44 protein-coding genes are annotated in these 46,548 nt (G+C 68.6%); 33 read left to right on the top strand and 11 right to left on the bottom strand.

Annotated features, from left to right (window positions below):
* Positions 1-303: 303 nt before the first annotated feature.
* From FFS25_RS13450 to FFS25_RS10705, 22 genes are all read left to right on the top strand, one after another.
* On the top strand, positions 304-588 hold the full coding sequence (locus tag FFS25_RS13450) for a helix-turn-helix transcriptional regulator (RefSeq protein WP_171004178.1): 285 nt from the start codon (positions 304-306) through the stop codon (positions 586-588).
* Positions 589-821: 233 nt separating this feature from the next.
* Positions 822-1,919: an ArdC-like ssDNA-binding domain-containing protein gene (locus FFS25_RS10805; RefSeq protein ID WP_137802922.1), complete on the top strand. Its 1,098-nt coding sequence runs from the start codon at positions 822-824 to the stop codon at positions 1,917-1,919.
* The gene (locus tag FFS25_RS10800; RefSeq protein WP_171004177.1) at positions 1,919-2,845 is read left to right on the top strand and encodes a bifunctional DNA primase/polymerase; all 927 of its coding nucleotides are present in this window, start codon (positions 1,919-1,921) and stop codon (positions 2,843-2,845) included. Before FFS25_RS10805 ends, FFS25_RS10800 begins: the two co-directional genes overlap by 1 nt.
* Positions 2,846-2,850: 5 nt before the next feature.
* Positions 2,851-3,672 carry a DUF2637 domain-containing protein gene (locus FFS25_RS10795; protein WP_171004179.1) on the top strand — a complete coding sequence of 274 codons (822 nt, stop codon included), beginning with the start codon at positions 2,851-2,853 and terminating at the stop codon, positions 3,670-3,672.
* A complete protein-coding gene (locus FFS25_RS10790; RefSeq protein WP_137802920.1) occupies positions 3,669-4,088 on the top strand; it encodes a hypothetical protein in 420 nt (139 codons plus the stop codon). The genes FFS25_RS10795 and FFS25_RS10790 overlap by 4 nt, the downstream gene beginning before the upstream one ends.
* A gap of 98 nt (positions 4,089-4,186) precedes the next feature.
* Entirely contained in the window at positions 4,187-5,062 is an 876-nt protein-coding gene (locus FFS25_RS10785) for a hypothetical protein (RefSeq protein WP_137802919.1), read from the top strand.
* A complete protein-coding gene (locus FFS25_RS10780; RefSeq protein WP_137802918.1) occupies positions 5,059-6,066 on the top strand; it encodes a ParB N-terminal domain-containing protein in 1,008 nt (335 codons plus the stop codon). Before FFS25_RS10785 ends, FFS25_RS10780 begins: the two co-directional genes overlap by 4 nt.
* 34 nt (positions 6,067-6,100) lie before the next feature.
* Positions 6,101-6,823 carry a hypothetical protein gene (locus FFS25_RS10775; protein ID WP_137802917.1) on the top strand — a complete coding sequence of 241 codons (723 nt, stop codon included), beginning with the start codon at positions 6,101-6,103 and terminating at the stop codon, positions 6,821-6,823.
* Between the two features lie 6 nt (positions 6,824-6,829).
* On the top strand, positions 6,830-8,482 hold the full coding sequence (locus FFS25_RS10770; protein ID WP_137802916.1) for a M23 family metallopeptidase: 1,653 nt from the start codon (positions 6,830-6,832) through the stop codon (positions 8,480-8,482).
* A gap of 129 nt (positions 8,483-8,611) precedes the next feature.
* Positions 8,612-9,262, top strand: coding sequence for a hypothetical protein (locus FFS25_RS10765; protein ID WP_137802915.1), 651 nt, complete (start codon positions 8,612-8,614; stop codon positions 9,260-9,262).
* A 152-nt stretch (positions 9,263-9,414) separates the two neighbouring features.
* Complete coding sequence (locus tag FFS25_RS10760; protein WP_070574172.1) at positions 9,415-9,681, top strand: DUF6112 family protein; 267 nt, start codon at positions 9,415-9,417, stop codon at positions 9,679-9,681.
* A 480-nt stretch (positions 9,682-10,161) separates the two neighbouring features.
* On the top strand, positions 10,162-10,482 hold the full coding sequence (locus tag FFS25_RS10755) for a DUF6112 family protein (protein ID WP_171004176.1): 321 nt from the start codon (positions 10,162-10,164) through the stop codon (positions 10,480-10,482).
* A 36-nt stretch (positions 10,483-10,518) separates the two neighbouring features.
* The gene (locus FFS25_RS10750) at positions 10,519-11,952 is read left to right on the top strand and encodes a conjugal transfer protein TrbL (protein WP_137802914.1); all 1,434 of its coding nucleotides are present in this window, start codon (positions 10,519-10,521) and stop codon (positions 11,950-11,952) included.
* 6 nt (positions 11,953-11,958) lie between these two features.
* Positions 11,959-13,422 (top strand): SCO6880 family protein, encoded by a 1,464-nt coding sequence (locus tag FFS25_RS10745; RefSeq protein ID WP_137802913.1) that lies wholly within the window; start codon positions 11,959-11,961, stop codon positions 13,420-13,422.
* A gap of 69 nt (positions 13,423-13,491) precedes the next feature.
* The gene (locus FFS25_RS10740; protein ID WP_137802912.1) at positions 13,492-14,334 is read left to right on the top strand and encodes a hypothetical protein; all 843 of its coding nucleotides are present in this window, start codon (positions 13,492-13,494) and stop codon (positions 14,332-14,334) included.
* Between the two features lie 171 nt (positions 14,335-14,505).
* Entirely contained in the window at positions 14,506-15,306 is an 801-nt protein-coding gene (locus FFS25_RS10735; RefSeq protein WP_137802911.1) for a hypothetical protein, read from the top strand.
* Entirely contained in the window at positions 15,303-16,784 is a 1,482-nt protein-coding gene (locus FFS25_RS10730) for a putative type IV secretion/conjugal transfer ATPase (RefSeq protein ID WP_137802910.1), read from the top strand. Before FFS25_RS10735 ends, FFS25_RS10730 begins: the two co-directional genes overlap by 4 nt.
* A gap of 43 nt (positions 16,785-16,827) precedes the next feature.
* On the top strand, positions 16,828-17,295 hold the full coding sequence (locus FFS25_RS10725; protein ID WP_137802909.1) for a hypothetical protein: 468 nt from the start codon (positions 16,828-16,830) through the stop codon (positions 17,293-17,295).
* Positions 17,296-17,313: 18 nt separating this feature from the next.
* The gene (locus tag FFS25_RS10720; protein ID WP_137802908.1) at positions 17,314-18,312 is read left to right on the top strand and encodes a DNA-processing protein DprA; all 999 of its coding nucleotides are present in this window, start codon (positions 17,314-17,316) and stop codon (positions 18,310-18,312) included.
* Positions 18,313-18,406: 94 nt separating this feature from the next.
* Positions 18,407-19,399, top strand: coding sequence for a DNA-processing protein DprA (locus tag FFS25_RS10715; protein ID WP_137802907.1), 993 nt, complete (start codon positions 18,407-18,409; stop codon positions 19,397-19,399).
* A gap of 238 nt (positions 19,400-19,637) precedes the next feature.
* Positions 19,638-20,093 carry a hypothetical protein gene (locus tag FFS25_RS10710; protein WP_137802906.1) on the top strand — a complete coding sequence of 152 codons (456 nt, stop codon included), beginning with the start codon at positions 19,638-19,640 and terminating at the stop codon, positions 20,091-20,093.
* 258 nt (positions 20,094-20,351) lie between these two features.
* Complete coding sequence (locus FFS25_RS10705; RefSeq protein ID WP_137802905.1) at positions 20,352-20,675, top strand: hypothetical protein; 324 nt, start codon at positions 20,352-20,354, stop codon at positions 20,673-20,675.
* A 52-nt stretch (positions 20,676-20,727) separates the two neighbouring features.
* On the opposite strand, the gene FFS25_RS10700 is transcribed toward FFS25_RS10705, so the two are convergent.
* Complete coding sequence (locus tag FFS25_RS10700) at positions 20,728-21,084, bottom strand: DUF6907 domain-containing protein (RefSeq protein ID WP_137802904.1); 357 nt, start codon at positions 21,082-21,084, stop codon at positions 20,728-20,730.
* A gap of 118 nt (positions 21,085-21,202) precedes the next feature.
* On the opposite strand from FFS25_RS10700, the gene FFS25_RS10695 reads away from it, so the two are divergent.
* The 6 genes from FFS25_RS10695 (at position 21,203) to FFS25_RS10670 (ending at position 30,584) form a co-directional block, all read left to right on the top strand.
* Positions 21,203-21,790 (top strand): hypothetical protein, encoded by a 588-nt coding sequence (locus tag FFS25_RS10695; protein ID WP_249933868.1) that lies wholly within the window; start codon positions 21,203-21,205, stop codon positions 21,788-21,790.
* Complete coding sequence (locus FFS25_RS10690) at positions 21,787-23,568, top strand: TraM recognition domain-containing protein (RefSeq protein WP_137802903.1); 1,782 nt, start codon at positions 21,787-21,789, stop codon at positions 23,566-23,568. Before FFS25_RS10695 ends, FFS25_RS10690 begins: the two co-directional genes overlap by 4 nt.
* A gap of 221 nt (positions 23,569-23,789) precedes the next feature.
* On the top strand, positions 23,790-24,347 hold the full coding sequence (locus tag FFS25_RS10685) for a hypothetical protein (protein WP_137802902.1): 558 nt from the start codon (positions 23,790-23,792) through the stop codon (positions 24,345-24,347).
* 56 nt (positions 24,348-24,403) lie between these two features.
* Positions 24,404-29,404 carry a helicase-like domain-containing protein gene (locus FFS25_RS10680; RefSeq protein ID WP_249933867.1) on the top strand — a complete coding sequence of 1,667 codons (5,001 nt, stop codon included), beginning with the start codon at positions 24,404-24,406 and terminating at the stop codon, positions 29,402-29,404.
* 92 nt (positions 29,405-29,496) lie between these two features.
* Complete coding sequence (locus FFS25_RS10675) at positions 29,497-30,000, top strand: single-stranded DNA-binding protein (RefSeq protein ID WP_137802900.1); 504 nt, start codon at positions 29,497-29,499, stop codon at positions 29,998-30,000.
* Between the two features lie 38 nt (positions 30,001-30,038).
* Entirely contained in the window at positions 30,039-30,584 is a 546-nt protein-coding gene (locus FFS25_RS10670; protein ID WP_249933870.1) for a hypothetical protein, read from the top strand.
* Positions 30,585-30,616: 32 nt separating this feature from the next.
* On the opposite strand, the gene FFS25_RS10665 is transcribed toward FFS25_RS10670, so the two are convergent.
* Complete coding sequence (locus tag FFS25_RS10665; RefSeq protein ID WP_137802898.1) at positions 30,617-31,348, bottom strand: DUF6349 family protein; 732 nt, start codon at positions 31,346-31,348, stop codon at positions 30,617-30,619.
* A gap of 219 nt (positions 31,349-31,567) precedes the next feature.
* On the opposite strand from FFS25_RS10665, the gene FFS25_RS10660 reads away from it, so the two are divergent.
* Positions 31,568-31,960: a sulfate permease gene (locus tag FFS25_RS10660; protein ID WP_249933866.1), complete on the top strand. Its 393-nt coding sequence runs from the start codon at positions 31,568-31,570 to the stop codon at positions 31,958-31,960.
* Between the two features lie 141 nt (positions 31,961-32,101).
* Here FFS25_RS10660 and FFS25_RS10655 read toward each other — a convergent pair whose 3' ends face one another.
* Positions 32,102-32,458 (bottom strand): histone-like nucleoid-structuring protein Lsr2, encoded by a 357-nt coding sequence (locus tag FFS25_RS10655; protein WP_137802897.1) that lies wholly within the window; start codon positions 32,456-32,458, stop codon positions 32,102-32,104.
* Positions 32,459-33,214: 756 nt separating this feature from the next.
* Between FFS25_RS10655 and FFS25_RS10650 the strand changes: the two genes are divergently transcribed.
* On the top strand, positions 33,215-33,781 hold the full coding sequence (locus FFS25_RS10650; RefSeq protein ID WP_137802896.1) for a TetR/AcrR family transcriptional regulator: 567 nt from the start codon (positions 33,215-33,217) through the stop codon (positions 33,779-33,781).
* A gap of 85 nt (positions 33,782-33,866) precedes the next feature.
* On the opposite strand, the gene FFS25_RS10645 is transcribed toward FFS25_RS10650, so the two are convergent.
* The 5 genes from FFS25_RS10645 to FFS25_RS10620 form a co-directional block, all read right to left on the bottom strand.
* On the bottom strand, positions 33,867-36,158 hold the full coding sequence (locus tag FFS25_RS10645; RefSeq protein WP_137802895.1) for an ABC transporter permease: 2,292 nt from the start codon (positions 36,156-36,158) through the stop codon (positions 33,867-33,869).
* Positions 36,155-36,856, bottom strand: coding sequence for an ABC transporter ATP-binding protein (locus FFS25_RS10640; protein ID WP_137802894.1), 702 nt, complete (start codon positions 36,854-36,856; stop codon positions 36,155-36,157). The genes FFS25_RS10645 and FFS25_RS10640 overlap by 4 nt, the downstream gene beginning before the upstream one ends.
* Before the next feature lie 24 nt (positions 36,857-36,880).
* Positions 36,881-37,657 carry an AAA family ATPase gene (locus tag FFS25_RS10635; protein WP_137802893.1) on the bottom strand — a complete coding sequence of 259 codons (777 nt, stop codon included), beginning with the start codon at positions 37,655-37,657 and terminating at the stop codon, positions 36,881-36,883.
* Positions 37,654-38,583, bottom strand: coding sequence for an AvrD family protein (locus FFS25_RS10630; protein ID WP_137802892.1), 930 nt, complete (start codon positions 38,581-38,583; stop codon positions 37,654-37,656). Before FFS25_RS10630 ends, FFS25_RS10635 begins: the two co-directional genes overlap by 4 nt.
* 393 nt (positions 38,584-38,976) lie before the next feature.
* Entirely contained in the window at positions 38,977-40,530 is a 1,554-nt protein-coding gene (locus FFS25_RS10620) for a recombinase family protein (RefSeq protein WP_137802890.1), read from the bottom strand.
* 32 nt (positions 40,531-40,562) lie between these two features.
* Here FFS25_RS10620 and FFS25_RS10615 point away from each other — a divergent pair, with 32 nt between their 5' ends.
* From FFS25_RS10615 to FFS25_RS10605, 3 genes are all read left to right on the top strand, one after another.
* Positions 40,563-41,903, top strand: coding sequence for an ABC transporter permease (locus FFS25_RS10615; RefSeq protein ID WP_137802889.1), 1,341 nt, complete (start codon positions 40,563-40,565; stop codon positions 41,901-41,903).
* 262 nt (positions 41,904-42,165) lie between these two features.
* Positions 42,166-43,002, top strand: a complete 837-nt coding sequence (locus tag FFS25_RS10610; protein WP_137802888.1) for a purine-nucleoside phosphorylase — start codon at positions 42,166-42,168, stop codon at positions 43,000-43,002.
* The gene (locus tag FFS25_RS10605) at positions 42,999-44,867 is read left to right on the top strand and encodes a phospho-sugar mutase (protein ID WP_137802887.1); all 1,869 of its coding nucleotides are present in this window, start codon (positions 42,999-43,001) and stop codon (positions 44,865-44,867) included. Before FFS25_RS10610 ends, FFS25_RS10605 begins: the two co-directional genes overlap by 4 nt.
* A gap of 146 nt (positions 44,868-45,013) precedes the next feature.
* On the opposite strand, the gene FFS25_RS10600 is transcribed toward FFS25_RS10605, so the two are convergent.
* The 3 genes from FFS25_RS10600 to FFS25_RS10590 form a co-directional block, all read right to left on the bottom strand.
* Positions 45,014-45,562, bottom strand: coding sequence for a hypothetical protein (locus FFS25_RS10600; protein ID WP_235586790.1), 549 nt, complete (start codon positions 45,560-45,562; stop codon positions 45,014-45,016).
* Positions 45,563-45,569: 7 nt separating this feature from the next.
* Positions 45,570-46,016: an anthrone oxygenase family protein gene (locus tag FFS25_RS10595; RefSeq protein ID WP_137802886.1), complete on the bottom strand. Its 447-nt coding sequence runs from the start codon at positions 46,014-46,016 to the stop codon at positions 45,570-45,572.
* On the bottom strand, positions 46,013-46,548 hold a 536-nt coding region (locus FFS25_RS10590), incomplete at its 5' end, for an ester cyclase (RefSeq protein ID WP_137802885.1). The genes FFS25_RS10595 and FFS25_RS10590, both read right to left, overlap by 4 nt.

The raw sequence follows: 46,548 nt of genomic DNA, 5'->3' as shown, positions 1-46,548 counted from the left end.
GCGTCGCCCGCGGCTTCCGTAACTTCGACAACTACCGGTTACGGGCCCTGCTCGCCGCAGGCGGTCATCGCCCCTGGCGGAAGACCGCTACCCACACTCAGCTGTGAAGGCCCCGTAAAGGGTTTCTTTCGAATGCAGGCGTACCTCGCGTCGATATTTGATGTCCTAACACCATTCTTCGCTCTGGACCTGGCGGATCTTGAAGGGACCAGGCTCCAAGCCGCGCCGGCACCAATGTTTCGGCGACGGTTCCGACCCACGCGGACGGAGGCACAGCACATCCGCGAGGTGCTTGAGACGGAGATGTTCGAACATTGGACCGTCGCTGAACTCGCCGCCAAAGTGCACTTGTCCCCGGCACAAGCACACAGAGTGTTCCTCGACGCATACGGCATGACGCCTTTGGCGTTTCAATCCCGCCAACGGATTAAAGAGATGGCCAGGCTCCTGCGCACGACGGATCTACCGATCGGCGATATCGCTTATCGAGTGGGATGGCGTGACCGCGGGCATGCCGCGTTGATGTTCCGTCGAGCAACCGGGCTAGCGCCACGCGACTATCGCCGTCAAGTCGACACGGCGGCGTGATGACGGCATTCCTCTCATGATTGCGGGCGATCTACTCACATAGACGAAGGGTATCTCCCTGACGGCCTCGAAGGGTTGCTATAACAAAACGTCCACGCCGGGAGTACCACCGGTTTCAGAGATCCTGAACCGCAGATCGGCTGAACAGTTCGGCCACCACAGGTAGTCCTGGCGCACCTCGCTATCGCATGGCTGTCCCAGACCGGGACGGCTTCCGGCGGAGGGAGGCCCCGATGGCGACGAGAGAGGACACCCGGGCTGCACGGGAGGAGAAGCTCGAGGCACTGCACGAGCGTCTGACCGGCGCCGTCGAGCAGTTGGTGACCGGCGAGGACTGGGCGCGAGCACTGCGGTTCGCTGCACGGTTCCGGTCGCGGTCCTTCAACAACACGCTCCTGATCTTCGCCCAACACCTGGAAGCGTTCGAACAGGGCAGGGTTCCCGAACCGCTGCCTTCCTATGTAGCCGGGTATCGGCAGTGGGAGCAGCTGGGACGCCATGTCCAGCGTGGGCAGGCTGGCTATCAGATCTACGCACCTGTCAAGGCCCGGTTCGCCTCCTCGACTCCATCGGACCCGGAGTCCTGGCGGCGATTGGAGCGCGGCGAGAAGCCGCGTCCGGGTGAAGTGGTCCGGTCGAAGATGGTCAGCGTGCGCCCGGCCTACGTCTGGGATGTCTCCCAGACCGAGGGCACACCGATCCCCGAACCTCCTTCGCCGACATTGCTCGAAGGGGAGGCACCGGCCGGCCTGTGGGAGGGCCTGGCTGCCCAGGTGCGCGAAGAGGGATTCGAGCTCGTCCGAGCCCCAGACGCGACATCGCTTCGCGGGGCGAACGGGGTCACGAACTTCACCGAGCACACGGTCTCGGTCCGGGAGGACATGGACCCGGCCGCGCAGGTCAAGACCTTGGCCCACGAGCTCGGGCACGCTCTGATGCACGGCCCCGAGAACGAGGATGCCATCGCCCACCGAGGTATCGCCGAGGTCGAGGCCGAGTCCGTCGCTCTCATGGTCGGCGCCGCGCACGGCATGGACACCACCGGCTACACCATCCCGTACGTGGCGACATGGGCCGCACGGGTCGACGGGACTGACCCGAGCGAGGTCGTCAAGGCCACCGGCGAGCGTGTCCGGAAGACGGCCACGAGCATCCTGGATCGGCTTGGGACCACTCAGATCACCGACGGCACCCCACCTGGCCTGACCCATGAGAGCACCGGGCGCGACACCGCCGTTGATCGGCCAGGACGCTCACCGGCCAGGCGGCGTGACCCGCTGCCCGAACCGGCACGGTCGCCAGTCAGGGCGGGAGACGGGCGCGGGCTGTGATGGCCGAGCACGGTGCTGTCTCCTCGGTCCTCGCGAACCTGCGCGAGTCCGACAGCGTGCCGGTGGCCGCCCACGAGTTCGCCCGACGCGGGGTGCCGGTGTTCCCGTGCGAGCCCTATGGCAAACGGCCGATGACCGCGCGTGGGTTCCACGACGCGAGCACGGACCTCGACCAGGTCGAGACGTGGTGGCGGCGCGCCCCGCTGGCCTCGATCGGCATCCCCACCGGTCAGGCATCGGGCATGGTCACGGTCGACGTCGACCGACACGGGCGCGTCGATGGCTATCAGGCGATACGCCGGGCGCAACAGGCCGGCCTCGTCTCCGGGTGGGAGATGCTGGTGCGCACCCCCACGGGAGGCATGCACGCCTACTATCCGGCGGCGCCGGGCGTCGAGCAGCGCTCCTGGCAGGCCGGGCGGGCGGGTGTGGACTTCCGGGGTGACGGCGGGTACGTCATCGTCCCGCCCTCGCTGCGGTCCATCTCCGGATCGACGGTCTCCTACCGGGTCGAGTCGGTCAATCCCGGCCCGTCGTCGACGATCGACTCCGAGGCGCTGCGAAACTTCCTCGACCCCCGATCCGCACCCCGGCCGGTGGCGCATCCAGGACTCCGGCGCGAGGCCGATGCCGAGCGGCTGGCAGCCTGGGTGGCGAACCGGCAGGAAGGCGAACGCAACGCGGGCCTGTTCTGGGCGGCCTGCCGCCTGGCCGAGAACGGGGTCGCCCCCTCGGATGCCCTCCACGTCCTCGCCGACGCCGCGGTACACGCTGGGCTCGGTGACCGGGAGGTCACCCGGACGGTGCGATCGGCCTACCGCACCGTCTCCGGCCCAGCACACGGACACGCCTCTGCCGATGGTCCGCCGGAGCAGTCGGGGCGGCGAACCGTTCAGCCCGCAACACCGGTGGGTCGGGGGCTGTGATGGCGATGCTGTCGAGGGATCGTCGATGGCCGGTGGTGATCGCGGCCGGTGGCACGATCATGATCGCGGCCGGTGCGTTCTGGCTGTCGTTCACGGCGCTGGCGGATCTCGCTCACCGCTCCGGGATCGCAGCCGAGCAGGCATGGACATGGCCGCTGCTGGTCGACGGGCTGATCGTGGTCTCCACGGTCGCCGCGGTCGCCCTGGACGGGCACCGCACCGCGTGGTACCCGTGGTCGCTCCTGATCGCCGGCGCGGTGGTGTCGGTGACGGCGAACGCGCTGCACGCGGTCGTCGCAGGAGCCTCGAACGTGCCCGCGGCCCTGGCCGCCGTGGTCGCCGCGGTCCCACCGGTCACGCTGTTGGCGAGCACCCACCTGACGACCGTGCTGATCCGCTCGACCCAGCCCAGCAGCCCACACACCCCGGCCCCGCAGACGACCGACCCCGCCCCGGGCCCGCACGGCATCAGCGCTCCGGTAGGCCCCGCACTGCCTTCGCCGCCCCGGCCCGCACCTCCGGAGCCGTCCTCGGCCACCGTCAACGCGCACACCCGCGAAGCCGACAGCGGCGCGACGGGAGCAGCTCCGAGACCGGATGCCGGTCCGAAGAGCACGGCGAGCAGCGAGGTCCCGGGCAGGGCGGATCGGCGTGAGCGGGCGGCCGCGCTGCGTGCTGAGGGGTGGTCGAACCGGCGTATCGCCGCCGAGCTCGAGGTGCATCCGAGCACGGTGGGGCGCTGGCTTGGCCGCGAGTACCTCTCCGATACCACCGGGGAGCAGGAAGAGACCGGCTCCTCACGAGAGACGGAAGGAGATCCGCGATGAGCAGTCAGGACGACCTCGAGGGCCCCGATCCTTACGAGCAGGAACGCGCCCGGGAACCGCACGAGACGAAGACGGGCCCGGAGTCGGGGCTGGAGTCGGCTGGAACGCCCGACGCGGTGGAAGAAGCCAGCGTCACCGAGAAGACCGACGAGGTGGAGAAGGCCGAGGTGGAGAAGGCTCAGAAGCACCGGGCTCGGGGCGTGGAGTGGGTGCGCATGTCGGATTTGATGTCACGGCAGACCTCCCGTGTCGCCGGGCGTGGGATCGATCTGCACACCGAGCTGACCCACCGCATCCGCGACCCGCTGCTCGAGCGGACGAAAGCCGCCGCACGCAAGCTGCCGCCGGTGGCTGCGTTCGGCCGGCGTGGCGGCCTCGACCGTGGTGCTACCCGCTCCGGGGTCGGGATGAGCTGAGGCAAGAGAGCACGGTCATGGACGCCCGGGTCATCCTCGACAGCGGTATCGCCCGCGCTGGGCTCACGCGTGCACCTGTCCTGCAGGAGGTGCCGACCATGACAACGCACACAACCCAGTCGAAGCAGGACAGGCCCAGGGGTGAGGACTTCACGAGCAGCGAGGGACTGCGGAAGCTCCTGCACCGGCTCCACCAGGCCGGGCCGGGGGCATGGATTCACGACCCTGTCGCCGCGGAGCTGATGCAGTTCACCGCGGAGAAGTACCGGGCCCTGGCCCAGAAGCATCACCTCGACCCCTGGGAGGCCGTGACCGCGGCGTTCGAGGTGATGCGCAAACGCGCCACCCGGGAGGCCTGCGACCCGTGGGCGGTGGTCACCCACGCCGTGCGCATCACCTGCGTCGCCGAAGAACGCGGGCAGGGCATGCTCTGCTCCACCCACCAGGCCCGCCGCCCCGAGTTCTCCGTCTTCCATGACGCCGAACGCTTCGCCGACCGCGACGAGGACAACCCGCTCATCGACTTCCACCCCGCCTTCCAGGTCACCGACCACCACCTCGGCGACGAGGCCGAGGAACCGGCTCCGGCGCTTGCGGATCTGGCGATGAGCGCGAGCGCGGCCATGGACGAGGCGATCCGCTTGTTCATCCGCCTGGAATGGCCCGAACCGGCAGCCCGGGCCGGTATCGAGCACGTGTGCCAGGCCCTGGCCCGGGCCGGGAGCAGGCAGACCGCCTACGAGGCGCTGCGCCGGGACCGGCATGCCCGCGCTCTGCTGGACCTGCCGAAGAAGTCGTGGTCGGCCCTGCTGAAGGTCCTGCTCGGCAACCCGAACCCGGCCTACGCCGTGACCGGGCTGGGCAAGGGCATCTTGCTGCGCCTGCTCATCGGCGAGACCGTGCCGGTGTTGCTGCGCGATGACGACCTCGTGCTCACGATCGCGCTGTCGGCGCCGGGAGGAGCACCGGCGTGAGCACGCACTCGGGGGAAATCGTGCTCGACCGGGCGGTCGAGTCGATCGTCGTCGGTCACCGGCACCGCCGGGATCTCGGCGACCTCGACGCGCTCGCGGACTCGATCGCCCGCAAGGGTCTGCTGCAGCCGCCGACGATCACCCCGGACGGGGTGCTCGTGTGCGGGGCGCGCCGGCTCGCGGCGATCAAGCAGCTGGGATGGCGGACGGTGGGCGTGTGGGTGCGCTCGAACGTCTCGACCCGCCTGGAGCACCTGTTGGCCGAACAGGACGACAACGAACTCCACAAGGACCTCGACCCGCGTGAGGCCGCGGCCCTGTACCGGGAGATCAAGGCGCTCATGGCCGAGAACGCCGCGCGCCGTGACGCGGCGACCCGGTTCAGCAGCGACCATCAGCCGGGAGCTGACGGGGGTGAAAAATTTTCACCCCCGTCACTGGGGCCTCGCGGCAAGGCACGGGAGCAGGCCGCCGCGATGATTCCCGGCGGCGCCTCGTTCATGACACTGGAGAAGATCGGCTACCTCGAGAACGTCGCCGCCGACCCCGACCAGCCGGAGCAGGTACGCCAGGACGCGGCCGCCGCGCTGACACAGATCGAGGCCGGCGGGCCCGTCCACCCCGCCTACACGCGCATCCGCGCCGCCACAACGCCCCCGCCCGAAGCCGCTGGGGACAGTGAGGATGTGGACCGGCTCGCCCAGGCCGCCCTGGCCCGGGTCCGCCACGCCACCACCGACGACGCCGACACTGATGTCGGGGAGGGTGAGGAGCCGGCTGCGCGCTGGTCGATGCGCTCGTTCGTGATGAACACCGAGCAGCTGGCCACCTGGTGGGACCACTACGACGCCACTGAACTGGCCGCCCGGCTCACCGACGAGCAGCTCGACGCGTTCTTCGCCGCCGCCGAGGCCACCGCCCGCTTCGCCGAGGAGCTGCACGCCGCGCGCACACAGCCCAGCGAGGCCGCCGGGACCGGGCGGGCGCACCTGCGCGCCATCTGAACCCCCCGGGGCGGGCGGGGTGCACCTGGCCGGTATGAAGACCCCCGACGCACCTGTTGACCCGCGCACCCGGGCGCGAAGGATCGCCCTCATCGCCGGCGGCCTCGCCGCACTGCTCCTGGTCGCCACCGGCCTCTACGGGCTGATCCTCGGACCCGAACCCCCTGATGACCCCACCCCGCCGCCGGGCCCGACGGCGAGCTCACCGGCGGGCCCTTCGGCGACACCCGGACGGCTGGCGACGATCCCGCCGAGCGCGGACCCAGAGGACTTCGCGCGCACCGTCGCCGAGACCCTCTTCGCCTGGGACACCGCCTCCGGGCTCATGCCCTTGGACTACTCGGCGGTCATCCTCGACGTCGGCGACCCGAGCGGCACCGAGCAGGCCGGACTCGCCTCCGATGTCGCCGCCTACCTGCCCAGCCGCGACGCCTGGACGGATCTGCGCCAGTACGCCACCCGCCAGCACCTGAGCATCACCTCCGCCTATGTGCCCGACGCCTGGGACGACGCGCTCGCCCAGGCCCAACCCGGCCAGCTCCCGGACGGGGCGACGGCGATCACCATCGAGGGCACCCGCCACCGCACCGGCGTCTGGAACGGCGAGGACGTCACCAGCGAGCACCCCGTGAGCTTCACGATCTTCCTGGTCTGCCCACCCCCAGCCACCCCCACACCCAGCGCACAGACCGACGACACAGGGCAGGCGAGCTGCTATGTGGCGCGGCTGTCCGAGCTGGACAACCCCCTGCGGTGAGCCGGCATGGTCAAGAAGCTGCTCATCATCGCCCTCGCGCTCGTGCTGCTGGCCCCGATGCTGGGCCTGGTCGGGGTCGCGGTGCTGATGAACCCCGCCGCGGGCACCACCTGCACCGTCAACCCGGACGGCAGCGTCACCATCGGGGACGTTCCCGACGAGCTCACCGTTACCACCGCCGACGGCCAGCAGGTCGCACTCAACCGGGACCAGCTGACCCATGCCGCGACGATCATCGAGACCGGCTCCGGGATCGACGGGGTCGGCCGCGACGGCATCCAGATCGCGCTCATGGCCGCCCTGACCGAGTCGAGCCTGCGCATGCTCGCCAACTCCACGGTCCCCGGCTCCGAGGACCACCCCCACGACGGCACCGGATCGGATCACGACTCGCTGGGCCTGTTCCAGATGCGGCCTGGCAGCGGATGGGGCACGGTCGCCGAGCTGATGGATGCCCAGTACCAGTCGCAGGCGTTCTTCGGCGGCCCCGACGGACCCAACGGCGGCTCCCCGCGCGGGCTGCTCGACATCCCCGGCTGGGAAGACATGGACAAGGGCGAGGCCGCCCAAGCCGTCGAGGTCAGCGCCTACCCCGACCGCTACCAGAACTACGAACCCGCCGCCGAGACGATCCTCGACACGCTCACCGGCTCGACCACGGGCACCGGCGAGGCCGCCGCCGTGGCAGCACCGGTAACCGGTGGGGAGACCTCGCGGGTCGTGTTCCCCCTGCCCGCCGACACCTGGGTGATGACCAGCCCGTTCGGGATGCGCCAGCACCCCATCACCGGGGAATACAAGCTGCACACGGGCACGGACTTCTCCGCGCCCGATGGCACGCCGATCCTCGCCGCCGCCGACGGCACCGTCACGGTCGCCTCGTTCTCTGGCGGCTACGGCGGGCTCATCGTCATCGAGCACCACGTCAACGGGCAGCAGGTGGCGACCGCGTACGCGCACATGTGGGAAGACGGCATCTACGCGGAGACCGGTGACCGGGTCAGCGCTGGCCAGCACATCGGTGACGTCGGTTCCTCCGGCTACAGCACCGGCCCGCACCTGCACTTCGAAGTCCGCGAGGGCGGCACCGATGGCGAGTACATCGATCCCGCCGCCTGGCTGAACCAGAATGACGCAGCCGACCTGCCCGAGGCCGAGGGCGGCCCTCCCGGTGGCCCCGATGACGAGAGCTGCGAGGAGGACGGCAGCGGCCCCGGCGGCGAACCGGACCCGATCGGTGACGGCGACCCCAACCGGCTCGTCGACGATCCCACCACCGACGGGCAGATCACCGCCCGCATGCTGCATGTCTATCAGCAGACCCTCGACGCTTTCCCCGACACGAGCTGGGCGTGTTACTCACCCCGCCCGGGCACGAAATCCGAGCATCCACTGGGCAGGGCCTGTGACATCACTTTCGGCAATCCCATTGGGCAACACCCCACTCCCGAACAGCGACAACTGGGGTGGGATGTCACGAACTGGGTCAAGGACAATGCCGAAACTCTCGGCGTCGAATACCTGATCTGGGATGGAAAGATCTGGTCGCTCAAGCGCGACGACGAAGGATGGCGGGAATACAACGGCGGCGGAATGCACGACCCCTCGGATATCACCGGCGGACATTACGACCACCTACACATTACCGTCAGCGAATAAACTACTATCGCCGGGTTAGCAGTGGCGAAATTCGCCGGTACGCTAAATGGATTCTAACATTTTCCTTATCGGTGGCGATGTGTTTGATTCGTGCACCTGGTCGGTATGGCAGACGAGGAACCCGGAGGCATGGAAGAGGCACGTCTATCCGATGTGCTGCAGGCCCACGCCTGGCTGGAGACGGTCAACCCCTGCGAGTACGCGAGACGGGACCGCGCCCTGCTGAGCGCCGACCTCAGCGAGGACGACGAGACCTATACGCGGCTCCAACACGACCTGGTCAACCAGTGGCGCACCCACCGTGACGACCCGCTTCCTGACCACCTGCGGCAGGCGGCGAAGCTGGCGCAGAGCCTGGCCTGGCTGGGCTCCAGCCGCGAGGTGGACTGGCGGCACGCGCACGCCCTCGCGCTCACCGATACCGAACGCAACCGCGACCGGGCGTGGCTGTTCGGTGCCTGGCGCCTGCACCGCGATACGGGCACGGCCCCGGACTACATGGGCCATGCCGTCACCGGGCTGCTGCGAGTCCGTCTGGACCGGCTCGAGGAAGCAAAGTCCTGGCTGCGCGCCCGGGGTCCCGAGGAACACCGGCAGTGGGCCCAGCGCCGCGACTTCGCCGACACCCTCGGCGACGCCTGGGCCGACGACCGCGACCTCCTCACCCGGTGGCGCACCCACCTCGACGCCGCCCGGCCCCGCACGATAACCACCGACGACCCCTGGGCGCCTCCTCCCGCAGGCCAGCACCGCACGGGTCCACCACCACCGGGCATGTAACCAGATCCGGTCCCCGGCCCACGCCGGGACGACGTTGCCCGCAGGCGAGCCGGTACTCGCCTCTCGGCGGGATCGTGGTCGGTGGTGGCGGTGTACCTGGCGGATATGGATATGGAGCATCGTGACTCTTCGCTGGCATCGGTGGTGCGGCGATGAACGTGACCCCGGACTTCGGTGGGCTCGACGGCCTCACCGACCTCGAGACCGTGATCGGCGCGCTGCTGATGTTCATCCTGGTCACCGCGGTGCTGATGCTGATCGTCTCGGCCGTCGTCTGGGCCATAGCCGCGGCCACCGGCCACGCCGCGGCCGCCTCCAAGGCCAAGACCGGAGTGCTGGTCGCCCTCGGCGCCGCGGCACTGGGTGGGTGCGGAATCGCGTGGATGAACTGGCTGATCGCCATCGGCGAGCAACTCTGACCCACACCACCAGGCGGGACCCATTGCCGCAGTCCACCGGCTCGCCCTCCCCACCGCTCCCTGCTCCCTGCCCCCTGCGCCCAGTTGCCTGATCGGCGGAGGACCACCGAGACAGCCGAACGCGAACTCACTCATCGACGAGTGATCGCGTCGGACGGAGCCGTTTCTCGCTGAGGGCACGGGCGCCGTCCACGCCCGCTTCGACGCCGCCCTCCGTAGTCGGGCGGCCACCGCCTCACTTCAGCCGGACCGGCACCGCGGACCTGGGCGCCCACCCGGTCTCTGCAGTCATCGGTCACGCCGTGCGCCGGGGCTTCACCCCTTCGATTGCTCTCGCCCCGGACCCGGCGCGCGGGGACCTCTGCAGCAGCGCAATGGGGCGCTCACTTCGCAGGGGTGGTGGCGGGCACCTGATGAGCGACCCCGTTTCCGCTCATCAACCCCGCCTCGATGCGGGAACTCTGTGTGAGGAGTGCTCTCGTGCTCGACTTCCTGACCTTCGCTCTCGCGGCCCCGGAACTGCTCGTGGCGAATATCGATATCGCCCCGAATGACGACGGCCTTCCGGGTATTGCCCAGCTGCGCACCATCGTCGGTGCCGTGATGACCATCGGTCTCATCCTCAGCGTTCTGGCGCTGATCATCTCGGCCATCGTCTGGGGCTTCGGCTCCAATTCCTCGAACCCGCATCTCGCGGGGAGGGGGAAGCTCGGCGTTCTCATCTCCTGCGGTGCCGCGGTGATCTGTGGCGCCTCGGTGACTCTGATCCAGTTCTTCTGGGATGTCGGCCAGAGCGTCTGATTCCACCCATCTCCATTTCCGCCTGGGAGGTTCCTGATGGGTGTGTGCGATATTCCCGTCATCTCGAATGTGTGCGATTCCGCCGGTGAAGCCGCGGCCTCGTTGATCACCGCGCCATTCGACTGGCTGGCCAGGTCACTGGGTGAAACGGCCGGCTGGATGTTCGAGGCCGTGTGGACCGTCTTCGACACCACGACGCTGGTCGATGTCTCCAGTCCGGAGTACGTGTCGGTCTACAACCTGCTCTTCGGCATCGGCGTGATGCTCATGCTGGTCTTCTTCTGCCTCCAGCTCATCCAAGGACTGATTCGGCGGGAACCGGCAGCGCTGAGCAGGGCCGCGCTCGGCCTCGTGAAATCGGTGATCGGGTCGTTCGTCGTCATCAGTTTGACCGGTCTCGCGCTCGAGATCGTCGATCAGCTCTGCGTCGGGATCATCCAAGCCGCCGGCGAGACGACCGAGTCGATGGGCGACAAGATCGCCGTGCTCGTCGCGGGCCTGACCGCGCTCAATCTCACCGCGCCGGGCGTGGCCGCGATCCTGGGGATCTTCCTGGGGGCGATGGCGATCGCCGCCGCCGCGATCGTCTGGCTCTCCCTCCTGGTCAGGAAGGCATTGCTGCTGGTCGCGATCGCCCTGGCGCCGCTGGCGTTCTCGGGGGCGAGCTGGGATCACGCGCGCGGGTGGATCGGCAAGTGGGCCATGTTCGTCATCGCGCTGATCTGCTCGAAGTTGGTCCTCGTCGTGATCCTGCTGGTCGCTGTCACCCAGGTCTCGGCACCGATCGACGGGGACATCGCCTCGATCAGCGACCCGCTGGCCGGAATCGTGCTCATGGCGCTGGCGGGCTTTGCCCCCTATATCTGCTATCGGTTCCTGTCCTTCATCGGCTCCGACTTCTACACGATGGCCGGCTCCGAGCAGGACGCCAAGCAGGCCTTGAACCGGCCGGTGCCGATGCCGGGCAAGTCGCAGGGCAACGAGCCGAAGCAGGTCCTCGACGACAAGAAGTCCGACTCGCCCGGCGGCAGCAGCGAGGGCGGCAAGACCTCCGGCTCGAAGCCCACCCCGCCCCCGGCCTCCTCGGGAAGCACCGGCGCCGGTGCAGGCGGTGCGGAAGGTGCGGGTGCCGGCGGTGCGGGAGCGGGTGGCGGGGCTGCCGCTGCCGGTCCGGCCGCAGCCGTCGTCCTCGGTGCCGAGGCCGTGAAGAAGACCGCGGAGGCCGGCCCGCAGACGGGCAAGGCCATCGCCGATCAGGCCGAGACGGCCGCCGACTCCGCCGATCAGCCGGCCTCCTCATCCCCGCCACCTCCGACGCCCCCGAACCCCGGCCCCGGCACGGGTTCGAGCCCGGGTTCGGGTCCTTCGTCCGGTCCGGACCAGCCGACGCCTCCGCCGCGGCCCTCACCGCCGCAGCCGCGCTCAACGCCGGAGGACCCCAGCACGCCACCGAAGCCCGGGAAGGAGTGAGGACAGGTGTCTGCAACGAACGAGAAGACCTCGACCGAGCTGGATCCGGTGAAGTTCTCCCGGCTGACCCGGCGTGGAGTCCTGCTGGGCCTGTCGGTGTCGCAGCTGATCGCCCTGGGCATCGGCGCGGCCAGCCTGGTGACCGCGTTCTATGCCGGGGGTGGGATCCGGGTGCTGGTCTCGGCACCGATCTGGGTGCTGGCCGCTGCCGTGACCTGGATTCCCCTCGGCGGGCGGCCGATCGTCGAGTGGCTGCCGATCGCGTTCTGGTGGCTGTGGCGGACCACGGGCGGGCAGCTGCTCTACCGGCGCCGCATCGTCACCCCGCGCCCGGCCGGGACGCTGGCCCTGCCCGGCGACATGGGGCGCCTGCGCGAGTACAGCGATCCCGAGACCGGGGCATGTATGATCCACGACCCCGCCCAGGCCACACTCACGGTGCTGTGCACCGTCACGCATCCGGCATTCATCCTGCTCGACCCGGCCGAACAGGGACGCCGGGTCGACGCCTGGGGGCGCGTGCTGGCCACCGTGTGCCGGTCCGGACGAGTCGCGACGCTGCAAGTGCTGGAGCGGACCCTGCCGGACTCCGGCAGCGGCCTGGCCGAATGGTGGGCCGCCCACGGCAGCGGTGACGGGTCATGGGCGGCGACGACCTACGCCGAGCTCATCGAGCGCGCCGGCCCGGCCGGGGAACGCCACGCCTCCACGATCAGCCTCAGCCTCGACATGAAATCAGCGGCCCGGCAGATCCGCACCGCCGGCGGCGGCATGCGCGGGGCAGCCCAGGTGCTACGCCAGGAGATGACAACGCTGGTCGCGGCCCTGCGCTCGGCCGAGCTCAAACCCTCGGCGTGGCTGACCTCCGGCGAGGTCGCGGTGATCCTGCGCTCGGCCTACGACCCCTCGGTCGCGACCACGCTGGAACGGCACGGGGAGATCGGGCAACAGCTGGCCACAGCGGGCCCGGTCGCGGTCGCCGAGACGTGGACCCACCTGCGCACGGATTCGGCCTACCACGCGGTGCTGTGGATCAGTGAGTGGCCGCGCTCGCTGGTATATCCGACGTTCCTGTCCCCGGTGCTGCTCTCCACCGGCGTGCAGCGGTCGATGTCGCTGATCTGCACGCCGATGCGCACCGACCAGGCCGCCCGCGACATCCGGAAGAAGAAGACGGAGTACGTCTCCGATGCCGCGCAGCGGGCCCGGATCGGGCAGATCGAGGACGCCGGCCAGCGCGCCGAGTATCAGGACGTGCTCCAGCAGGAAGCCGATCTGACCGCCGGCCACGGCGTCCTGCGCTACACGGGCCTGATCTCGGTGTCCGCGCCCACCGTCGCCGAGCTCGATGCCGCGATCGCAGCGATCGAGCAGGCCGCCGTCCAGTCCTCCTGCGAGACCCGCCGCCTCGTCGGCCAGCAAGCGCAAGCATTCACCGCCGCCGCGCTACCCCTGTGCCGAAGGGTCTGACCCCGCTGGGACCGGGCAGGGAACGCGTGCACCTGATGGGCACGGCCAATCACCGAGGAGGGAGCGATCATGGCCACGAACCCCGCCGAGCATGCCGAGTCCGCCCATGCCGCGCTGCGGATGCTCGCCGAGGCCACGCGCGACATCGAGGATCCCGACCAGCTCTCTGCCGTCATCCACGATCTCCGCGGCGGAATGCGGGCACTGCAGACGACATTGGCCCAGCTCGCCGACGCCCACACGGCCCACCAGGGCCGGGCGATCAGCCTCCGTGGTGACCTGGCCACCGGCCGTGCCACCGCCGCGGACGCCTACGCCGTCCTGCGTGAAGCGGCCCAGGGGCTTGGCGGGGTCGAGGAACTGCTGCGTGAGGCCGTGGACCTGACAGACCACATCGACTGGACACCCGCTCCGACTGCTCCGGTGGTCGAGGAGATCGACCCCTCCCAGGCCCACAGGAGCCTATCCGAGCGCGGGGTCTGGCGGACGGTGACCCTGCAAGAAGGCACGACCGCTGCGAGGACGATGCGTCTCCTGGACGAGCACGGCGCCGAGGCCGCTGTCGCCTACCTCGCCCAGGCCGACCACGGAGACCCCACCATCAGGCGGGAGCTCGAGCGCGGGTACGCCTACGACGAACCGCCACCGGGCCGTGAGCGGGTGTTCCAGGTCGGGGCCTACCAGCTCAGCATCAACCCGGAAGGCCGCTGGGCGGGCCTCTCGCACTGGGACGAACCGGGCCAGGGCCCCACCCTCGCCCCGCCCCTGCCACAGGCGCTGCACCCCACCACGCCCAGTCCCGGACCGGGACGCCACCGCGACCACGCGGCGACGAGAGGACGCGCCGACGCGTCGTGGTTCGAGCACCCGGGCAGCACCACCGGCAGACGCGCCCCCGGACCGGGCCTGTAACCGGCGCTCACCCAGGAACACGAGCCAACCGGAGACACCCACCCCGGAGGCCCGGCGCTCCCGAGCCCTCTGGCAACGCCTCTGGACTGCCTGCGCTCACCAGGCCGGGCTGGTGGGGAGGGGGCGGGCACCTGACCGACATCCCATCGCCATGAACCGGGAGGAACCGTCATGCCCACCTTCTACGACCCCGTCGCGGACGCCGGCGAAGCCTCGCAGGCACTGCGGGGGCTCGCGCATGCCAGCCGCGCGTTCGACCACCCCCAGGACCTCTACGGCGTGCTCGGGGATCTGCTCAGCGGCGTCCGGTCGCTGCGGCAGGTCCTCGACCAGCTCGCCGACGCCCACCTCACGCACCGCGACCGCGCGCACGACGATGACGGCAGTCACGACGCCGGTGTGCTCAACGCGCGCGTCGCGTCCGCCTGGCTGCGCGAGGCCAGCGCGCTGGCCGACCTGACCGAGAACCACCTCGACACCGCCATGGCAGCATCCGGTCGCATCGCCTGGCATGACCCTGGAACCGACACGCAGCAGCGGTGGATCTCGGTCGTGCGCCTCGAGGGTGCGCAGGCCCAGGCAGCCCTCGACCGCATCGACCGGGACGGCGTCTCCGCCGGCCTCGACCACCTCACGACGTGGGACCGCGGCGAGGCCACGACCACCGAGGCACTGGAAAACGGGTACGTCTACGACGAACCGCCCGCAGGCTCGATGGACCACCGGGTCGACGCCGACACCTACCTGCTGAGGTACGGCTCCACCCCGCCCCAGATCGCGCTCTACCGCCGCCAGACCCTCCCACTCGACCCCGACGACCCTGGTGCAAGCGGCGTCGACGGTATCGGCGGTCCCGACTCGGCAGGCCCCGCGACCGGCAGCCAGACCGGAGGACGGCAGCTTCCCGATGCGTCCTGGTTCGGGCATCCCGGGGTGGCCGCGGTCGCGCAGGAGCGGGGGCTGGGACGGTGACCGAGCGAGACGAGAAGCTCCACACCGCGGTCCTGGTCGCACCGGCGGCCGAACGCAGGCGCCTGCGCAAGCAGCGCCGCCAGGCCGCCGCACGGATCCGGACCGAACGACGCCGGGCCGAGATCGCTGAGGCGAAGGCCCGCGCCGAGGCCGAACGCGCTAAACGCCGCGCCACCCGCTACCTGCCCGCCGCCGGGGAACCCGGCCCCGCACAGCTACGCACCCCGGCGCGGCTACATTTGCCGCGGCACCAGGACACCAGCGCGACCCTGGCGAACGCGTACGCCTTCTTGGCCGAAGGCGGATTGGGCAGCAACGGGATCTTCATCGGCCAGGACTTGTACTCGGGCGCGAGCTTCGTCTACGACCCCTGGGTCCTCTACGCACGCGGCGTCATCACCGCGCCGAACATCGTGTTGGCCGGCATCGTCGGCTCCGGCAAGTCGTCGTTGGCGAAGTCGCTGTACACCCGGTCGTTGCCGTTCGGACGCCGCGTCTACGTACCCGGGGACCCGAAAGGAGAGCATACGAAAGTCGCCGAGGCCGTCGGTGGGAAGGCGATCGCACTCGGCCACGGGGCCTCGGCCCGGCTCAACCCTCTCGACGAGGGCTACCGCCCCCGGGACATGAGCGATGCCGAGTGGGCGACCACGGTCGCCGCACGACGCCGGGACCTCATCGGCGCGCTCGCCGAGACCGTCCTCGCCCGCGGACTCACGCCCCTGGAGCACACCGCGATCGATCAGGCCCTGACTGCGACGGTGCGTGAGAACAGCGTCCCGATTCTGCCGATGATCGTCGATCACATCCTCGACCCCACCGAGGACCCCGATGGACGGCTGAAGGAAGACGGACGTCTGGTCGGTCATGCGCTGCGCCGGCTGGTCGCCGGGGATCTCAGTGGATTGTTCGACGGCCCCTCGACGGTCCGCTTCGATCCCACCTTGCCGATGCTCTCGCTCGATCTTTCGCGGGTGACCGAGAACGCGACGTTGATCTCGGTACTGATGACGTGTTCCTCGGCGTGGATGGAAGCCGCGCTGCTCGACCCCGCTGGCGGGCAGCGGTGGGTGGTCTACGACGAGGCCTGGCGACTCATGCAGTACCCGTCATTGCTGAAAAGAATGGACTCCCAATGGAGGCTTGCCCGACATTACGGGATCGCCAACATGCTCGTCTTCCACAAGCTCAGCGACTTGGAAAACGTCGGCGACTCCGGTAGCGCGATGCGGTCTCTGGCGAATTCTCTGCTCGCCAATGCCGAAACACGGATCATCTATCGGCAGGAAAGCGACCAGCTCGGCATCACCGCCGAGACCCTGGGCCTGACCCGCACGGAACGCCAGCTCCTGCCGCAGCTGACGACCGGTCAGGGGCTGTGGAAGATCAAGGACAGGGCTTTCGTCGCGCAACATCAACTCCACCCAGCCGAATACGAGCTCTTCGACACGACAAGCCGCATGACTGATTCCCGCTAGGCCCAGGCCCCGGAATCCATATCCGCACGGAGATGGGACTCTGATGGAGCTCACCACGATTGTAGGCGCGTGCGGGAGTGTGCTCTCGTTCGTGCTCTTCCTTCCGCAGGCCCGGCACACCTGGGTGAACCGGCACCGAGCGGAGAGGCTGGCCGGGATCAGCAGCCTCGGCCAGGTGTGCGTGCTCGCCAACGCCACCGTGTGGGCCGTCTACGGTGTCCTCGCCGACGCGGTGTGGGCGGGCGCACCGGGCCTGCTCAATGCGCCCCTGGCGATCGGCACGCTCTGGCTGCTCCATCGCCGCCACCCCCAGAACTCCGGCGAGGAGTGTGAGGCGTGTGAGACCGGGACAGCGCACCGGGTCTTCATCACCAGCCCTCCGGGTTGGGGCTCAGTCATGCCGTGCTCGGCGATCACGCGCAGATCCGGGGTCCTCGTCTTCTCCGATGAGGACATCCGAGTGCTGCGCGACCACTACCGGGCTCACGACACGACGGGCACACCTGACTGAGGACCGAAGGAGACCCTCATGGCGGCCCTGACCCAGATCACCGGCGACGAACGCTCGGCACGCATCGCGCTCGCGGCCATCGCCGGCCCCGGCGACCCGCTGACCGGGCGCGTGCTCACCACCGTCAGCGCGCTCGAAACCCTCCGGCTCCTCGAGGACGAGGATCCGATCCCGGGCCTGGACAGGGTCGAGACCGGCCTATGGCGGACACGGCAGCGCCCACGGATCGACGCCGACAGGATCGAGCAGGCCCTCGACCGCACGGAGAAGTCCGGCCTCCGCACGCTCATCCCCGATGACGAGCACTACCCGCCCGGACTCGCCGACTTAGGTCACCGTGCCCCGTACATCCTCTGGGCCTCCGGCGACACCGAACTGCTCCAATCGTTCGCCCAGACCCTCACGATCACCGGCACCCACAACGCCACCGCCTACGGGCGGCAAATGGCCAGCGAGCTCGCTGTCGACCTCGTCGATGACTGGGGCGTCGTCGTCGCCGGGGGTGGGCCCGGCATCGATGCCGCCGTGCATGAGACGGCGCTGCGCAACGGTGGCCGCACCATCGCCGTCATCCCCGGCGGCATCGACGTTCGCGGAAGGGACAGCAACGCCCAGACCCTCGACGAGATCGCCGCTCAAGGCCTGCTGCTCAGCGAGAGCCCGCCGGGTGAGGGCGGGCACGATGCGGACCGCATCCTCGCCCGATTGAGGATCGAGGCCGCGCTCTCGGGATCGGTCACGCTCGTCGAAGCCGACGACCGCTCGGCCGCCGCCGCGGTCGTCGATCGCGCCCGCGAGCTGGGCCGACCCGTCGGGGCCGTACCAGGACCGGTGACCAGCCCAGCCAGCGAAGTTCCGAATGAACTCATCCGAGACGGGGCCGCGCAGGCCGTGCTCGGCGCCAGCGACGTGCTCAGCATCCACTACCCCGCACCGAAACAAGCGCCGCAGCGTCCAGGCCCGGAACCACCCACGCCCCCGCGCGCCGGCCCACCGCACCACGGATGGGGCCTGTGAACCGATCCATCCACCGTGCCTCGGTGACGGCGAGCGGGACCTGGTGAGTCCAGGCGCACCTGACCGGTGACGACGATCATGGAAGGACATCGACATGGCGGGACTGGCCGAGGAACTCCAGGACGAGCGGGAAGCGCGCATGGTGTTGTCGATGATCGCCGAGCCCGGCGATGCGGTGACCGGGCGGGTGCTCGCACTCGCCGGCGCCGTGGGCACGGTGCGGCTGCTCGAGTCCCAGGACACGGTGCCGCTGCTGGGCCGCGCGGATGCGATGATCTGGCGCGACCAGCACGCCCGACGCATGGGCGACGGCCTGCTGGAAGCCCTCGATCATGCCCGCCAGGCCGGCTACGGCACGCTCATCCCGACCGATCCGGACTGGCCTGCCGGGGTCAACGATCTCACCGATCGCGCCCCCTACGTCTTGTGGACTCTCGGCAACGAGACCCTGCTCGGCCCGCGCACCCGGGAGACCGTCACGGTCACCGGAACCCGGGCGGCGACCTCGTACGGGGAGCATGTCGCCAGCGACTTCGCCGGCCAGTTCGCCGCGACGGGGAAGGTCGTCGTCGGCGGTGGGGCCTTCGGCATCGAGGGCGCCGCTCACCGCGGGGTTCTCGCCCACGGCGGTGACACCATCGCGGTGCTTCCTGGTGGGTTGGACCGGCCGTATCCCCGCGCCCACGCCGATCTGTTGGACCGGATCGGCGACCGGGGCCTGCTCGTGACCGAGCTCCCACCGCAGGCAACACCGACCCGGACCCGGTTCCTGGCCCGCTCGCGCCTGATGGCGGCTATGGCCGGGGCGACAGTGCTGGTCGAATCCGGTCCTCGCTCCGGAGCCCTGGGCACTGCCAGCCACGCGCACGCCTTGGGGCGGGTCGTCGGGGCGGTGCCCGGTCCGGTCACCAGTGCGGCCAGCGCCGGGCCCCATCAGCTCATCGCCGCAGGCACGGCGATGCTCACCAGCGATGCCCGGCAGATCACCGACGCCCTCGACGCGCCCCCGCCACCGGCGCCGCCGAACCCGTTCCATGCCCAGCACCGGAGCCCACAGGTGTATGGGCCTGCCGCCCCCTCGCTGTAACCGCCGGTCAGGCGACGAAGGGAACGCGCCGGAGGTCGATTGCGCCCCAGAGGTGTTCGCTGCACCGGCTGTGCGGTGTGCACCGAGCGGCACCCTCACGCCCTGCCCGTGATCGATCGGCCCGCTGGGGTCGTGGTGGCAGATCGTGCACCTCGGGGGCAATACGAAATGGCCGGGCAGGGCGCAGGGCGCCGGAGAACGCGCCGACGGCGGTCCGGGGCCCGGGGAGGTGGAACCGATGGATGAGGACGCACGCAGCGGGTTCGAAGACCGCATGATGCGGCTGTGGCATGGCTTGGAGCAGGTCGCCCAGGACTACGGCCGGTACGTGGAGCTCACCGACTCAGATCCCAGCGCGTTCGGCGGCGGGCACTACGTGTTCTACCGTCTCGACGACGCCGAGCACCGGTTCGCGATCGAGGAGCAGTACGCCGACGAGGAATCGGAGGAAGAGCAGATACCGACCTCGTGGACGTGGCGCGATGAGAGTCTGCGGACGCGCCCTACCGGGGGCGGGTACTGGCACGCGCACGGCAACGGCGAGGTCGCCTCCGAAGACCTCGAGCAGCTGCTGGACCGTGCCAGGCAGTGGGCGCAACAGGCGCGCACGACCGCGCGCCGTGACGACGCCGCCTCCGCCTTCGCCCCTCACGGTCCGGCCCCGATCCCGCGGGGGACCGAACGCAGCCTCTGACACGACACCCCAGGGGCCAGACCGGCAACGGCCGTGTCACTCCACGGCCTCGAATGAACCTGGCACATGCACCCGAGGCCGGATCTGACGGGAGGGAGCAGGACGTGGCTGAGCGCAGCCCGGCGACAGGTGGCGAGTACGGGCTGCGTCTCGGTCTGGCAGACATCGCCGATGCGTACCGGCGGTATGTGGACTACCGGCGTGAGGAGCCGCAGCCGTATGGCGGCGGGTTCATCGGTCTCGTCACCGGTGGGCACCATGTGCTCTACCGCAGCGCGGAACCCCGGCCGCCGTTTCGCCATCGAAGAAGTCACCACGACCAAGGTTCCGGGCCAGGTACCGGTGCTCTCCTCGTGGCTGTGGCGGGAGGAGACGCTGAGCACGCGCGAGGACGGCTCGCCCTACTGGCATGAGAATTCCAGCTGGGAGGTCAAGCCCGAGAACGTCGAGGAACTCCTGGGCCTGGTCCGGCACTGGGCGCAGGCCGCCCACTTGGTGGCGCGCCGGGATGCGCTGCGGGAGGCATTCGCCGTGGTCGACCGGTCCGGTCCCGAGCCGCCGCAGCCTGGGCGCGGTCTCTGAGCGGGTGCGGGCCGGGAACCCCCAGCAGGGTGGTGCCCGGCCCGCACTAGCCTCACCTATCCGTGGCGGGGTCGAGTCCGTTCAGGAACACGGCCAGCTGGTCCAGCAGACGCAGCGCGCTCTCGAGGGTGACCTCGATGCGCTCATACTCGGTCCCGATCGCCACCCACGTGTCTCTGGCCCCGATCCCACGGCTGGCGGCCAGGACCAGCGCACCAGCGTCGACGATCGGGACCGGATCGCAGTCGGGGGCATGCCGGTAGCGGCGGGTGATAGCGGGAACCTCGCGTAGCTCCCCGAAGTGGCCGCGGTCGGCGGCGAGGATCTGCCGGTGGTGATCGCCGGTGCACCATGACGGGCACGACTCGCGCAGCCACGCGGGCCTGGGTGCGGCGTTGTCCATGGTCATCGATTCTCCTGTTCTGCCACAGGCACCGTGCCCGCGGCAGAACCTATGAATGTGCCCGCTGCTGAGCAGACGATGAGGCCCTCGGGCGTGCGGGGAGGCCGGGTGTGCACCTGCGGTCATGAGCACACACGAACCCGGCAGGAAGCACCGGCACCGGAAAGGCACCGACGACGGCGAGGCCACGGGCACGCGAGGCTCCGAGCAGGCGGATCTGCCCGCGGTGCCGCCGGTGCTCCCGCACGTGGTCATTACGGCCACGGACGCGGGAACCCTGGATGTCACCGTCGACGGCAAGGACCTCCCACCCCGCTCGCCGAAGAGGCCCTGGACGCGGGCGAGGTTCGGGGAACTGCTCGACACGGTCACCGACGAGCGTCGCGTGCCGGTGCGGATCGAGGTCCGCGAGACGGACGGCAGCTCGTTCACCGACATCGTCCACGCCGCCCGGCGTCGACCAGAGCCACCGGCGACGGCGTCACCGCCGGCGACACCGAAGAAGGCGAAGCCGACCCGGCATGTCGAGGTCACCGCGACCGGGTTCGTGCCCGGCGAGGACATCGCCATCGCCGTGATCACCGGTGGCACGGAGGCCGACGGGCAGGGCCGGGTCCGGGCGGTGATCGCGCGTGCGGGACTGCGCGAGGCCGGGGAGGTCGTCCTGGTCGGGCGGGTCTCGGGCACCGTGCATGTCGAGGCGCTGTCGTGAGCTCGCCGCAGGGACGCCAGTCCGGTGGCTTCGGCGACGAGCTGACCAACGCCGCGATGATCGCGCTGATCGGAATGTTCGGCCTCACCCTCATCCTGCGCCTGGGCGGGTCGATCACCGCGTTCCTCACCGGCTCACCGCAACCGCGTGCCGGACTGGCCGCCGGTGCCGCCGTGCTGCTCAACCCGGCAGACCCCGCCCGAGCCCTGGACGCGGCCGGGCTGAGCACGCTCGGGTACTGGCTGGTCACCGGGGTGGTGCTAGTCGGGCTCGGCACGCTCGGCGGGTGGACCTGGGTACGGGTGCGTCGCCATGTCCACCAGGTCGAGACCGACCCTCGGAAGGTCGCCGGCGCGGCCAACCGGCGCGAGATCGACCAGAGCGCCTCCTCCCAGGCCCTGCTCAAGCGGGCCGGGACGCTGCGCCCTTCGCTGGAGACTCCCACTCCCGCGGAGGTGGGGTATCTGCTGGGCCGGTCGAAAGGCCGCCAGGTGTGGGCCTCGGTCGAGGACTCGATGTTGGTGCTCGGCCCGCCCCGATCCGGCAAGGGCTTGCATGTGGTCATCAACGCGATCTTGGACGCGCCCGGTGCGGTCATCGCCACCTCGACCCGCCCCGACAATCTGACTGCCACGCTCCGGGCCAGGCAGCGGCGCGGCCCGGTGGCGGTGTTCGATCCGCAGCACCTGGCCGAGGGCCTGCCCGCGGGCCTGCGCTGGTCACCGATCCGGGGCTGCGCGGACCCGCTGACCGCGATGATCCGTGCCTCGGGCCTGGCCGCCTCGACCGGGCTCGGCTCGGGTGGTGTCGAGTCCGGCGGGTTCTGGGAAGGCAAGACGAAGACCGCGCTGCAAGCACTCTTGCACGCCGCCGCACTCGATCATCGCCCGTCCTCGGAGTTGTTCCGGTGGACGCTGGACCCGACGGCGGCCTCCGATGCGGTCGCGATCCTCACCAACCATTCCGGCGCCGCCGAGGGGTGGGCGGACTCCCTGGAGTCGATGATCGACGCCGACCCCCGCACCCGCGACAGCATCTGGCAGGGCGTGTCCCTGGCCCTGTCGGCCCTGGCCGATCCGCGCGTGCTGGATGCGGTCAGCCCCGGCGAGGGTGAAGAGTTCGACCCGGCGCAGTTCATCCGCGACCAGGGCACCCTCTACCTTCTGGCCACCGGTGCCGGGGCGGGCGCCTCGGCGGCGCTGGTGGCGGCGCTCGTCGAGGATCTCGTCGAGGTCGCCCGCCGCATGGCCGCCCGGTCCCCGGGCGCCCGCCTGGACCCGCCGCTGCTGCTGGCCCTCGACGAGATCGGGAACCTGAGCCCCTTGCCGTCGCTGCCGACGCTGATGGCCGAGGGCGGAGGCACGGGCATCACCACGATGCCGGTGCTCCAATCCCTGGCCCAGGCCAGAGACAAGTGGAACGAAGCCCAGGCCGGGGCGATCTGGGATGCCGCGATCGTGAAGATCATCCTCGGCGGGGCCTCCAACAGCAGAGACTTGCAGGACCTGTCCACGCTCATCGGTGAGCGCGATGAGCACACCGACTCCGTCACACTCGGCGATCACGGGTCACGGTCGAACCAGCGCTCCATCCGCCGGGTCGCGGTCATGCCCCCGGACCGGATTCGGATGTTGCCTTTCGGCACCGGGGTGACCCTGCTGCGCTCGGCTCCACCGATCATCACGGATCTGCGGCCGTGGCCGGCCCGTACGGATGCCGACCAGCTCAAGCAGGACCGGGCCGAGATCGAGGCGCTGCTCGAGGACCCCGCCTCATGACCCCCGGAGCACCCACCCACACCACCACCGGCCCCCGGTCACGAGCGGGCAGGGGCGGCGGGCTGCCGGGCGTGCGGGGGTGGTGGTGATGGCCCGGCGCCGCCGCATGCCGCCTCCCGGTCAGCTGGAGTTCGATCTGTGGGGCCTCGGCGAGGCCGATGCCGATGCCGCCGTCGCCGAGGCCGGACAGGCCCCCACGCAGACACCGCGGGAGGACAGTGATGAACCAGTACGGGGCACGGGCGATGGAGCACTGGAGGGCACACGCCCCGGAGCGGGTCGCAGCGATGGAGGATCCAAGCTGGTTCTTCACCCAGCTGGGCCAGGAGATCCAGGCGCAGGTGACCGAGCTGTCGACCCGGCTGGAGAACGACCGGATCTGGGGCCTGGAGAAACAGAGCCCGAGGGAGGACAATTATCTCCCGGAGGTCTCGCGTCGGATGACGGCGCACCGGATCGCGGAGGAGGTCGTGATGAGCCAGCTGGCCTGGATCCACGACCCGAGCCTGCCCCTGGACGAGGCGCGGCAGGAGTGGGAGGAGACCCGACCGGCCGACGAGGCCCTGATCTCGTGGGCGGAGCGGACCCAGGACTCCCCGTACCCGCAGTACTCCCAGGTCGAGCTGGAGCAGAAGGCCCTCGACTGGGCGATCCCGATGTGGTTCCTGGAGGGCCTGCTGGCAGCGGAGATCCCGGGCCAGTACGCCCGGGAGCACCAGGAGGTGCTGCGGCAAGCGGCGGACGTGAGGTTCCTCCGCGAGGTGACCGGCACCCCGTAACCGACACCCCCACACCACCACCGCCACCAGCGGCCGTGGTGGGGGTGCCGCGGTTCGTGCCCTCCCGTGATCAGCTGGCACCGTCCGGGGCGAAGGCCCGGTTCCAGGCGAACATCGCAGCGATCCGGCTCGCACGCACGCTGACCGAGCAGGACCGCGCCGCTACGGCCGAGGAGCAGCAGGTCCTGGCACGCTGGTCCTCGTGGGGTGCCGTCCCCGACGTCTTCAATACCGTCAAGCCCGGCTGGGAGGCGGAGCGGGACCAGCTGCGGGGCCTGCTCTCGGATCAGGAGTGGGAGGCAGCGGCCCGGACGACGCTGAACGCCCACTACACCGACCCGGCCCTCGCCACACAGATGTGGCGCGCCCTGGACGCGCTCGGGTTCCGTGGCGGGAGCGTGCTCGAGCCCGGCAGTGGCCTGGGCACGTTCATCGGCCTGGCTCCCGAGACCGCGCAGATGACCGGTGTCGAGCTCGACCCCGTGACCGCGCAGATCAGCCGCGCCCTCTACCCGCACGCGCAGATCCGCACCGAGTCCTTCGCCGACACCCGCCTGCCGGAGGGCGGCTTCGACCTCACGGTCGGGAACGTGCCGTTTGCCGACGTGGCGCTGCACGACCGGGTCCACAACCCGCACAAGCACTCGATGCACAACCACTTCATCCTCAAGTCCCTGGCCTTGACGCGTCCGGGCGGGATGGTGGCGGTGCTGACCTCCCGGTACACGATGGATGCCCAGAACCCGGGAGCACGCCGGGAGATGAACCTCATGGCCGACCTCGTCGGCGCGGTGCGGCTGCCGGCCGGGGCTCACCGGCGCACCGCGGGCACGGATGTGGTCACCGACCTGCTCCTCTTCCGCCGCCGCGGAGAGGGGGAACCGGTCCTCGATGATCTGTGGGAGACCGTCACCCCGATCACCGTGGACGGGCAGACCCTGCGGGTGAACCGCTACTTCGACCAGCATCCGGAGCATGTTCTCGGGCAGATCGGCGTGGACACCGGCCAGTTCGGACGCCAGGAACTGACGGTCGCAGGCGACGTGGACCGGGTCGACGCCGATCTGGCCGAGGTCCTCGACCAGATCACGTTCACCGCCCGCCGCACCGGCCTGACGGTCACCGACGCCCCACCGGAGCGGGCGATGCGCCCGGTGGCCCGCCAACCGGCGCCGCCGCAGCGGTGGGATGGCAGCATCGTCGACACCGGCACGGGGTTCGGCACCGTCACCGCCGGGGGCATCGAACCGCTCGAGGTCCCCAAGAGCACCACCACGGAGCTGCGTGCCCTGCTGGGGCTGCGGGACGCGGCGACCGGCCTGCTGGAAGCCGAGGCCGCGACCGCCGAGGACACCGCGGAGATCACCACCGCACGGGAGGACCTGCGCCGGGCCTACCAGAAGTACCTCGGACGCTACGGGCCCTTGAACAGGTACACGCTGCGCCGGACCGGCAGGACCAACGACGCCGGTGAGGACACCCACGCCCGCGTCGTCCCTCGGGCCATCCGGCTGCTGCGCGGCGACCCGTTCGGGCCCCTGGTCATGGCGTTGGAGAACTTCGACGACACCGACCAGACCGCCACGCCCGCGGAAATCCTCTCCCGCCGGGTGGTCGCGCCCCGTACCGAGGTCCAGGGCGTGGAGACCCCGGCCGACGCGATCGCCGTGTCCCTCGACCGCACCGGCAGCATCGACCTGCCGCTGGTCGCGGACATGCTCGGCATGGACGAGACCGAGGCCCGGGAGGCCCTGACCGGGCTGGTGTTCACCGACCCGGCCACCGACGAGCTCGTCCACGCACCGGCCTACCTCTCCGGTGACGTGCGCACGAAGCTCGACGCCGCCGAAGCCCGCGCCGAGACCGATCCCTCCTTCACGGCCAACGTCGAGGCGCTGACCGCGGTGCTGCCGGACCCCTTGGGGGTCGAGGACATCACCGCCCGCCTCGGGGCGGTGTGGATCAGCGCCGAGATCCACGAGAGGTTCCTGCGCGAGCTGCTGCGTGCCCCGGACGTGCGCGTGGAGAACCCGATGAGCGGGATGTGGGAGGTCCGCGGCGGCAGGCAGGGCCTGCTGTCGACCTCGGAGTGGGGCACCGAACGCCGGCCGGCCCCGGACATCGCCCAAGCGCTCATGGAGCAGAAGACCTTGCTGGTCTACGACGAGATCGAAGACGCCGACGGCCGTAAACGGCCCGTGCTCAACCAGGTCGAAACCGTCGCCGCGCAGGAAAAAGCCGAGCAGCTCCAGGAGCGCTTCAGCGAATGGGTGTGGGAAGACCCCGCCCGCGCCCAGGTACTCGTCGAGGAGTACAACCGCCGCTTCAACTCGATCGTGTTGCGCGACTACAGCGATGCCGGAGGCTACCTCACCCTGCCCGGGGTGGCGGAGTCGTTCACACCCCGCCCGCATCAGCGGGCCGCGGTAGCCCGGATGATCGCTGAGCCCGCCACGGGTCTGTTCCATGAGGTCGGGGCGGGCAAAACCGCGGAGTTCGTCATGGGTGCCATGGAGATGAGGCGGATGGGACTGGTGCGCAAACCCGTCGTCGTGGTGCCCAATCACATGCTCGAACAGGTCGGGAGGGAATGGCTCCAGATCTACCCAAGGGCCCGCATCCTCGCCGCGTCCACCAAAGACCTCACCGCCGATAAGAGGCGGCAGTTCGTCGCGCGGGCGGCGGCCAACGATTGGGACGCGGTGGTCATGACCCAGGGTGCTTTTGCGAAGATCGGCCTGCGGGAGGAGACCCAGCAGGCCTACCTGCGGGCACAGATCGACAAGGTCCGCCGGGTCCTCGAAGATGCCACTGGCGAGGACGCGATGAGCGTCAAGCGCATCCAGCGCAAGCTGCTGAGCTTGGAGAACAAGCTGAAGTCGCGTCTGGACACCGACCGGGACCAGGGTGTGTCCTTCGAAGATACGGGCATCGATTACGTCGTGATCGATGAGATGCACATGTACAAGAACCTCTCGACGGAATCCAATATCCGGGATGCCGCGATCGAGGGCAGCGCACGCGCATCCGATCTGCACATGAAGCTCGAATACCTCCGCTCCCAGGGCAAGGAGCGAGTCGTGACCGGGGCGACGGCCACCCCGATCGCCAACAGCATCACCGAGGCCTACGTCATGGAACGCTACATGCGCCCGGACCTCCTCGAAGCCGCCGGGGTGGAGTCCTTCGATGCGTGGGCAGCCACCTTCGGGCAGACGATCACGCAGATGGAGATGGACCCCACCGGCACGAACTTCCGGATGAAAACCAGGTTCGCGAAGTTCACCAATGTCCCCGAGATGCTGCGGATCTTCAGCGTGTTCGCCGATGTCAAGACCGCAGACGACCTCCAGTTGCCGGTACCAGAGATCACCGCGCGCGAAGACGGACAGAGAGTCCCGGCCACGATCCCGGTCCCACCCACGGTCGAACTCGAGGACTTCGTCGCCCAGCTCGGCACCCGCGCGGAGAAAGTCGCCTCACGGGCCGTATCACCCAGCGACGACAACATGTTGGTCATCTCCACCGACGGTAGAAAAGCCGCGCTCGACATCCGGATGGTCCTGCCGCAGGACCCGACCGGGCCGACGAAGATCGACGTCGCCGCGGACATGATCGCCGACACCTGGCAGGCCACCCGCGACCGCGAGTACCTCGACCCGTCCACCGGGGAGCCCTCACCGGTACGCGGGGGCCTGCAGCTGGTGTTCTCCGATATCGGCACCCCGCACCCGGACCGGTGGAACGCCTACGACGAGCTCGCCGCGCAACTGGTGATGCGGGGCATGCCCGGCAAGGCGATCCGGTTCATGCACGAAGCCAAGACCGACGTCGAGAAAGCCAGACTTTTCGCTGCCGCACGCGCCGGCCACATCGCCGTGCTGATCGGCTCGACGGAGAAAATGGGCATGGGCACAAACGTGCAAAATCGCGCGCTCGCCCTGTATCACCTCGACTGCCCGTGGCGGCCAGCCGACGTCGCCCAACGCGAAGGCCGCATCCTGCGCCAGGGCAACCAGAACGAGCAGGTCGCGATCGTCAGGCTCGTCACCGAGCGCTCCTTCGACTCCTACATGTGGCAAGGCGTGGAGCGCAAAGCCAGGTTCATCGCCCAGATCATGCGCGGCAGCCTCGATGCCCGCGAGATCGAGGAGATCGACTCCTCAGCCCTGTCGGCGGCCGAGGCCAAAGCCATCTCCAGCGGCAACCCGCTGCTGCTGGAGCATGCCACGATCCAGACCGAGGTCACCCGGCTGCGGCGCCTCGAGCGCGCGCACCACCGGTCCCAGGCGATGCTCGCCCACACTCGCGACCGGGCCAGTGAGGACGCCCGCCGCGCCGAGCACGACATCACCGGCCTGCAGGCGGCACTCCCGCAGGTCGCCGACACCTCCGGAGACCGATTCCGGATGCGCATCGGCGAGAGCGTCTACGACTCCCGCGCCGATGCTGCGACGGCGGTGGGAGCCTGGGCGCAAGGCTCGGGGCTGGCCTGGGCACCGAAGTACGCCGCCCGGGATTTCGGGGTCCTCGGCCAGGTCTCGGGATTCGACGTCACCGTCTCCACCCGGCCTGCTCTCGGCGACGAACCGCATGTCGAGGTCGAACTCGCCGGTGTGCCGCGCACCGGCTTCGTCATGAGCCGGTCGGGGTTCCTCGACGGTGGCATCGGCCTCATCCAGCGCATCGAGAACCGGGCCGCGGGCATCCCCACGCTCTTGGAGCACGCCCAACGCGACCTCGACGACGCGCGCGAGGCCGCCGCGGAGGCCGGGCAGCGCATCGGGGAGCCCTTCCGCCACGCCGAGGCCCTTGCCACGGCCGAAGCCGATCTCGACCGGGTGCAGACACAGCTGGCGACCATGAACGACGACGTCACCCACCACGGCCAGCCCGAGCCCCCGCCCCGTGACGAGCCAGGTCTCACGGTCGAGGCGGTGCGCGGCCACCGCCCTGCCCTGGGCGTGCACCCTAACCCGCACCGCGAGCCCGCCTCGATCGCCGAGCCCACCCGTCCTCCCGGACACCGACCCGACCCGCCAACACCCCACCTCTAACAGGACGCGGCGGTTCCGGGGAGAGCGCGTGCACCTTCCTGTCGTCACCCCAGCAGGACACCGGCCGGGGTCGTACGGATCAGGAGAACATGATGGACGCACAGCAGGCGCAGATGCAGACCGGCACCTCGGTGCGCGGCTACATCGCCACCGAACCGAAGCTCACCTACGGCAAGACGGGCATCGCCCGCTTCTACGCCCGGTTCAAGCAGTTGCACTCCCGGCCGGAGGAGGACGGGTCCTGGACGCGGCTGCCGCCGTCGTTCCACAACCTGGTCATCTTCGGTCAGGAAGCCGAATATGCTTACCAGAACTTCAACAAGCGCGACCCGTTCCTCGCCTCCGGCTACCAGCACACCCCCGAGCCCGGGCCCGATGGGACGCTCCGGGAAGAGGAGTTCGTCGCCGATGTCATCCGCCATACCTGGCCGCATGCCTCCGGGCCCGGCCAGGGCCTGAACCGGACGCCACCCCAGCGATCCCAGGCCCAGGAAGCCCCGCAGCGGCAACCCGCCATGGTGGACAACGCCGGGCAGGCCTTCGACCCGCCCCAGCGGCCAGTACAGGCACCACCGAGCGCGGTGGTCGGACGATGAGCACCGACCACGACGACCCGCACGACGAGACCCCGCCCATGGGGCCCTTCGACGGGGAGGAGTTCACCCAGCCCCGCCCCGCGTCGATGGCCGATGACCCGCCGGCCCCGGTCAACTGGAACCTTTTGCGGGCGGACGAGGCGGAGTTCGCCTGGCTCGAGCTCAACGCCTGGGTCGATTGGCTTCGTGGCTGCTACGGGCTCCCGGCCTCGGTGATCCCACCGATGTGGCACCGCCACGCCGAACTCGTGTGGGAACTCTCCGCGCTGCACACGCACTGGCTGTGCGCCTACGACCCGGAGCAGAACGGGAGCGCGCCGCTGGGCTGGCACAGGGATTTTGCCGATGCCCGCCAGCGGCTGCGCGACTGGGTCGCCGCTTCCGGGACCCGCCTCGACCGCGACCGGCCCACCCGGCAGACGACCTGGCCGGGCGAAGAGGCCGCCCCACCCATCGAGGAGACCCCGATCACCGATCGGGACGAGGACTTCGTCGCCTTCGTCCTCGACGATGTCGAACGGCGTCGGAAAGCCGAGGAAGCGGTCTACCAGCGCATCAACCCTGACACCGGCGAGATCACCTGAGCCACGCCCCTCCGGTACGTCGACCACGGGTATCAGTCGGTCAGGGAGCGGCCGCGCACCGGCTCCCGCGCAGGCGCGGCCGTTGGGTCGAAGGACGGCACCGCACGCTCAAGGCGTACGGTCTCACCGCGAGGAGTGGCCGGGGCGTCGAGGGCGGTGGAGGACAAGTCGTAGCCGCCCCAGGGTGAGCGGCCCGGTACGTGACGGGTGCCGTACGGTGCCCGCTCGGTGATGATCGGAGCACCGGGTATCTGCATGTGCTGCGGGTAGCGCTCGGTGATCCAGACGCGCCCGACCTTGCTCAGACCGGTCTCGGTGCGCGCGATCACTTTGCCGGGGACCACGGGAAGATCCCGCCAGCCCGGAAGCGCGTGGTCGTGCCACGCCTCGACCGTGGCGTTCTCGTTGCCCGCGATGGAGTGCCAGCCGCACGGCTCGCAGATCATCTGATACAGGAGATCGCCGGGCCCTTCCTCCCCGTGGTCGGGCCGCAGTTCCGCGGTGAACATCTCCCCGGAGTGCTCGCCCAGTTCGGTGCTCTGGTCGTGGGCGATCCCGCGATGCCACATGTGACTGCGGGCGTAGGAGTCGAAGTGGCTGTAGAGGAAGCACCAGTGCTCGAATGCCTCGACCAGCTCGCCCGGCGGGTAGTAGTCCGTGGTGAAGTGCAGCGGCGCGCCCTGCCACTGCCCAGCGTGCTGCCAGGCCTCCTCGCGGGCGAGTTCGTCGAAGTCGAATGCCAACTGCTCCTCGGATACGGCCATGGTCCCGGTCACCTCCCACCGGGCAGGTACACCACCGCCACCGGCCGCGCGCCGGGCAGTACCCTTCCGTTCGGTCGGTGGGCGGGGTAAAATCAGTGACACGGCGGCAGTGAAAATTGCCTGCGCTACCAGCCCGACTGGTAGTTGACGACCCCGAGGAGCCGCTTGGGTGAGTCCTTCTATACGTGACGTCGCCGTCCACGTAGGAAGGACTGTGTCGTGCTTGCTCTCATCTGGTTCGCCGCCATCGCCGTGGGCGTGTTCATCACGACCCGCTACACCCTGGTCATCAGCCCGTGGCTGCCCAGCAACCTCATCCTCAACGCCATCCGCACCCGGCGCGGCCTCAAATGGGGCGTGCCCGCGATGCTGCTGGCGATCCCGTACTTCGCGATCGCCTACTGGTGCACCGTCGCCATCGACAACGGCGCCACTGGTCTGCTCCACCTCGTCGTGCTCATCTGCATCATCTCCGGGTTCAAGTTCATCTGGATTGGCCCCCTCAGCCTCATCCACCTCGCCGCGGTCCGACTCCGCGAACGCGTACAGCATCACCAGAAGAGTCAGCACACCCTCACCGATGAACAGCCTGCATCGACCTACGCCGGATGAATCTCCGGCGGTGCCGGAGCCCCAGGACCCGCGCGTAGCTTGAGGCGATGAAGGGAAGCATGCAGGGACGTTCTAGTGTCCAAGACTAAAACGAGAGCGACACAGTAGGGTCCCGCGACGGGTACGAGAGCGTGCCGGACTCTACTGTGCCGCCTCGTATGCGTCGATGACGGAGTTCGGGACTCTGCCCCGATCAGAAACGTCGTGGCCGTTCTCTCGCGCCCAGGCCCTGATCGCAGAAAGGTTGTAACCCTTCCGCTGCGCCGAGGCGCGAGACCACGACGCTGAACGCCCACGCGCCGCTGCCTGACGCCTCGAGCTCCGCCCTGCGGTCACATACGGCTCCAAGGTCTCGCGCAACTGCTGAGCGTGCGCATGCGTGAGGTCGATCTCGTACGCGCGACCTTCGAGACTGAATGTCACCGTCACGCCTTCGTCGGGCTCCATCACGGTACCGTCGAGATCATCGACAAGGTGCTCTACGAACTTTCTACCCATGATCGGGAGTCTATGCGCTCGGAAACACCTCAGCCGGAACGGCTTCCGTCCCCGCGTGATGGTGGCCACATTCGGGCGGTGACCAGAGTCACCGTCCTGTGATCTGTCAGGGCTGATCGATGACCAGCTACCTACTGGCAGTCTGAGCGCCCCCGTGACGCTGGTGGCTTCGCGCTCTTGGTCGCCCGCAGTGAGGAGTGTCCACGACGTTCCCGGCGCCCCCGCGGGTCGCAACCGCCTACTTGTGGCGCGCTTCCCGCTTCGAGGCCGGCGCCCGAGGTAGGCGGGTGCACGTCGTCTGTTCTGAACACCGATTGGAGCGGCTTCTGGTTCGTTTGGACTGGCCCCACAGCTTCGGTTAGCGGGAGACAACGTGCCTTCGAGGAGACGGAGGCGCCTCCAGCGCGCTCGATCTCGAACTCCGGGCGAGCACCGGTCAAGGTGCGCACAGGCCGACTCAGGTCCGGTTGCCTGCGAGCATAGATGCAGCGGCACCTGGTCCCGACGAGAATCATGGCCCAGGATCAGGGAGGAGAGCGGTCGCCTTCTTGATCTCCTGGCGGCTGGAAGGATCGGCGGACCCACTCAGGCGGGGAGTAGTACCGGGCCGTCGGCTTGAAATCCTGGTCTCTGACCAGCACGGAAGCCCTGGGGCGGTACTTGTTGCCGAGCGCAGGGGTCGGCAGCTGGCGTAGACTGGCCGAGACGGTGTTCGCGGCCTGGGCGCTGCATGTGTGGTCACGACCTAAGGAGTTGATGGTGGCCAAACTTAGTGACGATGCGCGAGCTGAACGCCGAGATTTGATCGTGTCTGCCGCTACTACAAAGTTCGCCGCGCAAGGATTTCACGCGACATCGATGGCCGAGATCATCTCAGAGTCGGGTCTTGCTGCGGGAACTGTATATCAGTACTTCGGCAGTAAGGACGACTTGATCGTTGCGACTGCGGAGCGAGCGCTGGACGGGATCGGCGCGGTTGTTGGGGCGATGGTGGGTCGGGAGCCGGTGCCGCCCTTGAGTGAGTTTCTAGACGCGGTACGTGGGTCTCTGCCTTCGACACCAGACGGCAAACTTCGGGCACATCTCGTACTACATAGTTGGGCGGAGACCAGCCGTAACGAGAAGCTTGCTGACCTTGTGTGTGAACGGTACGAGACGATGGTTGAAGCAAGTCTGCCGCTGGTCGAGGTGTGGAAGCAGCGGGGGGAGCTCCCCACCGACCGGGGGGGGCGCGACTTGAGCAAGTTGCTTCTTGCCTTGGTCCAGGGTCACATCGTGCAGGCCGCGATATTCTCCCGTTCTGCCCATACCCAGTCTGAATAGTTCTGACTGCAGGGCTGGGCGACATTGCTGGGGGGCGAAGCGACTCGTCGCTTCGCCCCCCAGCGTTGGCAGTTCGATCGGTCGCCTATTCGATGCCCTTGAGTGCGCTGACCATGTCCACTCGCCTGATTCTGCGGCCGAGGAGGATGGTGGTGAGCAGGGAGAAGAAGACCGCGATCAGTGTCGCGATGCCGATGCTGATGGCACCAATCTGTGCTGTGTACTCCAGTCTCGCGGTGGAGAAGGTGCCGACATAGACGCTCAGGAACCACAGGCCCGCGGGAATGCCGGCAACGACTCCGAGGACGGTGGCGAGCAGGTTCTCACGTGCGGCGAGAGCCCGGAGGTCCCTGGTCCCGAAGCCGAGGACCTTCAGTGTTGCGTAGTCGCGGACCCTTTCGGTGAAGGCGAGCGAACCGAGGCTGTAGAGAACGATCACTGCCAGCAGGATTGCAAAGACGCGGATAAGCATGAAGATGCCGCCAAGGTCCTCGACCATTGCGTAAGCGTTGGCACGCTGGTCTTCAAGCTTGAGTGTGCTGACGACTCCGTCGTGTTCGCTGAGTTCGTTGAGTGGTGCGTCGGCTCCAACGAGCATCGTCGTGGGAATGAAGTCCTGGTCGAGAGATTCCCAGGCCTCGCGCGACATAGTGAACCCCTGCGGCGCGCTCCCATCGATGATCTGGCCGATCGTGAGGTCAAGCTGCCCGCTGCCCGCCGGTAGCGAGATCTCGACGGTGTCGCCTGCTGTGAGGTCGAGGCGATCGGCAGTGGCCTCGGTCACGGCGATCTCGTCCAGGTCTGCTGGTTGCCCGTCCACGGTGTGAAGGTGTACGAAGTCGCCGGAGTCGAGGATCGTAATGACTCTGTCGAATCCATCGGATGGCTCTGTGCGGACGATGAGTTCCTGAGTAAGTTGCGAGTCCTGTGCGATGTCCTCAAGTTCATCTATGGGCGCATTCGGCGAGAGGGTCAGGCGTGCCTCATAGGTGTTCTCTTCCACGAAGGCGCTGCGGACTTGGCCGTTCATGCTGTCGGCCATGCCGAAGCCGGCGAAGAGTAGCATGAGGCTGCCTGCGACGGCGATGATGCCCATGAGGAATCGTGCAGGGTTGGTTCCGCTGTCGCGCCAGGCCCAGCGGCTGCCGAAGCTCGTGCGCTCCCACAGGCCCTTAAAGCGCTCGAGAAGAATGTGCCTGCCTCGTGCGATGCCGGGGCGCAGTTGCTCCGCGGGTACGCCGCGCAACGAGGGACGAGCTGCCAAGAACGCGCCCAGCGTACACACCAGGACGACGAGGACCAGGACTGCGAGTGGAATGGCCGTGTAGCCGATCGACCATTCGGGCATCGAGAGCATGGCCTGCTGGGTGCTCAGGACGTATGTCGAGATCGCCGGAGCAATCATCAGCCCCAGGGCCGCCCCGACTCCTCCGGCCACGAGGCCGTAGAGGCTGAAGTGGGTGCCGATGCTGCGGGCCGAGTAGCCCAGTGACTTGAGCGTGGCAATCTCTCGGGTCTGCATGTCGACCAGGCGGCGGGTGGAAGTGTACATCGCCAAGATCGCTAGGAGGACGAAGATGAAGGAGAAGAGGACGGACAGGTTCCGAATCTGATCGACACGGTCGAATGCGGTGGAAACTGCATCGTTCGTCTCGCGGTCGGTGACACGGACGAGGTCGTCGCCAGCGATATCAATGATGTCATCGCGTAGAGCGTCGGTGTGATCAGCATCGACGCGCAGCACGGTGCTAGTCGGAACCAACGATTGTTCGGACGGGAACTCGGCTTCAGGGAGGATTGCGTAGCTGAACAGTTCGGGTTCCGGGGCGACGAGCGAGGGAGTGCCGGTGTAGTAGAGCTTCTCGGGCGAGTAGAAGATACCCTGAACGTCAAGTGTCGTCGTGGTGGTGCCGATGTCGATGCTGAGGGGGTCGCCGACTTGGAGGTCGTGGGCTTCCGCGAAGGGGTGGGCGATCCAGATGCCGTTGCTGTCAGGGTCGGGCCTCGAACCGTCGACCACGGTCGGACGAGAGATTTGAGCGTTGTCATCGGAGAGGACTTCGACCTCTAGGGTTGCGTCATCCTCTCCGAGCGATGTTCCGGCGCTGAAGAAGGTGGCCTCCTCGACGGCGCGAACGGCGGGCAGGGCCGAGATGTCGTCAACCAGGCTCTCGTTGGGTCCGGTGAGTGTCACCCAGGTGTCGGCGAGACCGGTATCGGTCGCGTAGCTGTCGAGCTGCTTGTTCAGGCCGTTCCATGCGCCTTCGAGCCCGGTATAGATGAGTACGGACAGCATCGCCATCAGGAAGACAGCGATGAACTGTGACCAGTAGCGCCGAAGATCGCGCAGCAGTTTGACGAAGAGGTACTTGCTCACCAGTCGATCTCCTCGACCGACTTCGGGGTCTGGTTCTCCACGTGCGCCTGGACCTGGCCATCGTGCAGAGTTACGGTGGCGTCGCCGATCTGGGCGATTGATGCATTATGCGTAACGACGACGACTGCTGTTTCGGTGGTGTCGGCGATGGAACGGAGCAGCTCGATGACAGAACGCCCGGTACCTGAGTCGAGGGCGCCTGTGGGCTCATCGCAGAGTAGAAGCTGCGGACGCTTCGCGATTGCGCGGGCGATCGCGACACGCTGCATTTGCCCTCCCGAGAGTTCGGAAGGGAACGAGCGTTCACGACCGCTGAGGCCAACGCTTTCTAGTGCTTGCGATGGGGTCATAGCGTCCTTGGCGTACTGTGCGCCAATGCCGACGTTCTCGGCGGCGGTGAGGTTCGGGATGAGGTTGTAGTGCTGGAAAACAAAACCGACCTGATCGCGCCGGTACGCGGTCAGCTCTTTGTCGCTGAACCTGCTGACTTCCTTGCCGGTGACCCGGACAGTGCCTGACGTGGGGGTATCCATTCCGCCGAGCATGTTAAGAGCAGTCGACTTACCCGAGCCGGACGGGCCGAGCACAATGGTCAACTTTCGCGCTCCGATGTCGAAGCTGATGCCGTCAAGTGCAGTGACTTCTTGCTTGCCCGCGGCGTATTTTTTCACCACGTCCGTGAGTGAGATGAGAGCCATGATTCCTTTCCCTGGGTGGTCGTGTCAGAACCGGAAGATGAGCGCTGCCTTTTGACGAAGCGAGAGCTTGGGGTCCTGCTCGAGAATGCGGCGTGCGACTTCTTCTCGGCTGGCGGCGATCTCGGTGCGGGCGGCTTCGACTGCGTCTGGTATCGAGCGAACTTGCGGGAGATCGAGGGCACGTATCGCGGTCTCGACGCGGTGTTCGATGGTCCCGCTAACCGTGTGCACCGGCAGATCGAGCATCTGAAACTCATGGAGTAGATCCCTGTCGGACATGCGCCGATACCGTTCGGACACTGGGCGGTGGCCGTCTGGATTCATGTCAAACTCGATGGGCAGATGAACGACATCGGTGTAAGACTCACGGGTATGGAGCCTTGCCATGACGCCATAGGCATTGGCGTAGCGCCGGAGGAACGGCAGAGATGGAATCGTCAGTGCACCCTTGATAATCTGCTGCGAGATGGGGGCACCTGGGTTAATTCCGATCCGGGTCCGTACGGCGGCGTACGCCCATTCATTGAGGACTGATCCGTCGGAGATGAAACTGCCGCCGTCCACTCGCAGTTCTGTTTCGGCTCGCAACCGTTCGCCTAGCCGACGGAGGCCGAGGGCAAGCAGTTCTTCGGCGCTCATGTGTTGGAACTTTCGCCCTGGGTATAGAGATGTGAGAATCTCTCGCGCCGACAAAGCCCGAACGAGTGGCACGCCAGTCGCCTTTGACAAAGCGGTCGCCGTTGTTGTTTTTCCAGTCGAGTACGTTCCCGAGATGACTATACGCTTGCCTGTGAGCGTCATGCGTCCGCCCGCTTCGGCAAGGCGTGCGCGACGTCAGCAAGCGCATTCACGCCATGTGCGTCGGCCGTAAGTCGCAACGTGCGCCAGGGTTCACCGGCGATCCGCAACTCGTTGGTCTTCGCGACGCGAACGTCGACATCGACGAGCTGCCCCACTCGAAGTCGAGGTTCAGCCAGCGAAACGTTGAGTCGCCTGAGCCAGAACACAGCGCTCTCGTCGCGAGATAACTGGTCGAACTCGTACGCCATGGTCTGCGCAAGTTGCGCGAGACAAATTATCGCCTCCGAGATCGAGAAAAGCTCGTAATGTGCGGACTGGAGTCCACTGTAGTTACTCGAAGGCCCATGCCCGACCGTAAGCGCTCCGAGCTTAGCCTGCATTCTTCCCGCGTCGCAGTCGATATCAATATCGCTGATGTGCTGGATGCGATTCTGCAAGTGTTGCGCAAAGAACTTAGGCGCACTGTCCGCGCTAGCTGTGAACAACGGTCCCGGCACGGCCTTAACTGTCAGGGTCAACTTCATCGTGCCGACCGACACTCTGCAATCAAACGCTCTCGTGGCGAGGTTCCAAGTGACCGCGGCTTCTAGCGGGACCGCGCTGAGGTCCTCGGTGGCCGCCGACCCTGCACGAATGGAGACATCGGTGACGAACAGGGACTCGACGACGACTGGTTCGAGTTGAAAGACGGCTTCGAGGGCTAGGCCAGCCAGGGAAACCGCGTCGATTGTGCTGAGGTGTCGCGAGACTGTGCCCGTCTCCTTGGCCGACCACAGGCCCTCCTGGCCAACCGTGCAGACACCAGCGACGCGCCCCTGCGCGATATCGGTTGACGTGAAGGAGTAGATCGACCGCCTATGCCCCTGTCCGAAGTAGCGGCCCTTGGGGCTGCCTAGAGCATGGTCGATCGTCGAGTAGTTCACCATGATGCCCCCTCTGACCTATGGAATCCAGTGGCGAATGAATGTTCATTCACAGCGTATGGTGCCCGATGATCCGTGTCAACACGGAGGTCACACACGCGCTACGCGGCACGTGACCGGGCGAGTCCGGAGACACGCGTGGGAAGTCGCGGCGGGGGCGCTGGACGCACCTCTCCTGCATGAGCAATGACACGGCCCCAAAGGCCGAGACTCCCACCGCGAGCGGTCTAGCGATCGATGGTGATGCCCTGACTGAGGCCGACCGGGAGACGATCCGACAAGCGGCGAAGACGACGGCAGATCGGTTCGGGCCAATGAGTGCCGAGCTGGCCGAGATGGTTCGCCACCGCCTACGCGGAGACGCATCCTGACCAGCCGGGCACCCGGGCCAAGGACCTACAGGGCGCGAGGCTCGATGAGCACGCGTTCTACTTCGAACGAGTTCTGACCCCGGTTCTGCGTCTGGCGGATGCGGACGTTGAACGCGGCCTTGATGATCTTGCGACGCTCCGCCAACGGCAGTGCAGCCCATGCCGCCGGCACGTCCTCGGCGGTGACCAACGCACGAACACGTTCGTCGGTGACCGGCGGAATCAGCGCCTGCTCCGCCTCAGCGATCTGCGGCCGTAGGGCCGCTTCCAGCTTGGTGAGCGTGTCGAGGTTCAGACTCCCGGTGGCGTACTGGTCGATCGCCTCATCCAGGCGAGCCTGCAGAGCAGCCCGCCGCTGTTCAGCCGCGTCGGCGGCCTTGAGCCAGTCGCCATCATGGTCACCGGTGAGGCGCCCCAGGTTGGCCGGGTTCTGGAACCACTCCAGCACGACCTGCTCAACATAGGCGTCCAGGCCCGGCTGGGAGATCATCGTCTTGTAACAGCCCCGGAACTGGCACTGGTACTTCACCGCGGGCTTCTTGTTTTTCCGCCGTAGCGTGGCTCGCTTCAAGGGCCTGCCGCAGTAGTGGCAGCGGGCGATGTGGACCATGAGCGTCTTCGCCGCCATCCCGCCACCGCCCTTGACCCGTCGCGCCGGGTCGGCGAAGAGTCGCTGGATCTTCTGGAAGTCCTCCCACGAGATCAAGGGCTCCCACTGCGCTTCGCCGATGACCTCGCCGCGGTAGACCCGCTTCCCGGCAATCGTCGGATTCTGAAGCACCTGCCGCACCGTGTAAGTGTCCCAACCGCGTGGGTTCTCGACCCACGGCTCCTTCGGCGTCGGCTCCCCAGCGTCCTGCATCCGCATCGCGATCGAGTACATGCTCTTGCCTGCGAGCACCTCACGAGCAGCATCGCGGACGATCTGCCCCGTGTGCGGGTCTGGTTCCTGGCGCAGCAGGACACCTGTGTGCTGGTCGTAGACCCTTCGGTACCCATACGGCAGCCGGCCGTGCGGCCGGCCCTTGTCCGCGTTGATCTTGACTGTCCGCAGCTGGCGCTCACGCATCGTGTTCGCATCGGCCTCGGCACGGAGGAACTCGATGCCCATCATGAAGGTGTCATCGGACCGGGAGAAGTCACAGATCCGGGAGTGCGTGAGGTAGAGGACTCCGGCCCGTTGGCACGCCTTGCGCAGCTGCACATAGATCTCCATGTCACGGCCAGCGCGGGACGGCTCCCAGGTGGCGAACCCGCCGTACTTGCCGGACTCAATCAGCGCCATCGCTTGGTCGAAGCCTTCGCGCTCGCGCCGACGCCATTGGGAGGCCGATCGGTCCGCGTCGCGGATGACGGCGTCTGGGCGCCAGTCGAAGTGGCTGCACCAGGTCACCATGTCAGTGATCTGGCCATCGATGGAGCGCATCCGCTTCTGCCGGTCTTGCGAGGCCCGCCCGTACAGGATCGAGGACACCCAGCCCCCGTCGGCGAGCTCTCGCAATTGCTCGACCGAGGCGCGCAGCTCCGTTGTCAGCAGGGGCAGTTCCAGCAGCTTGTTCGTGGTGGTGTTCATGGACATGAGGTGTGTCTTCCTTCCCACCCCCCTTTCGCATGCTCGACGAGCCGACCTCCGGACTGGACCCGGACATGGACTTCGAGGTCATGGACCTGCTGCGGCGCATGGCCCACGGCGAGGTCGGCGGCGCGGACGGCTCGACCGTCGTGGTGATCACCCACTCGACCGCGAACCTGGACCTGGCCGACCGAGTCCTGGTCCTGGCCCCGGGCGGCTCGGTGGCCTACTTCGGCGAGCCCGCCGGGATGATGCCGTACTTCGAGCGCTCCCAGGGCCTCGGCCCGCAGGTGCGCGAGGTCTACAAGGGCCTCAAGGACGACCCCGCAAGCGCTGCGGCCGCGTTCCGGCACGAGAACGACGACGACGCCCCCCGCGAGCGCGTCCGCGCCCAGACGCCCACGGCCGCCCCGCATGCGTCGTCGCGACGCGGCCTGTTCCAGCTCTCGGTGCTGCTGCGGCGCCAGATCCAGCTCATGCGCACGGACGCCATGTCGGTGCTGATCACCACGGTGCTGGCGCCTGCGCTGCTGGCCCTCCTCGTGCTGGTGGTGCCCGGCGATCACGGCCTGACCATGCCGGAGTCCACGGACTCCGAGGTCAACCAGCCGCAGATCCTGCTGATCGTCATCCTGCTGGCGGCGGTCGCCCTGGGCCTGTTCCCTGCCTGTCGCACCTTCTTGGACGAGAAGCGGATCTTCCTGCGCGAGGCCCGCACAGGCCTGGGCGTGTGGCCCTACGTGGGTGCCAAGACGCTCGTCACGATCTCCACATCGCTGGTGCAGTCGCTGATCCTGGTGCTGGCCGTGCTCGCGCTGATCCCGAATGAGCCCATGGGTGCCTGGGGGCCCATGTGGCTCGAGCTGTGGATCGTGACGTTCCTGCTGACCATGACCTCGTGGCTGCTGGGCTTCCTGGTCTCGGCCTTGGTCTCGCGCTCGGATGTGGCCATGAACGTGGCCTCGCTGCTGGTGGTCGTGCAGCTGATCTTCTGCGGCGGGCTCTTCGCAATGGACGGTGCCACCGACGGCATCTCGCGCGCCGTGCCCACCCGATGGGCATACGCGGCCATGGGCCAGACGGGCGATCTGAACGAGATCGTGCGCGTGGCCGCGGTGACCCTGCCGCAGGAGGAGGCCAACGCCGATCTGCAGGAGGAGCACGACGAGGCCGCCCAGAAGGCGCGCGATGCCGGGACCCCCGAGCCGCCCGCTCCGCAGATCCCCGAGGTCGATGACTCCAGCGCCGTGCTCGACCCGCTGTGGAAGCGCAGCACGCTGAACTGGTGGGGCTCCACCGGCATCACCGCCGGCTTCGGGATCGCCTTCCTGCTGCTGTCCGTCTTCCTGATCCGCAGGACCAAGCAGCGCAAGCGCTGACACCACTGGCCGTCGCGCCCGTCCCGCCTCGCGGCGGGGCGGGCGCTGCGCTTCTCGGAAGGACCTCGCGAGGTCACCGCGCTGTCGCTGCGAGCTGTCGTCGCGACGGGCACGGATCTGCTTTGCGGCGTCCGAGGCCGCTGGCAGGATGAGTGACGACGAGGGCGTCGACAGCCGGGTCCGCGCACGCACCGGGACGCGGTGCGCCGCAGGCCGGTCGACGCCAGGACGAGCACCGATCCCGCCTCTGGAGGCCCGCACCGTGACGCAGCAGCTCGCATCCGCCGATCCCTTCGCCCAGACCGACCCGTTCGAGCTCGCCCAGCGCGCCGCCCAGGCCCTGCGCGAGCGCACCGGGGTCGAGACCCACGAGATCGCGCTGACCCTGGGCTCCGGCTGGGGCGGAGCCGCCGATCTGCTCGGCGAGACTGTCGCGGAGATCCCTGCCCCGGAGATCCCCGGCTTCTCCAAGCCCGCGCTGGAGGGCCACGTGGGGACGCTGCGCTCGATCCGCCTTGCCGACGGCCGCCACGCGCTGGTCATCGGGGCCCGCACCCACTACTACGAGGGCCGCGGCGTGCGCGCCGTCGTCCACGGCGTGCGCACCGCAGCCGCGGCCGGAGCCTCCACCATGGTGCTCACCAACGGCTGCGGAGGCCTCAACCCCGACTGGGCTCCCGGGACGCCGGTGCTGATCTCGGATCACCTGAATCTCACCGGGCGCTCTCCGCTGGAGGGCGCCACCTTCCAGGACCTGACCGATCTGTACTCCTCGCGCCTGCGCGATCTGGCCCGCACCGTGGATCCCTCGCTGCCGGAGGGCGTCTACGCGCAGTTCCCCGGCCCGCACTACGAGACCCCCGCCGAAGTGCGGATGGCCGGGGTGCTCGGAGCGGACCTGGTGGGCATGTCCACCGCGCTGGAGGCCATTGCCGCCCGCCACGCCGGCCTGGAGGTCCTGGGGCTGTCCCTGGTCACCAATCTGGCCGCCGGCATCCAGCAGACGCCGCTGTCGCACCAGGAGGTCGTGGAGGCAGGACAGGCCGCCGGACCGCGCATCGCCGAGCTGCTCGCGCGCATCGCGGGTGAGATCCGATGAGCGCCGAGCACAATCCCGACGGCACCGCTGAGGTCCAGGCCGCCACCGAGGGCGCCAAGCTCCTGCTGGCCGTGCGCGAGTGGATCGAGCAGGATCCGGACCAGAATGATCGCGACGAGCTGCGCGGGCTGCTTGAGCAGGCCCAGGACCCGTCGGCCCCGGAGGATCAGGCGCGGGAGGCCGTGGCCACGCTCGCCGAGCGCTTCAGCGGGACCCTGCAGTTCGGCACGGCCGGTCTGCGGGCCGCGATCGGCGCCGGACCCATGGGGATGAACCGCGCCGTCGTCCAGCGCGCGGCGGCCGGTGTGGCCGCCCACGTGCTGGCCGTGGCTGGAGACGAGCCGGCGCCGAAGGCCGTGATCGGCTTCGACGCCCGCCACCGCTCGGCGGACTTCGCCCGCGACACCGCCGCGGTGCTCACCGCCGCCGGGCTGAGCGTCGAGCTCATGCCGCGCCCGCTGCCCACTCCCCTGCTCGCCTGGGCGGTGCGCGATCGCGGCGCGGAGACCGGGATCATGGTCACCGCCTCCCACAATCCGGCCACGGACAACGGCTACAAGGTCTATCTGGGCGGGCGCTGCGTCGAGCCGACCGCCCGCGGCTGCCAGATCGTCCCGCCGCACGACGCCCAGATCGCCGAGCGGATCGAGGCCGTGGGCGATCTGCGCGAGCTGGAGCTGGCCGAATCCGGCTGGCAGATCCTGTCCGAGGACATCGACCGGCAGTACCTCGAGGCCGTCGCCGATCCGGAGGCTGAGCGCAGCAACTCCCCGCGAATCGTGCTCACCGCCATGCACGGTGTGGGCGGCCCGACCGCACTGGCCGCGCTGCGGCAGGCCGGATTCGACGACATCCACCCCGTCCCGGAGCAGTTCGAACCGGATCCCGAGTTCCCCACCGCCGCGTTCCCGAATCCCGAGGAGCCCGGGGCGCTGAGCCTGTCGCTCGAGCTGGCTCGAGAGGTCGGCGCGGATCTGATCCTGGCCAACGACCCCGACGCCGATCGCTGCGCGGCGGCCGTCCCCGACCCGGAGGACCCCCGTGCCGAGGGAGGCTGGAGGGCACTGAGCGGAGACGAGGTCGGTGCCCTTCTCGGGGTGACCGCCCTGCGTCGCCTGGCCGGGGCCGCCGACTCCGCCTCTGCCGCGGGCACTGCGCAGGCGGCAGGTCCGGCCGCCTCGGCATCGCCCTCCGAGACGGCGGAGGCGCAGCCGTCCGCGCCGGTCCTGGCGAACTCGATCGTCTCCTCGCGCCTGCTGGGACGCATGGCCGCCGAGGCCGGAGTGGCCCACCGCGAGACGCTGACCGGCTTCAAGTGGATCGCCCGCGTTCCCGGGCTGGTCTATGGCTACGAGGAAGCGCTGGGCTACTGCACCGCTCCAGAGATCGTGCGCGACAAGGACGGCATCACCGCCGCCGTGGCGATCGCCGAGCTGGCCCGGACCGCGGCCGCGCAGGGGCGCACGCTGGTCGACGAGCTCGACGACCTCGCCCTGCGCCACGGCCTGCACGCCACGTCGCAGCTGTCGATCCGAGTGTCCGATCTGGAGCTGATCCCGCGGATGATGACGAGGCTGCGCGAGGACCCGCCCCGCGAGCTCGCGGGCTCCGCTGTGGCTTCCGTCGAGGACCTGGCGCACCCGGAGCCGGACTCGGACCTGTTGCCCACCGAGGGCATGCGCCTGCTGAGCGAGGACGGAACCCGAGTCATCGTGCGGCCCTCGGGCACGGAGCCCAAGCTCAAGTGCTATCTCGAGACGGTCGTGCGCCTCGAGCACCGGGCTGAGCTTCCCGAGGCCCGGATCCGCGCCCAGGAGCACCTGGAGGCTGTGACCCAGCAGCTGCAGGCGCTGTTCAGCGCTTGAGCACAGCGTCCCTGGCCGGCAGAATCCCGCGCCTACGTGCTTCGGTGCGCTCAGCAGCTGCGGAGTCGCATTGAGGCACGTAGGCGTGAGACCGCGGCGTGGCGCAGGAGCGAGCGTGCGCGGGAAAGGTCTGACGGCGGACGGACTCAGGCGGTCGCGGTCGCGGTCGCGAGCCTCTCGGGCGCCGGGCGCAGCAGCCCGATGCCCAGCATGATCAGCCCGAGCGTCAGGAAGGCCGCGCCCACGTAGATCAGGGAGAACAGCCCGTTGGGCTCGGTGGCACCGGGGGCTGCCGAGGACAGGAAGAATCCTGCGGGCATCAGGATCGCCGAGGCCGGCACCGACCAGCGCGCCAGCAGCAGGGCCGCGCCGCGATAGCGGGTCTGCTCGGTGAGGCAGATCGTGATCAGGCCCAGGATCGCGAGCACGCCGGCGTGGCCGTGCCCCGCCCGGGCGAAGGTGGTCTGAAACTCGGTGGTCTCACCGGGATCGAGGATCAGCGACAGGCCGTAGTTGCCGCCGAACTCGATGCCAATGATGGCGAGCAGGAGGATGCCGGCCGCCAGGCGGGCACCGGGACGCAGGGGGATCACAGGGGTCCTCTCGAGGGTGTCGTCGTGCAGGGGTTGCCCGGAGGCATCGTCATGTTGGAGGTCGTCGTGCAGGGTGCGCAGGCGCGGGTTCGGAGCGGGCAAGATGCGATCAGACGATGGCCACGTGCGCGCAGATCAGGGCGAAGCTGATCAGGAACAGCCACGAGCGCACGCCCTGGAAGACCTCCCAGAGCCGTCGCATGCCGGACCAGGCTCCTGCCGTGGACTCGTCGTCCTGCCAGAAGTGCGTCCGGAAGTTGATCGGCACGTTCACGATGATCGTGGTGACCAGCGCGATGCCCCAGAGCACAGCCGCCAGAACGGGCAGGGCGGCTCCGCCCAGGTCGACGGCCCCGGAGATCAGCAGCACGAGCGAGGCCGTCATGAGCTCGGGCATGATCCGCCCGAAGGTCTTCACGAGCCCCTTCTCGGCGATCACGTGGTTCTGCCGGTCGAGCTGGCGCAGCACCGGGTGCACGAACGCGTAGGAGCCGAACTCGGCGCAGGCGGTGAAGCCCGGGACGAACAGCCAGAGGAAGGCCAGCCAGGCCGTCATCGGCGCTTCTTCAGGCGGTCGGACAGCCGCGTGCCGAAGGACATGGCGTAGGCCATCGGCTTGGGCATGGAGCCCGAGGGCATCATGCCGATCGACTGGGCCATGCCCATCTGATCGGCCTCCTGCCAGCCCTCGATGATCTGGCCCTCATCGGACCAGCGCACGATGCTGATCGAGTCGAACACGACCGGGCGGCCCGTGGCCGGGTAGCCCATGAAGGTGCCGGTGTGGGTGCCGGAGCCGTGGAAGACGACCGTGACGAGGTCGCGCTCGCAGATCATCTCGGTGATCTCCACGTGGAAGTCCGGGACGGCCTCGAACACGCGGTGCATGGCCTGGAACATGCCCTCGTGCCCGGGCGGCAGCCCCTCGCGGATCTGGTCGTGGAAGACGACATCGGGGTGGACGGCGCGCTTGGCATACTCCAAGTCCTGGCGGTTCCAGGCGTTCTCGAGGTAATCGACCATCAGCATGCGGTTGCGCTCGATGTCGAGTCCGGGCCGCGACGGCTCGGCGGGGGTCGGGGCGGGCT

The organism is Kocuria sp. 2SI, from assembly GCF_005502825.1.
GTDB classification, from domain to species: Bacteria; Actinomycetota; Actinomycetes; order Actinomycetales; family Micrococcaceae; genus Kocuria; species Kocuria palustris.
This window is presented reverse-complemented; position numbering and strand designations above follow the sequence as displayed.

Coding starts and splice junctions, on each gene's coding strand:
- FFS25_RS13450 (WP_171004178.1), top strand. CDS start 304: ATGTTCGAACATTGGACCGTCGCTGAACTCGCCGCCAAAGTGCACTTG.
- FFS25_RS10805 (WP_137802922.1), top strand. CDS start 822: ATGGCGACGAGAGAGGACACCCGGGCTGCACGGGAGGAGAAGCTCGAG.
- FFS25_RS10800 (WP_171004177.1), top strand. CDS start 1,919: ATGGCCGAGCACGGTGCTGTCTCCTCGGTCCTCGCGAACCTGCGCGAG.
- FFS25_RS10795 (WP_171004179.1), top strand. CDS start 2,851: ATGCTGTCGAGGGATCGTCGATGGCCGGTGGTGATCGCGGCCGGTGGC.
- FFS25_RS10790 (WP_137802920.1), top strand. CDS start 3,669: ATGAGCAGTCAGGACGACCTCGAGGGCCCCGATCCTTACGAGCAGGAA.
- FFS25_RS10785 (WP_137802919.1), top strand. CDS start 4,187: ATGACAACGCACACAACCCAGTCGAAGCAGGACAGGCCCAGGGGTGAG.
- FFS25_RS10775 (WP_137802917.1), top strand. CDS start 6,101: ATGAAGACCCCCGACGCACCTGTTGACCCGCGCACCCGGGCGCGAAGG.
- FFS25_RS10770 (WP_137802916.1), top strand. CDS start 6,830: ATGGTCAAGAAGCTGCTCATCATCGCCCTCGCGCTCGTGCTGCTGGCC.
- FFS25_RS10765 (WP_137802915.1), top strand. CDS start 8,612: ATGGAAGAGGCACGTCTATCCGATGTGCTGCAGGCCCACGCCTGGCTG.
- FFS25_RS10760 (WP_070574172.1), top strand. CDS start 9,415: ATGAACGTGACCCCGGACTTCGGTGGGCTCGACGGCCTCACCGACCTC.
- FFS25_RS10750 (WP_137802914.1), top strand. CDS start 10,519: ATGGGTGTGTGCGATATTCCCGTCATCTCGAATGTGTGCGATTCCGCC.
- FFS25_RS10740 (WP_137802912.1), top strand. CDS start 13,492: ATGGCCACGAACCCCGCCGAGCATGCCGAGTCCGCCCATGCCGCGCTG.
- FFS25_RS10735 (WP_137802911.1), top strand. CDS start 14,506: ATGCCCACCTTCTACGACCCCGTCGCGGACGCCGGCGAAGCCTCGCAG.
- FFS25_RS10725 (WP_137802909.1), top strand. CDS start 16,828: ATGGAGCTCACCACGATTGTAGGCGCGTGCGGGAGTGTGCTCTCGTTC.
- FFS25_RS10720 (WP_137802908.1), top strand. CDS start 17,314: ATGGCGGCCCTGACCCAGATCACCGGCGACGAACGCTCGGCACGCATC.
- FFS25_RS10715 (WP_137802907.1), top strand. CDS start 18,407: ATGGCGGGACTGGCCGAGGAACTCCAGGACGAGCGGGAAGCGCGCATG.
- FFS25_RS10710 (WP_137802906.1), top strand. CDS start 19,638: ATGGATGAGGACGCACGCAGCGGGTTCGAAGACCGCATGATGCGGCTG.
- FFS25_RS10705 (WP_137802905.1), top strand. CDS start 20,352: ATGTGCTCTACCGCAGCGCGGAACCCCGGCCGCCGTTTCGCCATCGAA.
- FFS25_RS10700 (WP_137802904.1), bottom strand. CDS start 21,084: ATGACCATGGACAACGCCGCACCCAGGCCCGCGTGGCTGCGCGAGTCG.
- FFS25_RS10695 (WP_249933868.1), top strand. CDS start 21,203: ATGAGCACACACGAACCCGGCAGGAAGCACCGGCACCGGAAAGGCACC.
- FFS25_RS10685 (WP_137802902.1), top strand. CDS start 23,790: ATGAACCAGTACGGGGCACGGGCGATGGAGCACTGGAGGGCACACGCC.
- FFS25_RS10675 (WP_137802900.1), top strand. CDS start 29,497: ATGGACGCACAGCAGGCGCAGATGCAGACCGGCACCTCGGTGCGCGGC.
- FFS25_RS10670 (WP_249933870.1), top strand. CDS start 30,039: ATGGGGCCCTTCGACGGGGAGGAGTTCACCCAGCCCCGCCCCGCGTCG.
- FFS25_RS10665 (WP_137802898.1), bottom strand. CDS start 31,348: ATGGCCGTATCCGAGGAGCAGTTGGCATTCGACTTCGACGAACTCGCC.
- FFS25_RS10655 (WP_137802897.1), bottom strand. CDS start 32,458: ATGGGTAGAAAGTTCGTAGAGCACCTTGTCGATGATCTCGACGGTACC.
- FFS25_RS10650 (WP_137802896.1), top strand. CDS start 33,215: ATGGTGGCCAAACTTAGTGACGATGCGCGAGCTGAACGCCGAGATTTG.
- FFS25_RS10640 (WP_137802894.1), bottom strand. CDS start 36,856: ATGGCTCTCATCTCACTCACGGACGTGGTGAAAAAATACGCCGCGGGC.
- FFS25_RS10635 (WP_137802893.1), bottom strand. CDS start 37,657: ATGACGCTCACAGGCAAGCGTATAGTCATCTCGGGAACGTACTCGACT.
- FFS25_RS10630 (WP_137802892.1), bottom strand. CDS start 38,583: ATGGTGAACTACTCGACGATCGACCATGCTCTAGGCAGCCCCAAGGGC.
- FFS25_RS10620 (WP_137802890.1), bottom strand. CDS start 40,530: ATGTCCATGAACACCACCACGAACAAGCTGCTGGAACTGCCCCTGCTG.
- FFS25_RS10615 (WP_137802889.1), top strand. CDS start 40,563: ATGCTCGACGAGCCGACCTCCGGACTGGACCCGGACATGGACTTCGAG.
- FFS25_RS10605 (WP_137802887.1), top strand. CDS start 42,999: ATGAGCGCCGAGCACAATCCCGACGGCACCGCTGAGGTCCAGGCCGCC.
- FFS25_RS10595 (WP_137802886.1), bottom strand. CDS start 46,016: ATGACGGCCTGGCTGGCCTTCCTCTGGCTGTTCGTCCCGGGCTTCACC.